Source organism: Marinomonas ostreistagni, assembly GCF_016461785.1.
GTDB lineage: Bacteria > Pseudomonadota > Gammaproteobacteria > Pseudomonadales > Marinomonadaceae > Marinomonas > Marinomonas ostreistagni_A.
The window spans coordinates 1-52,841 of sequence record NZ_JAEMUH010000021.1; the positions used below are offsets into that span (position 1 = coordinate 1).

48 protein-coding genes are annotated in these 52,841 nt (G+C 42.1%); 34 read left to right on the forward strand and 14 right to left on the reverse strand.

What is annotated here, in order from left to right:
• Positions 1-81: 81 nt before the first annotated feature.
• The 10 genes from gloA (at position 82) to JHD44_RS17510 (ending at position 11,581) form a co-directional block, all read left to right on the forward strand.
• Positions 82-612, forward strand: coding sequence for a lactoylglutathione lyase (gene gloA, locus JHD44_RS17465; RefSeq protein ID WP_199464018.1), 531 nt, complete (start codon positions 82-84; stop codon positions 610-612).
• Positions 613-773: 161 nt separating this feature from the next.
• A complete protein-coding gene (locus JHD44_RS17470; protein WP_199464019.1) occupies positions 774-1,058 on the forward strand; it encodes an ArsR/SmtB family transcription factor in 285 nt (94 codons plus the stop codon).
• The gene (locus JHD44_RS17475) at positions 1,055-2,083 is read left to right on the forward strand and encodes a permease (protein ID WP_233402283.1); all 1,029 of its coding nucleotides are present in this window, start codon (positions 1,055-1,057) and stop codon (positions 2,081-2,083) included. Before JHD44_RS17470 ends, JHD44_RS17475 begins: the two co-directional genes overlap by 4 nt.
• 217 nt (positions 2,084-2,300) lie before the next feature.
• A complete protein-coding gene (locus JHD44_RS17480) occupies positions 2,301-4,289 on the forward strand; it encodes an alpha/beta hydrolase-fold protein (RefSeq protein ID WP_199464020.1) in 1,989 nt (662 codons plus the stop codon).
• Positions 4,290-4,493: 204 nt separating this feature from the next.
• A complete protein-coding gene (locus tag JHD44_RS17485) occupies positions 4,494-5,168 on the forward strand; it encodes a response regulator transcription factor (RefSeq protein WP_199464021.1) in 675 nt (224 codons plus the stop codon).
• Entirely contained in the window at positions 5,161-6,561 is a 1,401-nt protein-coding gene (locus tag JHD44_RS17490) for a sensor histidine kinase (protein WP_199464022.1), read from the forward strand. The genes JHD44_RS17485 and JHD44_RS17490 overlap by 8 nt, the downstream gene beginning before the upstream one ends.
• The gene (locus tag JHD44_RS17495) at positions 6,558-7,616 is read left to right on the forward strand and encodes an ABC transporter substrate-binding protein (RefSeq protein ID WP_199464023.1); all 1,059 of its coding nucleotides are present in this window, start codon (positions 6,558-6,560) and stop codon (positions 7,614-7,616) included. Before JHD44_RS17490 ends, JHD44_RS17495 begins: the two co-directional genes overlap by 4 nt.
• Positions 7,617-7,707: 91 nt before the next feature.
• A complete protein-coding gene (locus JHD44_RS17500) occupies positions 7,708-8,784 on the forward strand; it encodes a Bug family tripartite tricarboxylate transporter substrate binding protein (RefSeq protein ID WP_199464024.1) in 1,077 nt (358 codons plus the stop codon).
• Positions 8,785-8,866: 82 nt separating this feature from the next.
• A complete protein-coding gene (locus JHD44_RS17505; protein ID WP_199464025.1) occupies positions 8,867-10,828 on the forward strand; it encodes a tripartite tricarboxylate transporter permease in 1,962 nt (653 codons plus the stop codon).
• A 9-nt stretch (positions 10,829-10,837) separates the two neighbouring features.
• Positions 10,838-11,581, forward strand: coding sequence for a sulfite exporter TauE/SafE family protein (locus JHD44_RS17510; protein WP_199464026.1), 744 nt, complete (start codon positions 10,838-10,840; stop codon positions 11,579-11,581).
• 23 nt (positions 11,582-11,604) lie between these two features.
• Here the strand turns inward: JHD44_RS17510 and JHD44_RS17515 are convergent, their stop codons facing one another.
• Positions 11,605-12,000 carry a hypothetical protein gene (locus JHD44_RS17515; RefSeq protein ID WP_199464027.1) on the reverse strand — a complete coding sequence of 132 codons (396 nt, stop codon included), beginning with the start codon at positions 11,998-12,000 and terminating at the stop codon, positions 11,605-11,607.
• A gap of 359 nt (positions 12,001-12,359) precedes the next feature.
• Between JHD44_RS17515 and upp the strand changes: the two genes are divergently transcribed.
• Together upp and JHD44_RS17525 are read left to right on the forward strand one after the other, a co-directional pair.
• Positions 12,360-12,986 carry a uracil phosphoribosyltransferase gene (gene upp, locus JHD44_RS17520; protein WP_199464028.1) on the forward strand — a complete coding sequence of 209 codons (627 nt, stop codon included), beginning with the start codon at positions 12,360-12,362 and terminating at the stop codon, positions 12,984-12,986.
• 18 nt (positions 12,987-13,004) lie between these two features.
• The gene (locus JHD44_RS17525) at positions 13,005-14,309 is read left to right on the forward strand and encodes a uracil-xanthine permease family protein (protein WP_199464029.1); all 1,305 of its coding nucleotides are present in this window, start codon (positions 13,005-13,007) and stop codon (positions 14,307-14,309) included.
• Between the two features lie 81 nt (positions 14,310-14,390).
• On the opposite strand, the gene yiaY is transcribed toward JHD44_RS17525, so the two are convergent.
• From yiaY to JHD44_RS17545, 4 genes are all read right to left on the reverse strand, one after another.
• Positions 14,391-15,539, reverse strand: a complete 1,149-nt coding sequence (gene yiaY, locus JHD44_RS17530; protein ID WP_199464030.1) for an L-threonine dehydrogenase — start codon at positions 15,537-15,539, stop codon at positions 14,391-14,393.
• A gap of 173 nt (positions 15,540-15,712) precedes the next feature.
• Positions 15,713-16,399 (reverse strand): OmpA family protein, encoded by a 687-nt coding sequence (locus JHD44_RS17535; protein WP_199464031.1) that lies wholly within the window; start codon positions 16,397-16,399, stop codon positions 15,713-15,715.
• 125 nt (positions 16,400-16,524) lie between these two features.
• Positions 16,525-16,947: a VOC family protein gene (locus JHD44_RS17540; protein ID WP_199464032.1), complete on the reverse strand. Its 423-nt coding sequence runs from the start codon at positions 16,945-16,947 to the stop codon at positions 16,525-16,527.
• Between the two features lie 91 nt (positions 16,948-17,038).
• Complete coding sequence (locus tag JHD44_RS17545) at positions 17,039-17,353, reverse strand: hypothetical protein (protein ID WP_325097117.1); 315 nt, start codon at positions 17,351-17,353, stop codon at positions 17,039-17,041.
• 85 nt (positions 17,354-17,438) lie between these two features.
• Between JHD44_RS17545 and JHD44_RS17550 the strand changes: the two genes are divergently transcribed.
• The gene (locus tag JHD44_RS17550) at positions 17,439-18,467 is read left to right on the forward strand and encodes a nucleoid-associated protein (RefSeq protein ID WP_199464034.1); all 1,029 of its coding nucleotides are present in this window, start codon (positions 17,439-17,441) and stop codon (positions 18,465-18,467) included.
• A gap of 1 nt (position 18,468) precedes the next feature.
• Here the strand turns inward: JHD44_RS17550 and JHD44_RS17555 are convergent, their stop codons facing one another.
• Together JHD44_RS17555 and JHD44_RS17560 are read right to left on the reverse strand one after the other, a co-directional pair.
• Entirely contained in the window at positions 18,469-19,119 is a 651-nt protein-coding gene (locus JHD44_RS17555; protein ID WP_199464035.1) for an HAD family hydrolase, read from the reverse strand.
• A 137-nt stretch (positions 19,120-19,256) separates the two neighbouring features.
• On the reverse strand, positions 19,257-19,520 hold the full coding sequence (locus JHD44_RS17560) for a hypothetical protein (RefSeq protein WP_199464036.1): 264 nt from the start codon (positions 19,518-19,520) through the stop codon (positions 19,257-19,259).
• 130 nt (positions 19,521-19,650) lie between these two features.
• Between JHD44_RS17560 and JHD44_RS17565 the strand changes: the two genes are divergently transcribed.
• Positions 19,651-20,127 (forward strand): DUF2947 family protein, encoded by a 477-nt coding sequence (locus JHD44_RS17565; protein WP_199464037.1) that lies wholly within the window; start codon positions 19,651-19,653, stop codon positions 20,125-20,127.
• 399 nt (positions 20,128-20,526) lie between these two features.
• Here JHD44_RS17565 and JHD44_RS17570 read toward each other — a convergent pair whose 3' ends face one another.
• The gene (locus JHD44_RS17570; RefSeq protein ID WP_199464038.1) at positions 20,527-21,219 is read right to left on the reverse strand and encodes a tRNA-uridine aminocarboxypropyltransferase; all 693 of its coding nucleotides are present in this window, start codon (positions 21,217-21,219) and stop codon (positions 20,527-20,529) included.
• A gap of 194 nt (positions 21,220-21,413) precedes the next feature.
• Between JHD44_RS17570 and JHD44_RS17575 the strand changes: the two genes are divergently transcribed.
• Both JHD44_RS17575 and JHD44_RS17580 read left to right on the forward strand, forming a co-directional pair.
• A complete protein-coding gene (locus JHD44_RS17575; protein ID WP_199464039.1) occupies positions 21,414-22,172 on the forward strand; it encodes a DUF1499 domain-containing protein in 759 nt (252 codons plus the stop codon).
• A gap of 67 nt (positions 22,173-22,239) precedes the next feature.
• A complete protein-coding gene (locus JHD44_RS17580; RefSeq protein WP_199464040.1) occupies positions 22,240-22,830 on the forward strand; it encodes a TetR/AcrR family transcriptional regulator in 591 nt (196 codons plus the stop codon).
• Here JHD44_RS17580 and JHD44_RS17585 read toward each other — a convergent pair.
• Entirely contained in the window at positions 22,827-24,572 is a 1,746-nt protein-coding gene (locus JHD44_RS17585; RefSeq protein ID WP_199464041.1) for a DEAD/DEAH box helicase, read from the reverse strand. The two genes, JHD44_RS17580 and JHD44_RS17585, sit on opposite strands and share 4 nt — an antisense overlap.
• 89 nt (positions 24,573-24,661) lie before the next feature.
• Between JHD44_RS17585 and JHD44_RS17590 the strand changes: the two genes are divergently transcribed.
• The 11 genes from JHD44_RS17590 to JHD44_RS17640 all read left to right on the forward strand — a co-directional run bounded on the left by JHD44_RS17590 (position 24,662) and on the right by JHD44_RS17640 (position 34,730).
• The gene (locus tag JHD44_RS17590) at positions 24,662-25,315 is read left to right on the forward strand and encodes a 2OG-Fe(II) oxygenase (protein ID WP_199464042.1); all 654 of its coding nucleotides are present in this window, start codon (positions 24,662-24,664) and stop codon (positions 25,313-25,315) included.
• A gap of 91 nt (positions 25,316-25,406) precedes the next feature.
• Complete coding sequence (locus JHD44_RS17595) at positions 25,407-26,399, forward strand: rhodanese-related sulfurtransferase (RefSeq protein ID WP_199464043.1); 993 nt, start codon at positions 25,407-25,409, stop codon at positions 26,397-26,399.
• A gap of 155 nt (positions 26,400-26,554) precedes the next feature.
• Positions 26,555-28,735, forward strand: coding sequence for a DNA polymerase III subunit gamma/tau (gene dnaX / locus JHD44_RS17600; protein WP_199464044.1), 2,181 nt, complete (start codon positions 26,555-26,557; stop codon positions 28,733-28,735).
• Between the two features lie 20 nt (positions 28,736-28,755).
• On the forward strand, positions 28,756-29,082 hold the full coding sequence (locus JHD44_RS17605) for a YbaB/EbfC family nucleoid-associated protein (protein WP_133559613.1): 327 nt from the start codon (positions 28,756-28,758) through the stop codon (positions 29,080-29,082).
• Positions 29,083-29,096: 14 nt separating this feature from the next.
• Complete coding sequence (gene recR, locus JHD44_RS17610) at positions 29,097-29,690, forward strand: recombination mediator RecR (RefSeq protein ID WP_199464045.1); 594 nt, start codon at positions 29,097-29,099, stop codon at positions 29,688-29,690.
• Position 29,691: 1 nt separating this feature from the next.
• Entirely contained in the window at positions 29,692-30,831 is a 1,140-nt protein-coding gene (rnd, locus tag JHD44_RS17615; protein ID WP_199464046.1) for a ribonuclease D, read from the forward strand.
• Between the two features lie 23 nt (positions 30,832-30,854).
• Positions 30,855-31,145 (forward strand): YcgL domain-containing protein, encoded by a 291-nt coding sequence (locus tag JHD44_RS17620; RefSeq protein ID WP_133559616.1) that lies wholly within the window; start codon positions 30,855-30,857, stop codon positions 31,143-31,145.
• Positions 31,145-31,630: a YcgN family cysteine cluster protein gene (locus tag JHD44_RS17625; protein ID WP_199464047.1), complete on the forward strand. Its 486-nt coding sequence runs from the start codon at positions 31,145-31,147 to the stop codon at positions 31,628-31,630. The genes JHD44_RS17620 and JHD44_RS17625 overlap by 1 nt, the downstream gene beginning before the upstream one ends.
• A 41-nt stretch (positions 31,631-31,671) precedes the next feature.
• Entirely contained in the window at positions 31,672-33,561 is a 1,890-nt protein-coding gene (locus tag JHD44_RS17630) for a VWA domain-containing protein (protein ID WP_199464048.1), read from the forward strand.
• Position 33,562: 1 nt separating this feature from the next.
• Positions 33,563-34,357, forward strand: coding sequence for a class II glutamine amidotransferase (locus JHD44_RS17635; protein WP_199464049.1), 795 nt, complete (start codon positions 33,563-33,565; stop codon positions 34,355-34,357).
• Between the two features lie 133 nt (positions 34,358-34,490).
• Positions 34,491-34,730: a glutaredoxin domain-containing protein gene (locus JHD44_RS17640; RefSeq protein WP_199464050.1), complete on the forward strand. Its 240-nt coding sequence runs from the start codon at positions 34,491-34,493 to the stop codon at positions 34,728-34,730.
• Between the two features lie 53 nt (positions 34,731-34,783).
• Here the strand turns inward: JHD44_RS17640 and cysK are convergent, their stop codons facing one another.
• A complete protein-coding gene (gene cysK / locus JHD44_RS17645; protein WP_199464051.1) occupies positions 34,784-35,749 on the reverse strand; it encodes a cysteine synthase A in 966 nt (321 codons plus the stop codon).
• Positions 35,750-35,996: 247 nt separating this feature from the next.
• Between cysK and hrpA the strand changes: the two genes are divergently transcribed.
• From hrpA to JHD44_RS17665, 4 genes are read left to right on the forward strand one after another with little or no spacing between them, the layout of a single operon-like run.
• Positions 35,997-39,908: an ATP-dependent RNA helicase HrpA gene (gene hrpA / locus JHD44_RS17650; RefSeq protein ID WP_233402288.1), complete on the forward strand. Its 3,912-nt coding sequence runs from the start codon at positions 35,997-35,999 to the stop codon at positions 39,906-39,908.
• An 18-nt stretch (positions 39,909-39,926) separates the two neighbouring features.
• On the forward strand, positions 39,927-40,709 hold the full coding sequence (locus JHD44_RS17655) for a VacJ family lipoprotein (RefSeq protein WP_199464052.1): 783 nt from the start codon (positions 39,927-39,929) through the stop codon (positions 40,707-40,709).
• Positions 40,710-40,747: 38 nt separating this feature from the next.
• Entirely contained in the window at positions 40,748-41,794 is a 1,047-nt protein-coding gene (locus JHD44_RS17660; protein WP_199464053.1) for a polyamine ABC transporter substrate-binding protein, read from the forward strand.
• Positions 41,781-44,117 (forward strand): putative bifunctional diguanylate cyclase/phosphodiesterase, encoded by a 2,337-nt coding sequence (locus JHD44_RS17665; RefSeq protein WP_199464054.1) that lies wholly within the window; start codon positions 41,781-41,783, stop codon positions 44,115-44,117. The genes JHD44_RS17660 and JHD44_RS17665 overlap by 14 nt, the downstream gene beginning before the upstream one ends.
• A gap of 5 nt (positions 44,118-44,122) precedes the next feature.
• Here the strand turns inward: JHD44_RS17665 and JHD44_RS17670 are convergent, their stop codons facing one another.
• From JHD44_RS17670 to dusA, 3 genes are all read right to left on the reverse strand, one after another.
• Positions 44,123-45,187 carry a PQQ-dependent sugar dehydrogenase gene (locus JHD44_RS17670; RefSeq protein ID WP_233402291.1) on the reverse strand — a complete coding sequence of 355 codons (1,065 nt, stop codon included), beginning with the start codon at positions 45,185-45,187 and terminating at the stop codon, positions 44,123-44,125.
• A 242-nt stretch (positions 45,188-45,429) separates the two neighbouring features.
• Positions 45,430-46,380, reverse strand: coding sequence for a transaldolase (tal, locus tag JHD44_RS17675; protein ID WP_199464056.1), 951 nt, complete (start codon positions 46,378-46,380; stop codon positions 45,430-45,432).
• A gap of 5 nt (positions 46,381-46,385) precedes the next feature.
• Positions 46,386-47,417, reverse strand: coding sequence for a tRNA dihydrouridine(20/20a) synthase DusA (gene dusA, locus JHD44_RS17680; protein ID WP_199464057.1), 1,032 nt, complete (start codon positions 47,415-47,417; stop codon positions 46,386-46,388).
• A 397-nt stretch (positions 47,418-47,814) separates the two neighbouring features.
• Here dusA and JHD44_RS17685 point away from each other — a divergent pair, with 397 nt between their 5' ends.
• The 3 genes from JHD44_RS17685 (at position 47,815) to JHD44_RS17695 (ending at position 52,246) form a co-directional block, all read left to right on the forward strand.
• Positions 47,815-48,108: an STAS domain-containing protein gene (locus JHD44_RS17685; RefSeq protein WP_199464058.1), complete on the forward strand. Its 294-nt coding sequence runs from the start codon at positions 47,815-47,817 to the stop codon at positions 48,106-48,108.
• A gap of 326 nt (positions 48,109-48,434) precedes the next feature.
• Positions 48,435-51,149, forward strand: coding sequence for an EAL and GGDEF domain-containing protein (locus JHD44_RS17690; protein ID WP_199464059.1), 2,715 nt, complete (start codon positions 48,435-48,437; stop codon positions 51,147-51,149).
• 233 nt (positions 51,150-51,382) lie between these two features.
• On the forward strand, positions 51,383-52,246 hold the full coding sequence (locus JHD44_RS17695; protein WP_133559628.1) for an isocitrate lyase/PEP mutase family protein: 864 nt from the start codon (positions 51,383-51,385) through the stop codon (positions 52,244-52,246).
• 82 nt (positions 52,247-52,328) lie between these two features.
• Here the strand turns inward: JHD44_RS17695 and trbK are convergent, their stop codons facing one another.
• Positions 52,329-52,700 carry an entry exclusion lipoprotein TrbK gene (trbK, locus tag JHD44_RS17700; protein WP_199464060.1) on the reverse strand — a complete coding sequence of 124 codons (372 nt, stop codon included), beginning with the start codon at positions 52,698-52,700 and terminating at the stop codon, positions 52,329-52,331.
• Between the last annotated feature and the right edge of the window lie 141 nt (positions 52,701-52,841).

A 52,841-nucleotide genomic window follows, 5' to 3' on the forward strand; every position in this document is an offset into this window, starting at 1 on the left:
TGTTCCTTGCAAAGGCGCGCTATTGATTTCTCATATATGATCCCAACGTTAGTGTATACACAATGAAAGGAGGTTATGAATATGAGTCGTCATTTCGAGCAAGCTGAGGGTTTGTGTGAGGAAAAAGACCCAGCGACAAATGGGTTTGTGTTTAACCAGACCATGTTGCGTATTGCGGACCCTGTTCGTTCGCTAGATTTCTATACTCGTGTAATGGGTATGACGTTGTTGCGTAAGCTTGATTTTCCTGAGATGAAGTTCAGTTTGTATTTCTTAACTCATGGTGAGGATTTCTCTGAGATCAGTGACGACAATGCACGTCGAACCGCGCAAACCTTTGGTCGTCCTGCAGTATTGGAGTTGACGCACAATTGGGGAGATAGCGCTGAGACGGTTCAATATCACAATGGTAATAGTGAGCCTCGTGGGTTTGGTCATATTGGTTTTCATGTGCCAGACCTTGAAGGAGCCTGTCAGCGTTTTGAAAACTTAGGTGTAGCGTTTCAGAAAAGACTTGAAGATGGCAGTATGAATTATATTGCTTTTATTAAAGATCCAGATGGCTATTGGATTGAGATATTCGATGCCAATCGAGTCAATGGTGACTCGTAGAGATTGTGCGCTCTAAGTGTATTTTACTGCTAACACAGCGATTACGACTAGCCAGTTCTTATTCTAATGGATGAATAAAGCTGGCTACAGTATCAAAAATTATCTTGTGTAAGCACTATATTTCCACTATTCTAGAAATATGGTTTTTAAAGGTGGCTCCGATGAACATAGAAAAAGCAGCAGGTCAGCTATCTGAGCTTGGGCATGTGGCACGTTTAAACATATACAAAGCGCTTGTTAAAGCAGGTCACACAGGTTTAGCGGTGTCTGAGATACAAGATCAGTTGGAAATTCCTAATTCAACTTTGTCTCACCATATCGCAAGATTAGTGAAGGTAGGGTTAGTCTCTCAAACTCGTGAGGGGAGGGTGTTACGTTGTCATGCTCAGTATGCTCAATTGGATGCATTAATTAGTTATTTGCAGGATGAATGTTGTTCGTTATGAGCAACATTATTTTTGAAAAATATTTCGATAATTCTAGAATAGTAGGTGTCATTATGATGGAACTTAACTCTTGGCAAGCAGCGTTAGATTTTTTTATTTCTGCATTTACGGAATTAGCGGTGCTGTTTGTGTTAATTAGCATACTCGTCAGCGCCATGAATCTGTATTTACCAAAGGAGAAGGTCAGTCGCCTTTTAAGTGGTAATAGGGGTTATGGCGTCGCGATGGGACTTGGAGCAATGACACCATTTTGTAGCTGCTCGACTCTCCCAATGTTAATTGGATTAATTCAAGCTAGGGCCTCTTTTGGGCCTATGATGGCATTTTTGATTACATCACCATTACTAAACCCGTTCGTAATCTCTCTCTTTTGGATCACTTTTTCACCGCAAGTCACGTTGTTGTATGCAGCATGTGTGGTGATTCTAGCAGCCTTGTCTGGATGGAGTTTGCAAAGGTTAAATTTTCAGACCTACATCCGTTCTGAATTATTAACCGCAGCACCTAGCCCATGTGGTTCAGGTTGCGATGATTCGGGAAAGGTTGTGTCAAAGAGCGCCACTTGTTCGACGGCAAACTGCAATGAAGCACCAAAGATCATTCAAGCATCTACTTTGAAAATGTTAACTTTAGGAGCACTTAAGCAACTTCGAGAGATGCTACCTTATATGATCTTTGGTGTGGCAATTGGGGCGTTGTTACATGGCTTTGTGCCTTTGAACGTGTTTGAGGGTTTAGCAATGATGAATGTATTTTTGCTCATTCCTCTCTCTGCTGTTATCGGTATCTTTCTGTATGTAAGAGCTTCGACCATGATTCCGATAGCAGCGTCGCTTATGACGAAGGGGTTAAGTGCTGGAGCCGTCATTTCGCTGACTATTGCGGGGGCTGGAGCAAGTCTGCCTGAGATGATCATGCTGCGTAAAATGTTTAGATGGCCACTTTTGATTACCTTCGTTTTCGTTGTTTTGCTGACTGCTATGGTTACTGGCTTTGCGATAGAGCTGGTAGTTGGAAGTCATTGATCGCTTATTTCTATATAGGCTATTTAGAGGGTTACGCAGCTTTTGAGGTCCTAATGTGATGTGTTGATACGTTTTGTAGAAGAATATGGAATTCTGAAGTAGGTTTTATGAAGGCACTTATAACATTCTTTTTATTCAGTTAAGTTCTTTGTTTTACTGAATCTGATACATCAGGATACTCGTGTGTCAGAAATCCCCTCTACATTAGGAACACATCATGAAAAAGACTCTTCTGGCGCTCACCATTAGTACTGTTTTAGCTGGATGCAGTGCTCTTAGCTCTAACGGCAGTAATGAGATGGCACTGTACGAACAAGCGAATAAAACAGGAGAGGAGTCACTGGCTTTACAGTATTTGACCCAAGCTTCTCTTAAGGGCAACTCGCAAGCGACGGCACGCTTAGGAGAGGCTTACATGAATGGACGATATGGGTTAGATGATGAAGCAAAAGGTGCTGAGTTACTGCAAAAGGCAGCAGACGAAGGTGAGCGTCGGGCCATGACAGACCTTGGCATTGCCTATCTTTATGGCCAAGGAGTTCAACAAGACTACCAGCAAGCCTATGTTTGGCTGAATAAGGCTAAAAACAATGGAGACATGAAAGCACCACGTTATATTGGCCTTGTTTACCAAAATGGATGGGGTAAAGCGATCGATTATGTAGAGGCTGCAAGCAACTTTGAGCTGGCAGCAAATAGAGGTGATATCACTAGCCAATATTATTTAGGTAAATTGTACGAAACTGGGCAAGGTGTTCAACAAGATTACGTAAAGGCCATTGCATTATATAACCAATCGGCATCGCGTGGTGACCATGTCTCTTTACCCGCGATATTAGCGCTAGCGAACGTGTATGAAAATGGCATTGGTGTCAAAAGAGATACAAAGCAAGCACTGTCTTGGTATGCCAAAGCCTCACGATTAGGCAGTACCGAAGCAAAAGAAAAAATTGGTTACTATCAGTATCCTGACCATCCTAAGGTTATGAATGTCACGGCTTTAGTTGATGTGCTAGGCGATGGTCAAAAAGTCGCTGGAGTCGCCATTGAATTTACGCAGGACATTGACATCTCGTCACTGGATATCTCCGATTTTCAAGTCAATGGTCGTGAAATCCAATCGGTTTATGTAAATGACAAAGCTGAACTTGGTACTGGCTTATCTTCTGGATCTTTCGTTATCGTTACGCTGAAAACAGACATTGACCCTGAGAGTAGTCAGATGGGCGGTGGGCCAAGTGAACAAGATAGCAATAATTCAGAAAAAAACTCTGACCAAGCCGCTCATGGAAATGGTCCAACACTTGGACAAATCTCAGACAAGTCTGCAGAGCCAACCATACTCGACGTTTCAATTATTCAATCCGGTGAAGTGTCTTTGGTATCTGGTCAGGTAAGTTTAGCGAGTGATGCTAAGATGAAGAGCAACGCGACATTGAATCCTGCTATAGAAGGTTTTCAGCAGCTTGTTTTTCACGATGATGAGTTAGATAAAGATCTAATGTACAACCTTTATGTTCCTAAAAACTATGATACGAGCAAATCATACCCTCTTGTGTTGTTCATGCATGATGCTGGGGTTGTCAGTAACAATCCTACTGAAGCGTTAACGCAAGGGCTTGGTGGTGTAATTTGGGCCTCTGAAAGGGATCAAGCATTGCATGAAAGCTTTGTACTAGTACCGCAGTACAACGCAATTATGGCAGATGATAACTCACAAACGTCCGTGGATATGGATGTCACGGTAAATCTAATCAAATCTCTTTCAGAGCAGTACGCCATTGATGAAAAGCGTTTATACAATACTGGACAGTCAATGGGTGGGATGACCTCGATTGCCATGGACATTAAGTATCCTGACTTATTTGCGGCTTCGTTGCTTGTGGCTTGTCAATGGGACCCTGAACTAGTGGCGCCACTTGCAAATAAGCCTTTATGGATTGTGGTGTCGGAAGGGGACACGAAAGCAAACCCGGGTATGGATGCTATTACTGATGTACTTGCCAATGAAGGGGCAACGGTTAGCAAAGCTAAGTGGGATGCGCAAGCTTCAAAATCTGTCATGGCCGCTCAAGTAAGTCACATGCTTAAACAAGGCGCGCAGGTGAATTACACCGTATTTGAAGGCGGTAGCCACCGTTACACTTGGCAGTATGCTTACTCAATTGATGCTATTCGTGATTGGTTATTTGCACAGCATAAGTAGCTTTAAGGGAAACACCAAAGACATACCAATCTAGCTTAATGCTTATTATTCAAGAGCCTTAGCATGAAAGTGCTAGGGCTTTTTGCGTACTCATAAGCGAATGTCTAAGGCAAAAAATGGATCACTTATTGCTGCTGATCTAGTTTACAAAGTCATTAAAAAAGCTAATTCTTATTCTATTAAAATAATAAGAAGCCTTCACTTATGCGTATTTTGATAGCGGAAGACGACCCTGTGTTGTCAAAGTCAATTTCCAGTCAATTTGACAAACTTGGTTTTGTAACAGATGTTGCTTTAGATGGACTCCAAGCCGAGATCTTGTTGAAGGAGCAACCATATGACTTGTTGATCTTAGACCTTAACATGCCTAAACGAGATGGTAATGAGGTGCTCAAGACTATTCGAGATATGGGAAATAATACACCAGCTTTGGTTTTAACTGCGCGAGACTCTTTAGATGATAAATTGTCCCTGTTTAATCGTGGAGCCGATGATTACCTTACTAAACCATTTCGATTTGAAGAGTTAGAAGCTCGTTGCCGAGCGCTGATTCGCCGTAATCGAGGTTTAGCGAATGACCAAATAGAGCATGGTGACTTGCTTGTAGACAGGCAGGCTTGCTCGGTTTCGATTCATGGTCATGCGGTGGGACTTACTCATACTGAATATCGTTTGTTGGACTTGCTTCTGGCCAATATTGGCAAAGTGCTTAGTAAATCGGTGATTCTTGATCACCTTTACCATCTAGATGATGCCCCTAATGCTAGTGCTGTTGAGATTTATGTGGCACGCCTACGTAAAACCCTTTCACACAGTCAAAGTGTCAAGATACGAACGTTACGTGGACTTGGCTATGTGTTAGAAAAAACCTATGAGTAATTCCGCCTACTCTATCAAACAACGAATATGGTTGGTTGCTACTCTAGTTTTATTGTTAATGAGTACGGTGGTCTATTGGTCTGCTGCGTTGTATGCAGAACGTTTAGCACGTAATGCATTTGATCGGCAATTGCGTGGTGCCGCATTGCAAATGGCTGAAAGTGTGAACTTAGTCGGTGGCGAAATTGAAATTGACTTGCCTTTGTCTGCGTTTGAGTTACTTGCTATGTCAGAAGAGGATCGTGCCTTTTATGCAATTCGTCATGCGAATGGAACACTGTTGACTGGCTATCGTGATGTTCCTTTGCTACCAGAAGATGTGACAGAGGCCCAAAATCATCATGAATGGATATACGATAGTATTTACAGTGGTGAACCGACGCGCTTTGTATCGATTAAAAAAAGGTTATTGGACAGTGATTATGATGCTTTTGTATCAATAACTGTTGGGCAAACAGTGCTGGCTAGACAAGCACATGCATTGCAAACAAAGCGTTGGGTAATCCAATTTGTCGTAGCGTTTTTCGTTCTGTCACTCTTACTTATTATGCTAGGTGTATGGGTTGCCTTAAGGCCACTAAAAAAAGTACGTTTGGAGCTACTACATCGTTCACCTGTTGATCTGTCAGCAATATCATTGCAGGTACCGAAAGAAATTGCTCCATTGACGGATGCGATTAATCAGTTGATGTCTCAACTGACGAAAACCTTGGATAGGCTAAAGCATTTTAGTAATGAAGCAGCGCATCAACTGCGAACCCCCTTGGCAGGCCTGAGGTCTGAGGCTCAGTCTGCTCTGAAAGAGAAGAACCAAAGCTTGCGCGAAGGTCAACTTAAAAATGTGATCGCTTGCAGTGATGAATTGGCCTCCATGGTAACTCATATATTACAGCATGCTGAGCTTGCTCATCGGTTTCAAAGAGACGAAATAACTTCTTTAGACCTTACTCACTTGACTCTGGAAGTGGCAAGAGAAGTGGCTGCGGCGGCTTTGGATAAAAACATTGAGCTTAGTTATGTTGGAAGTGAAGACCCCATCTTTATTTCAGGGAATAGCATTGCATTGCGTTTTTTGATTTCCAATATATTGGAAAATGCCGTGAAGTACAGTCCTATGGACTCGGAGGTGACAGTTCAATTATGGGTTGAGGAAACGAGTATTAGATTAGATATCTCAGATCATGGAGAAGGTATTCCTGACTCAGAAAAGCCAAAGGTATTTGAACTGCATTATCGCTCCCCAAATAATCTTAACACTGGAACAGGTATCGGGTTATCTATCGCCAAAGAGGTTGCAGATTTTCATAATGCGACCATTGAATTACTTGATAATCAACCTTCGGGTTTGACGGTACGTGTCGTATTTCCAGCGCTGGGAGGAGTACGGTTTTGATTCGTGCATTGCTAATTTTTCTGCTCAATGTTTCTCCCCTTATTCATGCCGATGATGCTTATTGGATATCTGGTAAAGATGATGTTTTAGAAAACCATAAAATTCTGAAGGTGTATGGTGCAGCAGACTTTTCCGCCATTGAACCAATATTGAAAAACTTTGCACTGGAACAAGACAATTTATCTGTTCTGTACAGAGAGTTTAGTACCAGAGAGTTGTATAGATATGTGACTGAGAGAGGTGAGTGGCCTGATATTTTGCTAAGTCCAGCTATGGATTTACAAGTTAAGCTTATAAATGATGGTTATGCCATCCCATTTGAATCAGAATCGACTAGTAGACTACCTAAATGGGCAAGTTGGCGAAACGAATTGTATGCGTTTACCTATGAACCTGTTGCAATTGCGATAAATCGGCGCATTTTGGGTGATGATGACCTAGTCCCTAAAGATAGAACTGAATTGTTAAACTTAATTCGATCTAAGGAGTCTCTCTTTAGGGGCAAAATAGGCCTTTTAGATCTTGAGACAGTTGGTCTTGGCTATTTAATGTGGGCTAACGATAGTCAACAATCGAGAACCTATGGGCGTCTGCTAGAAGTGTTTGGGGCTAATCGTGCCAAGCTTTATCCCAACAGTACCAGTATGTTACAAGCGCTCGCCCAAGGTGATATTTATATCGCTTATAACGTGTTAGGGTCCTACGCATCGGAGTGGGCCGCTCGTTTTAATGAACTGAGTGTTATTCTTCCCAACGATTACACGGCCGTAATATTAAGAAGTGCGTTGATTCCTAAAGCTGCACAGCTTAAAAATGAAGCGAAACTATTTATTAATTATCTCTTATCGGAAAAGACTCAAAGATTACTGTCAGAGCATTCCAGTCTGATACCTATTTCGTCTAGTTATGATACTAATGAAGACATTGCTACGTTACGACAGTCCGAGTTAAGTCCGTTACAGCCAATAAACTTAGGTTTTCCTTTGCTGCTTTTGACCGATCAAGCAAAGCGAAGCTTATTATTAAAAGAATGGGATAACGCTATTCAAAACTAATTTAATGAGTCGCTTTCAGCGAAAGCTTATTGAAAGGTTCGTTTCATATACTGCACCTCAACCCTTAACAAAAAAAACAATGAGGTGAACGATGAAAAAGATAGTATGGGGTGTAATGGCTGGCGTGAGTATCGCATGCTCAAGCTTCTCGATGAGTTCTTTAGCTCAGGATTTCAGCGGTGAACGAATTGAATGGTTAGTTCCATTCAAAGAAGGCGGCGGCACGGATACTTGGGCACGCTTCTTTCTTCCCAAAGTATCTGAAAGTCTCCCAGGGGCACCAACCGTAGTCATTAAAAATGTACCTGGTGGCGGCTCTATTAATGGCGCTAATCAATTCGAAGCTAGGGCTAAGACAGATGGAACCAACGTATTTGGCTCAACGGCTTCGACGTTGTTTTACTATCTATTAGGTGATAAACGTGCTCGTTATGAGCCAAAAGATTGGCAAGCCGTTTTTGCTACGCCAACGGGTGGTGTTATGTATGTCGACCCTAAACTTGGTATTAATAGCCCTAAAGACCTTGCAGCGGCAAAAGATGTTGAATTTATTTTCCCAAGTTTAGGTCCTACCTCTTTGGATTTAGTGCCGCTTCTAGCAATGGACATGCTAGGAATGAAAGTGCGTCCTGTGTTTGGTATGGATCGAAGTGCTGGTCGATTGGCATTTGAGCGTGGCGAGGTCAACATTGACTATCAAACCTCAGCACCCTTCATTCAAAAAGTAATGCCACTAGTAGATGAGGGCACAGCAAAACCGCTGCTTTCATGGGGTGTTTTGGATGATGACGGTAATATTGTACGAGATCCTTCCTTCCCTGAGTTGCCAACGTTCGTTGAAACCTATGAAGCGATTCATGGTGAAAAACCAAGTGGTCAAGCGTTTGAGGTTTGGAAAACATTCTTTATCGCGGGTTTTGCTGCACAGAAAATTATGTTCTTACCAAAAGAGGCATCAAGCGATACCTTGCAAACCTATCGTAATACCATGGCTGATGTTGTCAAACAACCAGGCTTTAAAGAACAAGCCAGCAAAGCAATTGGTGATTATGACCAGATCGTAGGTAAAAACGTAGACGCTGCAGTACGCATGATCTTCAGTTTAAGTGCCGAGGATAAAAAGTGGATTCAGCAATGGTTAACCGAACGTTATAACGTGAAGTTCTAACCGTACTGTCTAAAAGTACGCTCCTAGCGGCCTCATGGAAATTTAGGAGGTCGCTTTTTTCCTATGTCCATAGGTGCTTTTCATGATTGATATATTTACGAATGCTTTGATGACAGTGTTGTCTATGGAGCATTTGCTTTTCTTATGCATCGGTGTTTTCTTAGGCTTGGCAATTGGTATCTTTCCCGGATTAGGTGGCATTGCTGGTTTATCTTTGTTATTGCCATTTATTTATGGCATGGATGTCACTTCAGCGCTTGCTATGTTGATTGGTCTGGTTGCTGTCATTCCTACTTCAGATACTTTTACCTCTGTGCTAATGGGAATCCCTGGATCTAGTGGGTCCCAAGCGACTGTGCTCGATGGTTTTCCTCTGGCTAAAAAAGGTGAAGCTGCACGTGCTTTATCTGCTGCGTTCTCTGCCTCATTATTTGGCGGTCTATTTGGTGCGGTGGTGTTAACTGCATTTGTTATCATTGCGCGCCCAGTGATTTTGGCATTTGGCTCTGCCGAGCTATTCATGTTGACGCTACTTGGACTCAGTATGGTCGGCGGTTTAGCGGGTAATAGTTTGATAAAAGGCTTGTCTGCATGCTGTCTTGGTTTGTTATTAGGTACGGTCGGTGGGGCACCAGCCACAGGGGAATTCCGGCTCTATTTTGATATTGAATACTTGATGGATGGTATACCTCTCGTGGTTGTGGGGCTGGGGATATTTGCCTTACCAGAAATAGTCGATTTGTTACGCCAAAAACGAGCTATTGCTGAGGCATCAAACCTTGGCGGCGGTTGGATAGCGGGCGTTAAAGACCTTATTAAACATAAGTGGTTGGCGTTTCGTTGTGCATTCATAGGCTGTATTGTTGGTGCACTACCTGGTTTGGGTGGCAGTGTGGTTGATTGGATTTCTTATGGTCATGCTGTCCAGACGAGTAAAGATAAGAGCCAGTTTGGCAAAGGTGATATTCGTGGGGTCATTGCCCCTGAGTCCTCTAACAATGCTAAGGAGGGCGGTGCACTTATTCCAACTATTCTCTTTGGGATTCCAGGCTCTGGTGGAATGGCTGTCTTTTTAGGTGGCATGATTCTAATTGGTTTAGAGCCAGGCCCCTCAATGGTGAGTTCAAACATTGATGTTACTTACACTATCATTTGGTCATTAGCACTTGCTAATGTTTTGGGGGCCGGTGCATGTTTGCTTATTTCTAAGTTTGTTGCTCGCTTAACAACCATACGCTACGCCATTTTGGCGCCATTCATGATTACGGTTATTTGTTTTGCTGCATTTCAAGCAACACGTGATTTAAGTGATTTAACGGCGTTATTAGCCATAGGTGTTTTGGGCGTATTTTTGAAACGGTTTGGTTGGCCAAGACCCGCTTTCTTAATTGGGTATGTTTTAGCATCCGGCATGGAGAATTATCTTTATCAAGCTGTACAGTTTGATGGTTGGGGCTTCTTATTGAAACCAGGCGTTTTGATTATTGCTTTTATCATTGTGTTGTCACTCGTATTTACAGTTAAGCAGCTTAAACAAGGGACGTCTGATATACCAAAAGACGTGGCTTTTACAGTAAATATTTTACCCCAAGCATTGTTCTTTCTATTCACCTTTTGTACTGCGTTATATGGCATTTATGATGCGATGCAAGTCTCAAATCTAGCGCGTATTTTTCCTTTGGGGATCAGTATTGTTCTATTGGTGTTAGTGGCGTTGATGATTTTTAATCTATGGCGTTATGGCACAAAAAGCGCTGTAAATTTTGATACTGAAAGTGGCGATCTAAATCGCGAAGCTTGGTATGTGTACTTGCTTTGGATTGCAGCCGTTATTGGTGGTTGTTATTTGGTCGGTTACAGTATTTCTATTCTTGTTTTCTTCGCTTTGTTTCTCCGACTAAAAGCCAATTTAGCTCAATGGAAAGCATGGGGAACTGGCGTGCTATCGGTGCTCATGATTAATACCCTAGCATATGTCATGGTGCTGGATTTGCCATCTGGGTGGCTACAGAGTTGGTTAAGTTTGCCATGGCCGTTTGCATAAGGAGTAAACATGCTGTCTAGCTTTGAGATTATTCCGCAGACGACCTTATTAATTCTTGCCGTTACGTCATTTTTGACCTCTTTGATGACCGCCAGTCTCGGTGCTGGCGGTGGGGTAATGATGCTTGGTGTCATGGGCCAGCTCTTACCTGTGCAAGTGATAATTCCTGTACATGGTTTGGTTCAATTAGGGTCAAATGCAGGTAGAGCGATGATGAGTATTGAACATATCGACTTTAAAATGATTGTTAAATGGTTGCCGGGAATTCTGCTCGGTGGAAGTGTCGGACTGTTTTTCTTAGTGTCACTTCCGCCGAAGATCATGTATCTATCCATTGCAAGCTTCATACTTTTTCTGTGCTGGGGGCCTAAGCTACCAACCTGTGCGGTCTCAAGAAAAGGGCTGTTCTTTATGAGTTCAATAACGTCATTGATTGGGTTATTTGTCGGCGCTTCAGGTCCTCTTGTGGGGGCTTTTCTGAAACAAATTTATCAAACAAGAATGGTGCTGATTGCAACGTTTGCATTGATCATGTCAATGCAACATTTAACCAAGTTGATGGTATTTGGACTGGCTGGATTTGACTTATTGGCGTGGCTATTCCCTGTAGTGATAATGATTGTTACTGGGATGGCAGGCACGTGGTTGGGTTTGAAATTATCAAGTAGGCTTCGTGATAGTAGTTATCAAACAGTGTTTAACTTTGTCTTAACCTTATTAGCTTTACGACTGATATGGCTTTCATTTCATTGATTGATCGTCTTGGGAGAATTTGTTTAAGCCTTCTTGACGATCAAGTGGATGACCGAGTTTTGATTGATTTGCTCAATACTAATAAACGTCCCATTGGAGTCTTTGAAGCCGCCATTTAGGGCACATTGCTGATAGTCCTTAATACTCAGTACGATGATCGCCTCTTTTGAATCAGTCAATTCGAAAGAGGCCTCGAATAAATCGTAAGGAGGCATGGATAGCCTTAATGCAGCGGTTAAAAGGGTGAAACCTTTCTTTCCAATGTACTGTTCCAGCTGAGTCAATGTGTAATGAGATATTTCTGGGTGGGCTCTAACAAACCTTGCTATGTCATTCCACACAGTTCCACTGGGATACAATGTTTGATCGACTAGTTGGGCGAGCATTTGTTGTGTTCGCCGATAATTTTCACTTTTCATGTATTCAATTCCTTTGAACAAATGTTTTTTTACTTGGAAGTAGATTAGTAGATGACACGTATTTTTCCCTGTCAAAATTGTTAATTTTTCTTGCTATGAACCCTTATTGTAAAAAAATGTTACTGAATCGATTGCTTAGTATAAGAGCACTATGCTCCGTATTAACAATCTTCTGTGGGCTGTTTTGTAAGGGCGTCATCCAATATTTTTTAGGTATCAAACTCATCGTCATTTGGTATGGCACAAATCTTTCATGGGCTAACGCAAAAACTGGGCCACTTTGTATCGCCTAGTACATTGTAATGTGAGAAAATGACTATTTAGTCAAGATTGCAGTCATTAGTAAAAGAGAGGTTCCCATGAGCGTATATGAAATCCGTCACCCCCTTGTTCAGCATAAAATTGGCTTAATGCGTAATCAGAAAATGAGTACCCGTGGGTTCCGACTGCTGGCATCAGAAGTAGGCAACTTACTTACTTATGAAGCTACTAAGGATCTGGAGCTTGAGGATTACCAACAAGATGGATGGTGCGGCCCAACTACTTGTCAGCGTATTCGGGGAAAAAAGATTACGGTGGTACCTATTTTACGCGCTGGGCTCGGGATGTTAGATGGTGTTTTGGAATTGATTCCAAGTGCTAAGATTAGCGTCGTTGGTCTTTATCGAGATGAAGAGACTCTTGAACCTGTAAGTTACTTCGATAAATTAGCTAGTGATATAGATCAACGAATGTCATTAGTTGTTGATCCAATGTTAGCAACGGGGGGGTCACTGATTGCCACCATCGACTTACTGAAAAAGCATGGTTGTGAAAGTATCAGGGCGCTGGTTTTAGTTGCTGCGCCTGAAGGCATCAAGAAAGTTCAAGAAGCTCATCCGGATGTTGATATCTATACCGCGTCGATTGATAGCCACTTAAACGAACAAGGATATATTGTTCCTGGTTTAGGTGATGCAGGCGATAAAATCTTTGGCACGAAATAATAGGGCGGTTCCCTTCACATGACATCTCAATCATCTAGCCAAGCTCTTGCAGGTTGGCGAATGTTACTTGCTGGTGCGCAAATGCTGTTTGTGGCATTTGGTTCATTGGTATTGGTTCCATTAATTACAGGTCTTGATCCAAGCGTTGCATTGTTTACCGCAGGTTTGGGTACGTTAATTTTCCAACTTTGTACGAAACGCTCTATTCCAGTGTTTCTAGGTTCTTCGTTTGCTTTTATAGCGCCGATTATTTTTGCAGTAGAAACTTGGGGGCAGGCGGCAACAATGGGAGCGCTATTCTGCGCTGGTTTAGTCTACGTAATGCTGTCTATTCTGGTAGCTTTAAAAGGTCCTGGCTTCTTACATCGACTATTACCACCTGTCGTAACCGGTCCGATTATCATGGTGATTGGCTTAGGCTTGGCGCCTGTTGCCGTCAATATGGCGCTGGGTAAAACGGGAGATGGCTCGGCGCAGCTATTCCCTTATGCGGATGCCATTTTAGTATCGATGCCTGCTCTGTTGACGACTTTACTGGTCGCTACGTATGCGAAAGGCGTATTCCGTTTAGTCCCGATCATTGCTGGTGTGTGTGTTGGTTACACAGTCGCTATGATTATGGGGCTGGTTGACTTTACTGCAATTCAAACCAGCGCTTGGGTGAGTGTGCCGGCGTTCGTGATGCCTGAATTCAAGTTAGCAGCCATTCTTTTCATGTTGCCTGTAGCGATTGCTCCAGCCATCGAGCATGTTGGGGATGTATTGGCAATTGGTAGCGTGACTGGTAAGGACTATGTTCAAAAGCCTGGTCTACACAGAACCTTGTTAGGTGATGGTTTAGCAACCTCTGCAGCGTCTTTGTTTGGTGGTCCACCAAATACTACCTATTCTGAGGTAACGGGTGCAGTCATGTTAACGAAAGCTTTTAATCCTGTGGTGATGACTTGGGCTGCGATTTTTGCCGTGGCTTTGGCATTTATTGCAAAGTTCGGTTCATTCTTGCAAACCATTCCAACGCCAGTAATGGGCGGGATCATGATTCTTTTATTTGGTTCCATCGCTGGCGTGGGTATGAATATCTTAATTAAGGCTCGTGTGGACTTAAGTGCGCAACGTAACCTTGTCATTATCGCTGTAACATTGGTATTTGGTATCGGTGGTATGACCCTTGGTGGGTCTGGTTGGCACTTACAGGGTGTTAGTCTATGTGGTTTGGTTGCGATTGTGTTGAATCTGATTTTACCAAAAGCTGATCAAGCAAATGATTTGCATGAAGAGCAGGAAGTGGTTGAAGGTATGGTTCATAATGGAGATCAAAAATAACTTTTAATTTATTTTGAAATCACATTACTGAAAAGGCGAGCACTAAAAGCTCGCCTTTTTTGATGTCATGAACATATAAACTTAAAATGCGGCCTTAAAAATCGCCACGACGTCTTCGTGAGTGGGTTGAATTGGATTAGTTAGACCACAAGCGTCTTTCATAGCATTGCTCGCTAAGGTATCAAAGTCTGCTTCTTTAGCACCTAATTGATTAAGACCCGCAGGGATGTCAACACTCTTAGACAACTCTGTAATCGCCACAATAGCTGCTTCTGCGCCTTGCTGAGCAGATAAATCTTGTACATCAGCACCTAATGCTCTCGCTACATCTTTCAGACGAGGCGCTGCTACTTGCGCATTATAGCGCTGTACATGTGGAAGTAGTACTGCGTTACAAACGCCGTGAGGTAGGTCATAGAAACCACCCAACTGGTGTGCCATGGCGTGTACGTACCCAAGGGAAGCATTATTAAATGCCATACCTGCTAGGAACTGGGCATAAGCCATTTGATCGCGAGCCTCCATATTAGAGCCATTATGCGTCGCTTCGTGAAGGTTATCACGGATCAATTCAATTGCTTTTAGCGCACAAGCGTCTGTAATGGGCGTTGCAGCAGTGGAAACGTAAGCTTCTACGGCGTGAGTCAGTGCATCCATTCCGGTGGCAGCGGTTAATGCCGGTGGCATACCTGCCATCAGTTTCGGATCGTTAACCGATAATATTGGCGTTGTATTTTGGTCTACGATAGCCATCTTAATGTGGCGATCTTGGTCAGTAATAATGCAGAACCGAGTCATTTCTGAAGCTGTGCCGGCCGTTGTATTGATGGCGATTAGAGGTAGTTGAGCATTTTTAGAAACATCAACACCTTCATAGTCACTTATATGACCACCATTTGTTGCGACAAGCGCAATGCCTTTTGCACAATCATGCGCAGATCCGCCACCAAGAGAAATGACACAATCGCATTTATGAGTATGTAAAACATCTAAGCCAGCATTAACATTGTTAACCGTTGGGTTTGGTTGTACGCCATCGTAAATAAGGCTGTTAACACCGTAGTCAGTAAGTTGGCATTTTATGTCCTCAGTAACACCTAGCTTAGTCATACCTGGATCTGTAACGATCAAGGCTTGTTTGAAGCCAAGGTTCTTAATTTGTTGCATGGCGTCAGAAAGGGCATTTTCTCCCATAATATTAACTGCTGGGATATAAAAAGTGCTACTCATGTTCTTTACCTCATCCTATTTTGGTAAATATTGAGAGGCTATTATGCGCTGTTATAGGTAGCGGGTAGAGTATAGAAAACTCAAAGAATGTGCAGGCGTTTGATGTCGTGACTTTTATCAAAAAAGAGCGACTGAGCGCTCTTTTTTGATAATTCCTTAACTCGAGATGACTGCTACCAACCTGGTGCAGAAACGCTGCTATCATCGCCAAACTGAAGGTTTGTTGATGTAGATAGTTCAGGACTTGATGTGATTTTATCAACGCTGTAAATATTCCAGCGTTTCGCTTGTGTGGTTTGCTCACTGTATATTTCTGCAACGACACGGCGGTTTTGTTCTCTACCTTGTGCAGTATCATTTGTCGCAATAGGTCGAGACTCACCATATCCAATACCACGGATACGATCTCGACTGATGCCAAACTGGCGAATGACTACCAGTGCAATGGCATTGGCTCTGTTTCTAGAAAGCTCAATGTTGTCTTTGTCATCACCAACACTGTCCGTATGTCCCTCGATTATTACAGTGGTATTGGGGTTTGCTGCCATGAAATCAGCAAGCTTCTGAATTTCAGGGTAGTAGATTGGTTTAACATCATACTTGCCTGTGTCGAAGAGTACTTCAAGGTTAATAGACTGAAGATGTGTTGACTGAGTAGGGCAACCATCATTATCAACTTTGGCACCTAATGCTGTATCTGAGCAAAAGTCACGAACATTGATCACTCCATCTTTATCATCGTCTGCAATATTTGCTGGTAGGGCAGTACTATCGTACAAAGGTTCACTAGCTATACACAAAGACGTGCTAAGCAATCCCGCAAGCAGTAATCCGTTTTTGGCGATATATGAAAAAGTCATTGCAGTTTCCCATTGTTAACGAGTCAATTGACTTACTATAGATGGCTAGAGTATCCGAACTCTAGCCTCTATTTGTACACAGAGCATTTTTATGGTTTATCAATGTAATTTTATGTTAATAAATGTTACCAGCTTCCGGTGTTGCTCATAGATAGCCATGGTTCTTGAGCTGTTAAAGATTCGCCTGCTTGTAACAATTCGATTGAAATACCATTTGGGTCTTTGATGAATGCCATGTGGCCATCACGGGGCGGTCGAAGAATGGTAACGCCCATGTCTTGTAAATTTTGGCAAACTTGGTAGATGTTTTCGACTTCGAAAGCAAGATGACCAAATTGATCACCCCCTGAATATCTTCTGCCGTCCCAGTTGTGTGTGAGTTCGATTTCAGGTGCGCCTTGCTCTGTTGCGTAGTAAATCAGCGAGAACTGACCTTTTTCACTGTCATAGCGACGGGTTTGAACTAGTCCTAGGCCTTTGGTGTAAAATTCGTGGCTCGCATCAGGGTTGTCAGTACGAATCATTGCATGTAGATAACGTATACTCATATTGAATTCTCTTAAATTGGAAGAATTCGCTTATAGTAGAGTAACTTAATGTGGCTATCAAAATATGCTAGAAGGGTTACAACGACTTTCCTTAATCTTCCCATACATATCTGATTGGGTCTCCGAAATCGTCATAAATGACTTTTTTCTTAGGCTGTTTCGTTTTTTCTTTAGTAGGGGGTGGTGTCGTTTTTTTATCAGATTTTCTCTGCTGTATGGCTGCAACAACATGATTCAATGGTGTCCTATCTTTTTTAGGTTCATTAAATCCTATGTGGCTCGTGTTATACTTGCCATCTTGTAAGCCGGAAGCGCCCATTTCAACTTGTTGTATTTCACCTTGCTGGCGTATAAAACGCTCAACTTGTGATTCAATTTCTTTTCGAGTTTGCGCTTTAGATTTCACTGGTTTTGTCATTACGCTAGATTGATTCACTCCTTGACAGATCAAATTGTTATAAACCATTCATATTAATAGTAAGAGGTTACTAGTGTCCATTGTCAATTTAATTGTTCATGAAGTTCAAAAAGAGGAAGGCGAGTCAAAAGCGATGCTTGTCGCAAGACCGAGTGAAAATCCGATTGACGCAGATGCTGAACAGCTGGCAAACAAAGTCACACACCTATTCAACCGTTCAGGCATGAATACTGGGCAGTTTTCGAACCCCGAAGGCAGCGATGAAGGTAGTAAACTGCCAGCGTTGCTTCATAAGCATTTTACGGGCTCTGAGTTTGATGACTTTGCTGCATTTAGCAAAGAATGTGCTGCGGAGTACGTGCGATTCCTAGAAGGCGTTTCTGAAGCGGAAGGTGGCTTACTATGGTTTAACCATTACGAGCTGGGTGGTTCGCACTTTTTATTCATTGTTTTACTTAAACGAAAAACAGGGATAATGCTGGGTGATGATTTGAGCTTCGCTCAGGTTAACCCTTTAGAAACAGATAAACTTCACATGGCACTAAGAATCAACTTGTCTGCTTATCATGATCGTGATGACACGCGTTACATTGCGTTTCGTTTTGGTAAGGCGCCAAAATGGGAGAGTGAATATTTCACTCAATTCATTGGCTGTGATGAGCCTAAGGTTGCGGCTAAAGAAACTCGTAAGCTTGTTGAAGTCGCTTCGGCTTTTTGCCAATCTCAGTCTTTACCTTCTAAGGCAGCTAATGAATTTAAAAAAGCAATGGCTGAGCGATGTATAGAAAAAGCAGAAGAGCGCGAGCCATTAGAATTAACGGACATTGCTCGACAAATTGAATCTCGTTTCTCGCCTGAGCAAGCATCAAAGTTTTTAGAGATGGCGGAATCGGATGACTTTAAAGTTGAAAAAGAGATTTTTGTAGAAAAGGCTGCACTTAAAAAGCTAACTAGAGCATCTGGCTCAAACCGTTCTCTAACATTAAGTTTTGATACCGATTTACTAGGTGAGAGCATCCAATTTAACGCAGACACAGGCGAACTCACTATTAAGGAGTTGCCACGTAGCCTGCTAAAACAACTGATGTCATTAGAGTCTTAATTTACGCTGTGAGCCCTAAGAGATTCTGAAGCTCTTTCATGGAGGCGAAGGTTGCATCAGCCCCAGCCTCTTTCTGCAAACTGGCAGGTAAAACAGCACTGTAAGCATAAACCGTCGCTCCTGCTGCTTTTCCGGCCTGAATGCCTGCAAGGGAGTCTTCAATGACGATGCAATCTTCAGGTTTTACACCAAGAGCGTCGGCAGCTTTAAGATATAAATCTGGAGCAGGTTTACCTTGAACAACATCATCAACGGCAAAGCGCGTTTTGAAATGGTGAGTTAGTTGTATAAGCTCAAGTTTCAGCTCCATTTCCGCACGTTTTGCATTAGTTGCCATAGCAATTGGACAGTCAATATTTTCAAGCAAATCAACAACGCCCTCAATAGGTGAAAGTGATGTTTTGATGGTGTTGTTAAACGCCTGTCTATATCTCTCTTGAAAATCCTCAGGCAAAGGTTTTCCTAGCATAGATTCTGCTAAGGCAAGGTTTTCTTTAGTTGTAAAGCCTGCGAACTGTGTATGTAGAGTATGGTCATCAACATCTAAGCCTTCAATATGTAGCATTTGCTTTAGGATATTAGAAGACAATGTTTCTGTATCGACGATGACACCATCGCAATCGAATAGTATTGCTTGATAGTTTGAACGCATTACAGCTCCTTTGCGCTTAAGTAAATTTCTTACAGGAGTGTAGCGAGTCTGAGTTTAGAAAGGAAAGGGGGTGTTATTCTTTTTCTCCCCAATTGCTTAATTTTTGTGAATTCAAAGTATTATTGAAAGTTATTGTTTTACAGATGAGCGCCAGAGTGCTGTTTACCTAAAACAGGGGCTGCTTTAACAAAACTAAACAGTGATTTTGTCGCAAATACAGCTTTTTTGAAGGACTTTGAAACTTTAGTTGTAAGGCTTTCGCTATGGTACTGTGAGTGAGTTACACCCCATTTTGCTAACAAAGCTTCATATTGTTCTTGTGAATCTTTGGTTTGCTTAGCGGCGCCAGTGTAGTGCAGGTTGTACAAAGCGGATGTGTTTACGTCTTCAGATGTGTACATAGTTTAATCTCCATAAAATATTAAAATGTAGTTTTATTACTACATCGATAGCTTAGTGGTTTCATTTCAGAGTCACAAACGCTGTTTTTTCACTAAATAGGTTATTTTTTTTCATCAATTAGGTGGTTTTATGTCTCAATACCGTTCCCTTTCACTTTCTGGTAAGGAGTGGGTGTTTAAAAGGGAAGAACCTTTTGTATCGGCTGAGGATCGAGAGCAAATTAAGCTCTTAGGGGAAGTGACTGGTGCAAATATTTGGCGGGATTACATCTCTGACTCATATTTATACCCGGATCTGTTCTCGAGCGATGTGTGGGTTAAGAAAAATATCATTGATACGAGCGAATGGGAGACTGCTTGGGAGTCTGATGAGGCTGGCGCCCCAGATACGATGTTGTCATACCTTGAGAATTGGGGCGATGATACGAGGGTATATTTTTGTTGCCATGCTGATTTAATAATGGAAACGACTTGGGGAGTGTTTAAACGAGCCTGGAAAGCATTTCTCTTTTTGGAAAGCGATGCAGTGCTAGTTGGTAAAAAGAAAAAGCAAGCTCTCCAGTTTTGCGAAGATGGTCGCCTTACGCTTTTAATGCGAGCAAATTAAATTACTTATTCACTTTCATCTAAGATCGCAAACGATAAGCATGTGCTAAATAGAAGGCCGCCTACCAAAATTGGAGGTGTGGGAAAGATTAGCATTAAAAAGCCTGTTCCGGTCCACAGCGTTTTAACAAGCCTGCGTTTAGCTTTATAGCGCCCACTGAATCGTCTGAAGTGGGCGTGATTAGATTCAGATGATGGGTCTAGAAAATCCTTCTGATACCAGGCCGGCATGACCTGAGAAAGTGACAGGTGCACATAAAACATAATTAAGCGAATAACCATAAGCCTCACCTAAGAAATCGTGTTTGATTTATGATTAGTTTAGTTGTTTCTTACTAAAGTGCAGTTTGATTCTGTCGTTTATTGGTGAATCTAAGTGATCAAGTGTAATTTCTGGTTTTTAGCGCCGCCTGCTGCTCATGCTTCGTTCATTGAAGATGTTGTAATATTTGGTTAAGGCATCGGCTTCTTTCTTTGCATTGAGTGACTCTAAACACATTGCGGCGACTTCAGCAGTAGCAAATTGATGATCATGCTTTGCATGACGAGTTTTAAATGATCGAATCGCGTCACTGCTTATACTGTAAGTTGGGATTTCATCTAGCCAGCGACTTTGATGTAGCATTTTACTGGCTAAACGCCATGTCGCGTCCAGCAGAATAATATGATTTAAATTGTCTCCAGCTTTATCTGCTATCAAATAGTTACCCGATATTTTCCTTTTTTCTGTTTCAGGGTAAAGGATGGCGGTTCGGTCTTTAAATGCGTTAAGTCTTTCAAGTAGTGCCGGTTCAGGCTCAGTTCTGGACCATAGGTAGGCTTTGGTCTGATCGGGAAATAAGTCTGCAAGAAGTCGACCGCTATTAGTTGGTTTGTGAATCTCTGTATTGTGATACAGCAATGTGAATGTAATGGGTGAAGTCATCGCTTTGCGTTCGGAGCAGAAGCAGGCTAACTCTGACATTAAGCAAGAAGGGCAGCGTACGGTATTTGATCCGCGGGCAATAAAAGCTCTTTGACTTATTTGTTCTAATTGTTCACGTAACAGGTCAACGCAGTGTGGAGGATGCTTGCGTTTAGGGTTTTGTATCATAGGGATAATATTTGTTTAAATAGTGATTTGGCACAAATTCTGACTCTTTTTGTTATATTTTTCCATTACATATCAGTGCTCTTTACGCAAAATATGCAAATTTAGTGGAATCACTGTAGAACGCTTTATAACGGGCTATCTAGTCTTTATTCGACACGCTAAGGTTATTGCATGATGTTTTTTATGAGTGAATTATGAGTCGATATATCTCGCCCGTGTTGTACATTTTAATGATGTTGATTGGGTGTGCGGCATTTGTATCTATATCTGGTGTTCGAGTGGGTTTTATTGAACCTATTACCGCATTTGATATGCTGCGTAAGACCGTTTACGCTGCAATGGTGTTGTCAGTGTTGACTGTTGTGGCACTAATAATGTGTCGTAAAGAGTGTAGTGCTGGTGGGCGTAGGTTCTTCATATTGGTAGGAGTCGTCTCCTTTATTTACAGTGTGATGTGGGTCAGCCTGTATATGCAGAAAGCCAAGTTGCCAGACATATATGACATCACTACAGACCTCAATAATCCTCCTGTTTTTATCAATATAGCCTATCTTCGGAAAGCTTCTGAGCATGGATTGACCTATGATTTTTCTTCAGTGCCAGTTCAGAAAGAGTACTACCCAGAGATTTCCTCTTTAATCGTCGAGAAATCATTTAAAGAAACCTATATAGAAGCTTTGTCCTTGGTGAAAGAAAGGGGCTGGGAAATGGTCTCTCAATATCCGAGTGCAGGTGTCATCGAGGCGACCGCTAGGACCCCAATTTTTGGAATGCGTAATGACGTCGTTATTCGTATCTCAGAGCAAAAAGACAATGTTGTGGTGGATATGCGTTCCTGTTCGAGAGCAGGCAAATCAGATCATGGAAATAATGCTGAGCGAATTGAAAGTTTCTTAAGTGAATTAAAGGATCGTTTAAAAAAACCAAAAGTTAATTTTGCTTTTAGGAATTGATCTTTTTTTATTCAACCTTAACGCTCTTTTATATAAACTTGATCTCCTAAGCCTATGGAGAGAGCAAGTGAATCGTCGAGAGCAACAGAAGGCCAATACGCGAGCCAAAATAAAAGCCGCCGCAAGAAAAGCATTTCATGAATCTGGTGTAGAAGCGACCACGACACGAGAGATAAGTCGCTTATCAAATGTTGCGGTCGGCACTTTCTTTGTGCATTACGCTGATAAGCTGGAGCTTGTTAAAGAAATATATTTTGACGACATGGATGAAGCCTTGTCTTCCAGTGTAGGGCTGTTGGCGCCTACATCATCTCCAGCAGAATACCTTATTCAAATTGCAAAAATCCTCTTCCCTTTTTACTCCGATTACATCGAATCCACTCGTCACATTGTGGCAGACAGCATTAGTCACGGCGGTTTTCATACGCAGCAAATGCAATCCATCAGTCAAGGTGTATCAACACGTTTCACAGATGCAGGTATTGACGCCAAAACGGCTCACCTGTTTGCAGAAAATATGATGGCAAATTATTGGTTGGTATTCATGGAGTGTTTGCCAAATAATGAGTTTTCAAATAGTTCAGTAATAGAACGATTGGAAGGCTTAAATTTGCCATTCAAGGTTTCTTTTGAAAATGCCTTGCAAGTTAAACGCTAGTTTAACGCATTGGCTTTTCGGTATGGTCCTTGATAGTCAAACAGTAGCTGTGTCACGCGCCAGTGCTTTTTTTCCTGTTCTGCAATAACGAAGTCAGGGCTAGGTAGGTAACTGGCGAAGGGTTTGATTTGTTCTGCGCTATCAAACTCTAAGGGAGTACTCCCTTCGCCGAGTCGACGTCCGAATTCATCATTAAAGCGTTGCTTGCCTTTTTTGAAATCAAAATTAAAGATCTGTTTAAGCTCGTCACCATCCTCATCATGGTAGGTAATGTGTACTTTATTGCTTTCTATCTTGCATGATATTGCTTGGCAACGAATCACTTTATGTCCTTTAAGATTTAAGGCTTTCTTCAAAATGTCGTCTGGGTCGATTAAGCGCTCATGACAATGCTGGCAATGACGTGCGGCGATATCATTTTCTTCGTTGCAATGTGGGCAGCGTTTAAAGACAAAGCGATGATCACACTGTAATTCTCCGTCCAGCGTTTCGACTAACCCTTGGCAACGACGGCCGTAATGTTCGCGAATGGTGCCGTCAGCAGCTTTGATTCCCCAGAATAGGTTTTGATGTGCGCATTGGGGGCATTCGATTTGAACAAGTTGGCAGTTTGGGTTGGGTTTCTTTACGCCTATTTCTGGTTGAAAGATATCGTAGCCACTGTTGGTGTAGTCCAGAATCAAGCAGTCTGTTTTATCGGGGAAGAGTCTAAGTCCGCGACCAACCATTTGTTGAAACAAGCTAACAGATTCAGTAGGGCGAAGTAGTGCAATAACATCAACGTGTGGTGCATCAAAGCCAGTCGTCAAAACCGATACATTGACGAGGTATTTGATCTGCTTAGCTTTAAATGATGTGATGATTTGATCACGTTCTTTTAAGGGTGTGTCTCCTGTGACAATTTTGGCTTCTTGTTCTGGTAGATAGCCGATTATTTCTTTGGCATGTTCAACAGTACTGGCGAAGATCATTACGCCATTGCGTTGCTTGGATAGCTCGATGATTTGTTCGCAGATGGCTCGCGTGACACGAGGATGTTTACTAACAAGTTCGTTTAGCTGTTGCTCTACTGGAGATTGATCATCGTTGTACTCATTGCTGTGCAGTTGGTTAAAGTCGTAGTGTGCAACGGCTGCATCATAGACTTTCGGTTCCGTTAAATAGCCATCTTTGACAAGACGTCTTAACGGCAGCTCATAGATGCATCGGCTAAAAAAAGGCCGCTCCGTGTCGCGAGCAAAGCCCCAACTATGTTTGTGGTAAATCCAACCGCTGTCTAGGCGATATGGTGTCGCAGTAAGGCCTAATACTTTAAGTGTTGGGTTAAGCTGTTTAAAGTGCTCAATGACTTGATGATATTGTCCTTGCTGGTCTTTTGGTATGCGGTGGCATTCATCAATGATTAAGAGAGATAAAGCTTCTTGATGTTGCTCGAGGCCTCTGGCGATACTTTGAATGCTGGCGAAAGTGACTTTGTTTCTAGTGTCTTTGCGACCTAGTCCTGCGGCATATATGCCAGCGTCTACACCCAGTGCGCTGAGTTTTTGGTGATTTTGCTCAACTAATTCTTTTACATGGGTAAGGCAGATGACCTTATGGCGAGCAAGTCGGCATAATTCAGCAATCACTATACTTTTTCCAGCACCAGTTGGTAGTACGATGACAGCGGATTCATTGCTTTTTCGAAAGTGATCAAGAGTCGCGTCGACCGCTTCTTGTTGATAGTCACGGAGTTGATACATTTGCTAAGAAATCGTTAAAAGTTGGTGTTTTCGCTGGGCACGCTACAGTATCATTCGCCCCATTACAACGTCCCATACAGGTTTTCATCATGAGTGCAATTGTTCCTTTTACTTCAGAGACACCGTTTGACAGAGTGCTTGCGGATATTCGAGAGAAAGGTTGGAGTATTACGGACGATTTCTTTTCAGATGAAATGGTTAATGCTTTGATGTCGGATATTTCTGAGCTCGACAATAGTTATATGAAGCAGGCCGGAGTCGGTCGATCATTAGATCATCAAGTGGCGCTGGAACGTCGTCGAGATTACATACGTTGGATCGATCCAGTCACGCCAGCCCGTAGCGCTTTTCTTGATGCAATGGGTGAGCTGCGCTTAGAGTTTAATCGTCGCTTGTTTCTTGGATTATGGGATTATGAGGCACACTTTGCGCGCTATGAAGAGGGGGCTTTCTATGAAAAGCATGTGGATGCTTTCAAGGGTAAAAGCAACCGTGTTTTATCGACCGTCTTGTATCTGAATGAGAATTGGGAAGAAGGTGATGGTGGTGAGTTTGTTCTCTTTGATGAAAATGATGAGCATAAAGAGCTAGGGCGCTTTCACCCTAAAAAGGGTCGTTTAGCTGTATTTCTCAGTGAAGAGTTCCCTCATGAGGTATTAAAGGCAAAGCGTACACGGCATAGTGTTGCTGGGTGGTTTCGAGTCAATAACAACATCCAAAACAATCTTGATCCTGGTCAATAAAATTCGCAATTGGTGAGACTTTTCCCTATAATGCGCGCCTTCAAATTAAGGCTCTGGTTTTACGTTCCAGATCGCATTAGGAGAGAAAGACGTGTCAAAAGTTGTTGTATGTGCCCTGTATAAATTCGTTCAGCTTGATAACTATGAAGCATTGCGCGAACCCCTTCGTCAAACCCTTGAAGATAACGCTATTCGCGGTACATTGTTGCTAGCGAAAGAGGGTATTAATGGTACGGTTGCAGGCAGCCGTGAAGGCATTGATGCTATGTTGGCTTGGTTAGATCAGCAGCCAGGTCTTGAAAACATTGTATACAAAGAGTCATACGATGAAGATATGCCGTTCTACCGTACTAAGGTGAAACTGAAAAAAGAAATCGTAACTATGGGTGTTGAAGGTGTTGATCCACGTAAAGTGGTCGGTACCTACGTTAAGCCGAAAGATTGGAACGCACTGATTTCAGATCCTGATGTTGTGCTGATTGATACACGTAACGATTACGAATTCCAAATCGGTACGTTTGAGAACGCGGTTAACCCTAAAACCGATACCTTCCGTGAGTTCCCTCAGTACGTTAAAGAAAACCTTGATCCAGAGAAGAATAAGAAAGTGGCTATGTTCTGTACAGGTGGTATCCGTTGTGAAAAATCCACTGCTTACTTGAAAGAGCAAGGTTTTGAAGAGGTTTATCACCTTGAAGGCGGTATTCTTAAATACCTAGAGGAAGTGCCTGAAGAAGACACTATGTGGAAAGGTGAGTGTTTCGTATTCGATAACCGAGTATCAGTAAATCATAAGCTTGAGAAAGGTGAATACGACCAGTGCCATGCTTGCCGTATGCCAATCACTGAAGAAGAAAAGCAAGATGAGCGCTTTGAGCAAGGCGTGAGCTGTCCACATTGCTTCGATAAGTACACCGATGAGCAGCGTCGTCGTTTTGTTGAGCGTGAGCGTCAAGTTCAGCTTGCTAAAGAACGCGGTGAAGCGCACATTGGTGCAGAAGTTGTTGATGCAGTTGAAAAACATCGCCGTGAAAAAGAGCTTGAGCGTGAGCGTCAACGCCAAGCTGGCCAACAAGCAAGCTAATTGCTTATGTGATATTTCAAAAGGGTCAGCGAATGCTGGCCCTTTTTGCATTTTGGTCCCAACCGCATTCCTTTTTCAGCTGAAAAAGCTTAAAATTCAGTAAATTATCCACTGTGCTGTTAAATGCAGCCCCAGTCATCACCAGATTAGATTGCATGAGCTATCAAGTACTCGCACGAAAATGGCGTCCGCAAACCTTCCTAGAAATGGCAGGTCAAGATCACGTATTGCAAGCCTTAGTTAATGCTTTGCGTCAACAGCGCTTGCATCACGCTTACTTGTTCACGGGAACTCGTGGTGTAGGTAAAACCACCATTGCGCGTATTTTTGCTAAATGTCTGAACTGTGAAACCAACGGCATTTCACCTGAACCGTGTGGTGAATGTGATAGCTGTCGCGAAATTGCTGAAGGTCGTTTTGTCGATCTGATTGAAGTCGATGCGGCATCTCGAACTAAGGTGGAAGACACCCGCGAACTACTTGAAAACGTACAATACGCACCGACTCGTGGTCGATTTAAAGTCTACCTGATAGACGAAGTGCACATGCTTTCGACACACTCTTTTAACGCTTTATTAAAAACGTTAGAAGAGCCACCTGAACATGTTAAATTTTTACTGGCGACAACTGACCCTCAAAAACTACCTGTGACGATCTTATCACGCTGTTTGCAGTTCAATTTGAAGAATATGTCGGCACAGCGTGTAGTGGATTATCTACAAAAGGTATTAACCACAGAACAAGTTAGCTTTGATCAACCTGCATTGTGGCAAATTGGTCAAGCCGCCAATGGCAGTATGCGTGATGCTTTGAGTCTCACCGATCAGGCAATTGCCTTTGGTGACGGCCAAATCACCGAGACTGGTGTTACCTCTATGCTAGGTTTGGTGAATCAAAGTCAGATCCTTGCACTGCTTGAGTCAGTAGCAGCGAAAGACGCAGCAAAAACCCTGCAAAAAATTGAAGCGCTAGCAGACTATCAGCCAGATTTTGTTTCAATATGCGGCGCCATGTTGGATTCACTGCACCGTGTTGCAGTTGAGCAGCAAGTGCCTGGGGTGTTGCAAGATCAGATTGGTGATCTGGCCCGAATAAAGCATATTGCGCAAACGGTTTCACCTGAAGAAGTTCAAGTGATGTACCAAAGTTTGTTAGTAGGGCGTAGAGATTTGCCGCTTTCGCATTCGATAAAGTCTGGCTTTGAAATGCTCATGCTAAGGTTGATCGCGTTTCGTCCTGCAAATGCGATGACTGTTCGTTATGATGCGCCTCCAGTTCCTCAGCCTCAGGTCTCTTCGTCTTCACCTACTGATATGACACAAGAGAACACTCCGATAATAGAGCCTACGGTCGAGCAGCGTAAGACCGCAGACATTGTCAATGTACCTGAAAGTATTGATGAACAAGGCTTGTTAGCAAGCAGTGATTCGCTTGAATCTCAGGTAGAGGCTGAACCGGAACCTAATACGCTAGCAGCTGAGAGTGTCAATGTTACTGCTGTGATTGAAGAGGAAATCGAAGCAACGCCTCCGCAAGAAAGCACAATGGATGCTTCGCCTCCAGTAATTGATGAACCATCATATGATGATGTGCCGCCTTGGGATGAATCACTACCAGAAAATCCACAAAATACGGTAGCTATGCAAACTGTTGATGCGGTCGACAGTGTGACAGCTGAAACGCCTGCACCGTCAACTAAAGCATCTGGCATTGACCCCGCTGAGCGCTTGTCCAGAATGTTGCATGATGATTCAAATGATATGGATGATGAGGAAAGCGATGAAGAGGCCGATGAGCGGGCCATCGCTGAAACGGAAGACCCTTATGCAACGGCGGCTAATTTGGTTGAGGCGGTAAATGAAAAGCCTTCGCTAATTGATAAACATCCAGATACCGTTGCACAGCCAGCGCTAGCGATGCCTTTGCCAGATATCGCGCACTTTAAAGATATGACCATGAATTTATGGTGGTTAGTAGCGCCTCGGTTGAAATTAACGGGCTTAGTACAAAATATAGTTATGAACTCTTGTTTGATGGATGCATCGGAACAGGGGATACGATTACAGGTCCCATTAGAATACGGACACATGCTGAATCAGGCACGTTATGAACAAATTCAACGAGAGTTGTCCGGTTTCTTTGAGGTACATGTACCGCTGATTATTGATACGCTTGAGGAAGTTCAAGGTGTTACAGCGGAAGAATTTGCGGCAAGCAAGCGTGCTGAAGCATTGCAGGCAGCCATTACACACTTGAATAATCATCCTATCGTGCAAGCTCTGGCTAGTACGATGGGAGGGCAAGTTATATACGACACTGTTAAAGTGAAAGCCTAGTTAGAATATTGGAGAGATTTATGTTTAAAGGTGGTATGGGCAACATGATGCGCCAAGCGCAGAAAATGCAAGAAAATATGCAAAAAGCCCAAGAAGAAATCGGCAACATGGAAGTAGAAGGTCAAGCAGGTGCTGGCCTAGTTAAAGTGACCATGACAGGTCGCCATGACGTAAAACGTGTTTCCATTGATGATTCTTTGTTTGAAGATGACAAGGAAATGCTTGAAGACCTAATCGCAGCAGCGATCAATGATGCTGTGCGTAACATAGAAACAGCTTCTAAAGACAAAATGTCAGAAGCAACGGCGGGTATGCCAATTCCTCCTGGCTTCAAAATGCCATTCTAATTGGAGATAGGTACTTGTTTAGTCCGTTAATTAAAGAACTCATTGAATCTTTGCGATGCCTACCAGGTGTAGGGCCAAAGTCTGCTCAGAAAATGGCGTTGTACCTTTTGGAGCGTGATTCTCAAGGCGCTGACCGCTTAGCCGTTTCACTTCGTTCCGCTTTAGACAAGGTAGGGCGATGCCAACAATGTCGAACTTTAACGGAAGATAACTTGTGTCCAATTTGCGCTGATGACCAGCGTAATCAGCAACGACTCTGCATTGTGGAAACGCCAGCAGATGTCATCGCAATTGAAAGTACTAAGCAGTTTGACGGCTTATATTTTGTTCTTCTAGGGCATCTGTCTCCGATTGATGGGATTGGCCCAGAAGAACTTGGTTTGGATCGTCTTGAAATGCTTTGTAAAGAGCAAGGTGTCGAAGAGGTCATCATCGCGACCAATAGTACGGTCGAAGGTGAGGCAACTTGTCATTATATTGCTCAACTCCTTAAGCCAAATGGTATTGATGTAAGCCGCATTGCCCAAGGTGTGCCGATGGGTGGTGAATTGGAATACGTTGATGGCAATACGTTGGCTTTGGCACTTGAAGGTCGGAAGAAACTCTAACATGGATACTCAAAATCAAAATTTAGACATAGTCTGGGTGGATACTGATGCTGCCTTGGAAGAGTGGTGTGACTATTGGAGCACTTTATCTTTCGTTGCAGTGGATACGGAGTTTGTTCGTCGTACAACTTATTATCCAGTCACAGGGTTGATTCAGATTTCTGAAGGCAAAAAAGCAGTACTTATTGATCCACAAACGATTTCAGATTGGTCTGCTTTGCGGGACTTAATGGTGAATGAAAGCGTTATGAAAGTCTTTCATGCCTGCTCGGAAGATCTTGATGTATTCGATCGCTTGTTAGGTGTTCTGCCTGTACCATTTTATGACACTCAAATTGGCGAAGCCTTCGCTGGTGCTGAATGGTCGTTAAGCTATGTTAAGCTAGTTAAAGCTTATCTAGACATCGATGTGGCAAAAGACGAAACACGTTCTGATTGGACGTTGCGCCCTTTAACTGACGCGCAGAAACGTTATGCAGCACTGGATGTCATCTATTTGGCGGAAGTTTATCCAATGCAAGTTCAACGCCTACAAGCAAGAAGTATGTTGGACTGGGTATTGGAAGATTGCGAAAGCCTGAAGTGGCAGTATCAACAGAACAATGACCCAGAACAGAATTGGGATGGTGTCAAAGCGGCGTGGCGTTTAAGTCCAAAAGGGCTGACACTGCTTAGAATGTTGTTTCTATGGCGCGATGAGCGTGCTCGTCAAGATGATTTGCCGAAAGGCCAAGTATTAAAAGACCGCTCTCTTTGGGCAATCGCTAAATTTATGCCAGACAATGCCAGAAGCTTGGGGAAAGTGGAGGATGTAACACCGAAACAAGTGCGTTTATACGCTGATGTGGTGTTAGAGAAAGTTGCTTGTGTGAATGAACTTAGCGCTGACGAATTTCAAAATCCATTGCCGGCGCCATTACCATCGGATGCTGGAGACTTATCAAAAGCGATCCGCAGCTATTTGAAAGAGCTGGCGCAAACATTTGCTATTGCTCCTGAAGTGGTATTGAAGCGTAAATTGCTTGACCCGTTATTGCGTCATATTTATGAAGGTTCACCGATGGACTGGTCGAATCCTGCTTTTAATGGTTGGCGTCAAGACAAGGTTATTAAACCTTTGTTAGAAAAATTCGCCAAGTAAACTGATACCTTGTGAGACTCATTATGAGCCAAATGATTATTGAAATATTTCGTTCTTCAAAGCGTGATGAAATGTATTTATACGTTGAGAAGCAAAAAGGTACTAAGGATGTGCCTGAAATGCTGATGGAACGCTTTGGTAAGCCCATCAGTGCAATGACTATGCTTCTGAAGCCAGAGAAGAAACTGGCTCGTGCGAATGCTGAAGACGTTATGAAAGCGATTCGTGAGCAAGGTTTTTATTTGCAAATGCCACCTGTTCGCGATGAGTACCTGCTAGATTTATATAAAGCACCAACGGAAGCTAAGTACTAATGATCGCCAAGCGTTATGAACCATTTTGGAAAACGACTCCACTGGCGCAAATGTCTTCTGCCGAGTGGGAGTCTATTTGTGATGGTTGTGCAAAGTGCTGCCTGCAGAAGTTGATGGACGACGAGACTGATGAGGTTTACTACACCGATCTTGCTTGTCACCAACTCGATATCAAAGGCTGTCGTTGTAAAGTTTATGACAAGCGCTTAGAGAAAGTGGAAGGGTGTCTTTCATTGACACCTCAAGATGTGACTGCATTTGAGTGGCTTCCAGATACTTGTAGTTATCGAGTGTTACATGAAACAGGTGACCTTCCGAATTGGCACCCTTTGGTTGTTGGTAGTCACCGAGAAATGATTAGTCAAGGTTTAACGGTTAGTCATTATGCAGTTAACGAAAACACGGTTGACGAAGATCGCTGGCAAGAACATATAATCAAATGGGTTCATGGCATGCCAGAGTGCTACGATCCAACTCAAGACTGACCACCTAGCGTGGTTTAATTCGCCGCCCAAGGAGTATCAAAATGGTGAAACGAAGACAGTTACGAATTTTTGTATTATCACTGTTTCTTTTCTTTGTACCTTGGGCCTCTGCGGATACCCAATTTCGTTTAATTGTCGATGCATCTGGAAGTATGCTAATCAGCGATCCAGACAAACTTACGGCTGAATCTTTAAAGTTGATTTCAGACCTTGCTCCGGAGCAAAAGGCGACGCTGGGAGTATGGTTGTTTGGTGAGAGAGCGAGAGTTCTATTACCTGAGTCGATGATTAGCTCGTCGACAAAGTCAAAGTTAGATGACGCCATCAAAAGTTACACACCTGGCGACTTAAAAACTGATTTAGAGTCTATTGTTCGCTTGTTAATTCAAACCCCTGACTCAGGTGATTTAGCACCAGGCTTTGATCGTCATTGGATTCTAGTGACAGATGGTATGGTGGATGTCAGCCTTGATGATGCCGTTAATCAAGCGTCTAGGAATCGCATCACTGACGAATTGGCCACTCAGTTAGCCGAGCGTGGTGTTCATCTTCATACTGTCTCAATGACTGGGTATACAGATAAAGAACTACTACAGTCTATTTCCACTTTAACAGATGCGACGCACACCGAGGTCGCTACCCCTGATGAGCTGCTTGATACGTTTGATCGTATTTTTTCTCAGGCTTCACCATCGGAAGAAGTGCCTTTTGAAGGTAACACTTTCTTTATTGATGATGCGATAGACGAGGCCACATTGCTTATCTTTCATGAGCAAGGTGTTACTCCCAAAATACATCAGCCTAACGGAAAAGAGTTAAGCTTATCTGCTTTGAATGTATCAGCTGTACAGGCCGATCATTATTTGTTGGCAACGGTCACTAAACCAATGGTTGGTACTTGGCAAGTGGAGGACGTTGACCTCGAGCGCAGTAACATTCGAGTGATTACGAAATTAAGTGCTCAAGCTACAAAAGTTGCGCCCGTCTTGTTCGTCAATGAGCCTATTTACTCCACTGTAGGTCTTTTTCAAGATGATCAATTGATAGATGACCCTGAAGTGCTTGATCTAATAGAGGTACATCAAAGCTTAAATTTATTAAACGGAGAAACGACTAAGCAGTTATTAAAAAGGCCTCTGTTGACCGCAAATTATCAATTTAAAAATAAAATTGACCAAATAACTGATAGTGGTAATTACGAATTGATTTCTGAAGTCGATGGAAAAACCTTTGTACGTAAGCTTAGCCAGTTTTTTTCCGTGGCGGTACCTATTGAGCTTGAGGCGTCTAAGCAAAGTGAAAACTTAATCTCTTTTTCAGCTAAGCCAACTAACCTGCGTTTAAATATGTTGCGAAGTAATGCGAAGTTGATTTTGACCTCAAATGATGGCAGTGAAGAGTCACTAGAAATGCCATTAATAGGCGAAGGGTTTTGGCAGAAAATCTACCCTGTGTCTCCAAATACAACTTTAAGTGCCCATGTTCGACTGATTGGTATTACTCAGCAAGGTGTTCGTTTTGAGTACTCAACCCCAGATTGGTATTTAACACGAGATGGCGCTGGAGACGTTTCACTCAGTCAGCTGAAACAAGAACCAGAAACAGCGCTGGCTACCGCCGCAGCCGTTAATCGAGATTTGGTGCCATTAGTGATTACTCCCCAAGTTGCAGTTGTCGCAACAGATGAAGTGGATATGCCAGCTGATAATGAGAATACAGATGAGGCGAATGATAAAGAAGCCGACGCAAGTCAAATAGCGGATGATACCGCTGTGGACAACGAGGAAGAAGCTCCTGCCGGCCTTTCAAAAACCGATTGGCTATTATATGGATCGCTGAATGGTGCAGGCTTATTAGTTCTTATCGGAGGCTACTGGCTGTTCCGACGTGTCCGTAAGAAACGTAAGCAAATTGATATAGAAGATAAATAAAATGTGTGAGTTGCTAGGTATGAGTGCAAATGTCCCTACAGATATTTGCTTCAGTTTTTCAGGTCTGCGTGCTCGTGGTGGCAGAACTGGTCCCCATAAAGATGGTTGGGGTATGGCTATGTATCGTGACAGTAGCGTTTGGTCTATTCATGATCCAAGACCTAGTGCGGATTCTGATATGGCTGAAGTGATGAGCAAAACTTCATTAAAGTGCCATATTGTGATCAGCCATATTCGACAAGCAAATGTGGGTAATGTGTGCTTGCCGAATACCCATCCATTTAGCCGTCTGTTATGGAATAAAACATGGAGTTACGCCCATAATGGCCAGTTAGATTCTCCACAAGACTTGGCTCTGTTAACGCACTTCCCATTAGGTACGACGGATTCTGAGCGGGCTTTTTGCTGGTTAATTGAGCAGCTATTAGCGAAGTTTGGTGACCAAATGCCTGAGCTAGATAAGCTAACTGCTTTTCTTGGCGAGCAATGTGATCGTTTAAGAGAAAAGGGTGTGTTCAATATGATGTTATCAAATGGCCAGTTCTTATTTTGCTACTGTACAACCAAGCTACATTGGATAACACGTCGTGCGCCGTTTAAGCCTGCAACGTTGTCTGATGAAGATGTCACCATTGATTTCAAAGAAGTCACCACGGACAAAGATGTTGTCACTGTGATCGCGACACAGCCTCTTACGCATGATGAGACATGGAAGCAAATGCAAGTGGGTGAGATGTGTGTGTTTGATGCGGGTGAGTTGGTGGCTCGTATTGAGTCAAAAGTGTCATCAGAATAAAAAAGCAAAAAAACTATCAGAATTATAAAGTTAATTGATTTTATTGTTTAAGTGGTTTGCCCTACATTAAAGCTATACAGAGCAATTAAGCTCAGCAACGGATTAAGCTGCCGTTAATTAATAAGGGGAACAAATGATGAAACATTACACTTTATATTGCTCAGCAGATAACGAATTCTGCAATCTTGCTAAGAATACTTTGACACTAAATAACATCGATTTTGATACGGTAAACGTTGAGGCTAATTCTGCTAACGAAGCTTTGATGCGTGTTTTTGATGGCGAAGAAAGTAAAGCACCAAAAGTATTCTACGGAACAGAATACGTTGGCAACCTCGGCGACATTCAAAGACTCTTTAACATAGCAATTTGATCAAAAAAACAGGCTCAATGAGCCTGTTTTTTTATGCTGAAAAGGTATGAAATTTATTGAACCGTTTCGTTTTCGCTAAATTCACCTTCGAACAACGCAGTAGAAAGGTATCGTTCACCCGAGTCAGGCAAAACAACAACGATTTTCTTATCAGCAAACTCCGGCTCTTTACTAAGTTTTTCAGCGGCCACTACTGCAGCACCACAAGAAATACCACATAGAATGCCTTCTTCACGCATTAGGCGTTTTGCCATAGCGATCGCTTCTTCGTTAGTTACTTGCTCAACACGATCTACGACAGAAAGGTCTAAATTTTGTGGCACAAAGCCTGCGCCAATACCTTGGATTTTATGAGGTGCTGGAGTAGGCGTTTCACCATTAATGGTTTGTGTGATAACCGGTGAAGATGTTGGTTCCACTGCGACCGAGGTGATGGCTTTACCTTGAGTATTTTTGATGTAGCGACTTACACCAGTAATGGTGCCACCCGTACCAACGCCAGCTACAAAGACATCGATTTCACCGTTTGTGTCATTCCAAATTTCTGGGCCGGTAGTCTTTTCATGAATTTCAGGGTTTGCAGGGTTGTCAAATTGCTGGAGCAAAACAAAGTTAGGGTCTTGGGCAATTTCTTTTGCCTTTTCAATCGCGCCTTTCATGCCTTTCGCTGGCTCTGTTAGGACGATGTTTGCCCCTAGTGCCTTCATTACTTGGCGTCGCTCAAGGCTCATACTTGAAGGCATGGTAATCGTGATAGGGTAGCCGCGAGCGGCAGCAACGAAACATAATGCAATACCTGTATTACCACTTGATGGCTCTACCAATGATTTACCTTTGGTGAGCACTCCACGTTTCTCAGCATCCCAGACCATGTTAGCGCCGATACGGCATTTTACGGAGAAAGCAGGATTGCGCGATTCAATTTTTGCCCAAATGTTGCCATTGCCGATTTGATTTAGTCGCACTAATGGCGTGTTACCAATCGTCAAAGAGTTATCATTAAATACTTTTTCAGACATGGGTCATCCTTATCTTTTGCATCAAGCGTGTTAATCAGTTTGGATTATAGTTACCCACTATACCTACTTCTAGTGAAAGGATGTAAGAACTTTGCACTATATGGTTAGATTTTGAGATGTGAAAAACGGACAGTATTCAATAGCACACTCGAGCTGCATTTTAGTGGTAGAATTCTAGATATATTAAATAGTTATCGTCAGTGTACAACGTATAGCACGACACAATCGAAAAGGTTACACCCATTTCATGCGAAAACAATCTGAATCCATTGCCATGCCAGTTGAGCAAAATCTGCTTATGGCAAAAGATCGCTTCGCGATAAATCGCAAACTAGACATACTCAATAAACGTCGTACAGAAGGATTGCCTACCTCAAAACTCGAGGCAGAGTTAGAGAGTCTGATCGAGTCATCAAAAAACCTCTATCAAGCTCGTCAGAAACGTATGCCGACAATCACCTACGATGATGCGTTACCCGTTTCTGCTCGACGCGACGAGATTATAAAAGCGATCCAAGAAAACCAAATCGTAATCATAGCCGGCGAAACCGGCTCTGGTAAAACGACTCAGCTTCCTAAAATGTGTTTAGAAGCAGGTAGAGGCTTAACAGGCCAAATTGGCCACACACAGCCTAGACGAATCGCAGCGCGAAGTGTAGCGGAAAGGATCAGTGATGAGCTTCAAGTAAAATTGGGGGAGGCCGTCGGCTTCCAAGTACGTTTTACAGATGAAAGCCAAGAAGACACGCTGATTAAGTTGATGACCGACGGTATCTTGCTCGCTGAAATTCAGCAGGATAAGTTCTTACAAAAATACGACACCATCATTATCGACGAAGCCCATGAGCGTAGTCTAAATATCGACTTTTTATTGGGGTACTTAAAGCGTATAACCGCGCAGCGTCCTGATCTGAAAGTCATTGTTACATCGGCAACCATTGATGTGGAGCGCTTTTCTCGTCATTTTAATAATGCGCCGATTATCGAAGTGTCGGGACGGACATACCCTGTAGAAATACGTTATCAGCCATTGTTGAGTAAATCTGACGTAGAAGAGCTCGATGAAGATCAATCAATGGAGCAAGGTATTCTGGATGCGGTGACTTTATTGATCGCCGAAGAACGTAAGACGAGGTACCGCGGCGCTGGTGATATTCTTGTGTTCTTGCCAGGTGAACGAGAAATTCGTGAGACCGCTGAGTTACTGCGTAAAGAAGCGCTTCAAGGGGTTGAGGTATTACCGCTTTATGCACGATTAAGCAGCTCTGAGCAACAGCGTATTTTTAAATCCCACGGTGGACGACGCATTGTGTTATCCACCAATGTGGCGGAAACGTCTTTGACGGTACCCGGCATTCGCTATGTTATTGATCCGGGCTTAGCGCGTATTAGTCGTTACAGTGTGCGCTCAAAGGTCCAACAGTTGCCGATCGAGAAAATTAGTCAGGCCAGTGCAAACCAACGGGCAGGTCGATGTGGTCGTGTGGCGGAAGGTGTTTGTATTCGCCTTTATGACGAAGAAGATTTCAATGGACGCCCAGAATTCACGGATCCCGAAATTTTTCGTACTAACTTAGCGTCCGTTATTTTGCAAATGGCGAACTTGCGTTTAGGTGCGGTTGAAAAATTCCCATTTGTTGAAATGCCTGAAAAACGCATGATCAACGATGGATATCGTGCTTTGACTGAATTGGGGGCATTGCGTGGAGATCGATTAACCACTATTGGCCGACAATTAGCGAAACTTCCGATTGACCCAAAATTGGGGCGTATGTTGATTGCTGCCAATGATCACCATGTGTTGAAAGAAGTTGCCATCATTGTCAGTGCATTATCGGTGCAAGACCCCCGTGAGCGTCCCCAAGATAAGAAAACTCAGTCTGACCAATGCCATGCTGTTGATAAAGATGAAAACTCAGATTTCATGGTTTTGTTGAACCTTTGGCAGCGCTATGAAGAACAACGCCAAGAGTTATCGCAAAACCAATTGCGCCAATACTGCCGTAAGCAATTTTTGAACTTCATGCGGATGCGTGAATGGCGTGATATTCATCGTCAAATATTGATTGCTTGTAAACAACTTGGCTTTAAAGAAGTTGATCATGAAGAACGTCAGTACGACTCGATTCATCGTGCTTTATTAGCGGGTTTGTTTACTCAAGTTGCTAACAAAATGGATGAAAGCAAAGAAATGCTAGGTTGCCGCTCGCGCAAGTTATCCATCTTTCCTGGGTCTATGTTGTTTAAGCGTCCACCACAGTGGGTAATGGCTGCGGAGTTAGTTGAGACGAGTAAGCTATACGCGCGCATCGTAGCGAAAATTGACCCTCAATGGGTCGAAGACTACGCTGCACCATTTGTGAAGCGACAGTATTTCGACCCACATTTCGAACGAAACCAAGGTCGTGTCGTTGCCTTTGAGCAAGTGTCATTGTATGGCCTAATTCTTGTGGCCAAACGTCGTATAGATTATGGGCATGTGAATCCAGAAGATGCCCGTGAAGTCTTTATCAGGCAAGCATTGGTCGAAAGCGGATTGAAATCCAAAGCAGCTTTTTATAAGCAAAATGCTGAACTGATAAAAAGCGTAGAGACTCAAGAAGCCAAGCTCCGTACACGTGATATTTTGGTCGACGATGAAGCCGTGTTTGCTTTTTACAACGAGCGTTTACCTGCTGATGTGCGTAATCAAAAGAGCGTTGAGTATTTTGCCAAGCGAAATCCTGACGCACTGATCATGACACGAGACGATCTTATTAACCAAGATGTCAATGTTGATGAGTATGCTTTCCCTGATAATTACTCGTTAAATGGTGTTGCCTTACCAATAGACTATGAGTTTGCGCCAGGACAGCAGAAAGATGGTGCCACTTTGAAAGTGCCAGTCGGATTGCTAAGACAGCTTACTTTAGATGAACTTGGTTGGGCGGTGCCTGGTTATGTTAAGGAGCGTTGCGAATCTTTGATCAGAGCGTTACCAAAAGCCTTGCGTCGCCGTTTTGTACCGATTCCACAGTTTGTTGAGCGTATTTATCCGAATTTGTCTAAGGACAAAGGAGATCTACTGGAGCAGCTTTCACTTCAGATTAAGCGAGAAACACTTATCGACATTCCACTCACTGAATGGAATGCAGAAAAACTAGAAGGGCATTTAACCCTCAATATTGATGTGATTGACGAACGCGGTAAAGTGTTAGGCAGCGGCAAAAATTTGGCCGAGTTGCAGACTCGCTTTGCTGAGATGGTTGAAAAGAGCTTTGCAAAATTCGGCACGAAAAAGCATGAACAAGTTGAGTTGACTGAATGGCCTGATCAGGATGTCCCGGAACGACAAGAAATAAAACAAGCTGGTATCAAAGTTACGGCTTTCCCTGCTTTGGTGGCAAGCGACGGTAGTAGTGTTTCCTTGAAAATGTTCGATGACCCGAATACAGCCATGGAGGCACATCGTAAAGGTGTCATTGCTTTATTAAAGTTGGCGCTTCATAAAGATATGAAATATCTTGAAAAGAACTTACCCAAGTTGCGAGAGTCTATGTTGTTATTCGCACCAATAGGTAAAAAAGAAGTGTTACTTCAGGATTTGCTGGATGCTATTGTTGAAAAAGTCTTTTTAGATGAGCGCCCATTGCCGCGAACTAAAGACAGTTTCGTACAGCGTTTAACCGATCACAAAAAGCAGCTCATCAGTATCGCCAACGACATTGCGTTACAGTTACATGCTGTGTTATCCGCCTATCAGCAAGTGGCAAAACGGATGAAAGGTTCAATTCCTCTGCCTTGGACTCGTGTCTATGGTGATATTAAGAAGCAGCTAGAGAACTTGGTGTATCCAGGGTTTATCGGCGCCACACCTTTGTATTGGTTAGGTCAGTTGCCACGCTACTTTAAGGGTGTTGAAGTTAGGCTAGAACGCTTCCAGAACCACCTCAATAAAGAAAATGCCGCGGTAGGTGAGTTGGAAAACCTTTGGGAGCAATATCTTCGTCAGAAAAAAGCTCATGATGAGAAGGGTATTTATGACCCTAATCTGACGCGCTATCGCTGGTTATTAGAAGAGTATCGAATTTCATTGTTTGCGCAAACGGTTGGAACATTAGAGCCTATTTCTGACAAACGCTTAGCTAAACAGTGGCAAGAAGTTAAAAAGCTTGTGTAGGACAAGGATGAAAACTTTATGAAACGTATCATTGCAAGTATTAGTTTGCTCATTGCCACTTTATGTGTGAGTGCTGAAACAGCTGAAGATCCATGGGAAGGGTTCAATCGTTCCATGTTTGCCTTTAACGAAACTGTTGATGAATATGGTTTAAAGCCATTAGCAAAAGGTTATGATGCGGTCACACCTAATTTTATGCAGAAAGGTGTGAGTAACTTTTTTTCTAATCTTGGGGAAGTTCCAAACCTATTTAATAATCTCCTGCAAGGTAAGCTAGATGAGACAGCTTCCTCGACGTTTCGGTTTATCATTAATTCAACCTTCGGCATATTTGGCCTTTTCGATGTAGCGAGCGAAATGGGCTTAAAGCATTATAAAGAAGATTTTGGGCAGACACTGGGCCACTGGGGAATAAGCTCTGGCCCATATTTAGTTATTCCATTTTTAGGTCCCTCTACGGTTCGTGATGCAAGTGGCATGGTCGTAGACTATTCTATTTATGATGCGATGGATTTTTACGACTTTAATGACGATCAAAAATGGATTTCTCGTGGATTGAATGTGGTTCAAGTTCGAGCTCGATATCTCACTGCTGAACGGATGGTATTTGGTGATCGCTATAGCTTTTTACGGGATGTATATCTACAAACGCGCGTAGGTGAGATTGAAGGCGGCATGTCTGAACAAGAGTATAATGACTCATCGATTCAGGAGCCAAACTCATGGTCTGAAGATTCCCAAGATTCATGGGAGAGCAGTGATTCTTGGGATGATACAGACTCTTGGGGTGAGGAATATTAAGTTGGCTCAATGGGTTTTCAAGTTTGTAGGGGAATAAAATGATAAAAGTCTTACATTATTCTACCTTTGCTATGAGCATCTCAATGGCATGCTTATCTAGTAATACTTATGCGGAGACAGCCCCGCTGGTGTTTTATACATGGGAAGATTATATCGACCCTTCTATTATTACTGATTGGCAAAATGAAACTGGAATCCCAATAAAGCTTGTTTATTACGATGATGAAGCACAAAGAAACTTGGTTTTATCCAGAGAGGAAAGTGCGAAGATCGATCTAGCAGTCGTTGATAACGCTACCATTCATATTTTGAGCGGCGCAGGACACCTTTCAACCATACCGACATACAATGAAACTACGTATTGGCCTGATGCTTGTGGCAAATATGGGCGTCAGTATTTTTGGGGAACATACGGCATTGTCTATCGTGAAGATAAAGTAAACTCACCTGTTACCAGCTGGCGGGATTTACTTAACCCTGAGCCTTATCTTAAAGGTCACATTGGGATGCTAGGTCAATCTGATGAGCTATTAACAGCCGCTTTGTCCGGCATGGGGTATCCAATCAATACGACTGAAAATACCCATTTAGAGCAAGCATTTAGCTTATTAAAGGTGCAATCTCATTATGTAACCACGTATGATTACGTTTACACTTATGTTCTTTCAAACCCTGACCAAAGTAATGTTTGGATCGCACCTGCTTATTCCGGTGATCAATACGGTTTAAATGATATTCAAGGAATTGATAGTTGGCGCTATGTTGTACCTGAAGAAGGCGCCATTGTTTGGGTGGATTGCTTGACCGTTACACAAGAAAGTGATCGTAAGGAAGAAGCTCTCGCATTTATTGATTATCTTTCTAGAGTAGATAATAGTGCACGAAACTCAGAGTTTTTATGGACTGCAAGCCCATATGTAAAAGTGCAAGAGTTAGTCAGTGATGAGCTTCGAGCAGATAGTAATGTGTATTTCGAAGACGAGAAACTGGCGAAAGCTACTCCTTTTCACGGATTGTCTGGGAGAGAGATTTTAAAAAGGACGCGCATTAAGGACGCCTTGCTTCGATATTATGACTCTAACTAAGCGCTTGATACTCCTTGTATTACCAATATTGCTTTTAGGTGTTTTGGTTACATCAATCGGAGTTTTCAGAATACAAACGGATACACTCACAGAGGTTGAATATAACCGTCTTGACTTGAAACTTCTTCAAGCCAAAGTTGAGTTTGAACGCGAAGCAAATATCAGTGCAGGGGTAATCTCTTTGCTGCTGGAAGGGAAAACACTGAGTGATTTTACACGATATGTCGGTCAGGATATCCGTGAATATTTGGTCACTCAACGACTGGACTTTCTCTTAAATGATGTGCTTGGAAACAATCATGTAAGGGTTGCAATTACTGTTTTAACCAATACAGGTGTGCCGATTTATCACTATGAAAGAAGTGATAACCCATTCTCAGAGCCACCGTCATTTTTGCCGGGTTTTGCACGCTCATTAGTGCTTAAGAATGAGATGGAAGAGCAGAAGCTGATGTTTTTAAAAAATGGAGAGCATGCCTATCTATTCGGAAGAACTATTGACGGCACAACACTAACAACACCTGTACGTGGTTTGATGGATGATACACTGGCTGTTGTCGTAACTGTTTATATGAGTGAATTTGATTCAATCTTCAAGGCATTACAGAGCGATTATGGTGTCACTCCTTTAATTGTGAACAGAACACCTTCCTTAAACACCACTTCACCACCTAATATAAGAACTGTTGAGCTGTATCCAGGTGCATTATTAGAAGTTGAATTAACCGAAGAATACCTCAGTAAAGCCAGATCTGATTTAGTTGATTGGCTTATGGCTGTATCGGTATGTCTTGGTGTTGCTATTACACTGCTACTTTTATATTTGATTAAGCGGTTTATTATTCAGCCGATTGAAACGTTGGATAAACAATTAACCTTAGTGATGGAAGAGCATCAAGATAACATTGTGAAGCCAAATGGAATTGATGAAGTTAGCCGTCTTGGACTGAAGTTTTATTCATTGTATGAACAGCTTAATACAAACCTGATTCAATCTAGGGAGCTTGCAGTAACAGATGCTCTTACTAAGTTGCCAAATAGAACGCGTTTCCAAGAGTTTGCAAAAAGAGCATTGATAAGAGCGTGGAATCGACATAGCCATGTTTCACTAATTTATATTGATCTGGATAATTTTAAGTTTGTTAACGATCGCTTAGGGCACGAAGCAGGAGATGAGCTGCTACAACATGCTGCAAAAGCATTTCAAGAGTTAATTCAGAACCATAAAGATCACGATCAAACTGCACTGGTATCTCGCCTAGCTGGCGATGAATTTGCAATAGTATTAGCTCATGACGCATTAGATGATCGGCTTAAACTTGCAACAGATGTCGTTAACTTATTTGAAGGGGGGTTTAAGACCGAGCGTTATATTACCCCTGTTTCAGCAAGCTTAGGAATTGCGAGTTACCCCAATGACGGTGAAGATTTAAGGGAGCTCATTGCCAACGCTGATATGGCAATGTATCACGCTAAGAGAACCGGTAAGAATCGGTTTGCAGCGTATTCTCATTCCATTGCGAGAGAGGCTCGAAGAGTTAAACTAATAGAAGATGCTTTGAAGTTCGTAAATTGTGATGAAGAGTTTTCTTTGGTGTTTATGCCTTTTGTCGATAAAGCTAGGCAAGTAAAAGGCCTTGAAGTATTACTTCGTTGGTATTCTCCTGAACTTGGACAGATTACACCAGATGAGTTTGTTCCAATTGCTGAACAAACCGGTACCTATACTAAGATAGATGATTGGGTATTCAGAAATGCATTTATACATTTAGAAAAACTGAGAGCGTTTTTAGGACAAGATATCGTTATTGCGATCAATATTTCTGCAGGTGAATTAGGCCAAACTAATTTTGTAGACAGAATTATACAACTCAAAAATGAGTATCAAGTAGCCGATGGTTCAGTGGAGCTAGAAATTACAGAGACCTTTGGTTATTTTGCAGTAGAGCAAGTGCTGTCAGTGCTCAAAGACTTACGTGATCAAGGTTTCAAAATATCTATTGACGACTTTGGTATCGGCTATACACCGCTGCTACAAATGATCGACTACCCAGTAGATAAAGTGAAGTTCGATAAGGAGCTTGTCGATCGTTTGACGGATGAAAATTACCATCAACTGATGGAACCTACGATCGAGATATGCCATTTGCAAAACATAAATGTTACGGCTGAAGGTATCGAGAATTATGAGAAATTCCGGCTTCTAAAAGAAGCTGGCTGTGATTATTTTCAGGGCTATTCGATTGCACAACCAATGACGATCACTGAGCTTCGTCATTGGTATCGGCAATATAAACTGTCTTTAGAAAGTAAAAATGATTAAACGCGCTACTCGATTTTCGGCCTAATATTGAGTATTAGGCCAGAATCAGTACTAACGACTAGACTTCCATCATTCAGTTCAATAACGTCTCTTAATCGTTCGTTTAGGTCTTCAAGAAAACGTGTTTCAAAGACTTCACCACTAGCAAGCCTAACGTTGTTCAGGTGCCTTAAAGAAAGTGCAGTAGACAAGAAATCACCTTGCCAATCTTTAAACAGCTCACCTCTGTATATTAATAATGAGCTAGGGGCAATGGATGGGATGAACACTTTCTTTGGGTCTTCCATGCCTTCTTTCGAGGTCGTCTCGCCAACATTGAGTGGTGCCCAATATTCCTTACCGTGAGATACGATTGGCCAACCGTAATTTGCTCCGACGCGGATCAAATTGATTTCATCCCCACCACGAGGGCCATGCTCATTTGACCAAAGGAAACCTGTAGCTTGATCATAAAATAAGCCTTGCGGATTACGGTGTCCAAAGCTCCAGATTTCAGGTTTAATTTTTCCATGTCGTACATAAGGATTATCAGCAGGAACAGATCCGTCCATATTTAAGCGTAAAATTGCGCCCGCATGATTAGATAAATCCTGAGCGTTCGCCCTTGTTCCTCTGTCACCCACTGTGAAAAACACATGACCATTATGATCGAAAGCGATACGACTGCCAAAATGTTGACCTTTTGATGATGAAGCATCAGAAACTAAAAGATCTTGCCAATCTGATAGCTTGTCTGAATTAAATTTTGCTCTAGCAAGTGCCGTTGTGGCGCCTTCCTCAGTTGGGTGTGCATAGGTGAAGTACACCCATGAAGTTTCTGGAAAATCGGGTGATAGTGCGACATCTAGTAAGCCACCTTGCCCTAAGCGAGCAATCCTAGGTAACCCGCTTACTTCTTTGATTTCACCCGATGATGTATTAATGCGCAGTAACTGCCCATCAAGAACTGTAACCAGTAGCGTTTGCGTATCAATCTGCGCCATACCCCAAGGAATACCGTCAACTTGGGCAAGCTGATCAATTTTGAATTGTGGTTCTGCTTCCACTGCATAGCCTAGTGAACTGATCATAATCAGTAAACCTATACTAAATTGTTTAATATGTTGAAGCATGTTCGTACCTAATTCATTCAAGAACCATAATTATAGATACTAAAAGCATAAGAAATGGGGGGAATAGAGGGGTTTCATATTCATTGCGGAATACTTGCCAACTGATCATAAAATCGGCAGGCTAAATAACAAAACGCGACAGAAAGTCGCGTTTTGGTGTGAAATTCAGCTAAACTGAATTCAAAACGTGAGTGTAAGTCTTAAAGCTTCGCTTCAATCATCTTCTCAAGTTTACGTTGGTCTACGGCGAAGTTACGAATACCTTCAGCCAATTTCTCTGTAGCCATGGCATCTTCGTTAAGTGCCCAACGGAAAGCTTGCTCAGTAATACTTTCGCCAGCTGGCGTTACATTTGAAACTGGTGCCAGTTTACGGTCCAATCTGCCTTCATCTTTTTTAAGTTCTTCCAAAAGGTTAGGGCTGATCGTCAAACGATCACAACCTGCAAGTTGTTCGATTTCACCGATATTACGGAAGCTTGCACCCATTACAATGGTTTTGTAACCATGCTGCTTGTAGTAGTTGTAGATCTCAGTAACAGATACAACACCGGGATCTGTTTCTGCTGTGTACTCTTGTCCAGTAGATTTTTTGTACCAATCCAGAATACGGCCAACAAATGGGGAGATTAAGAAAACACCTGCTTCTGCACATGCTTGAGCCTGTGCGAATGAGAACAGTAGTGTAAGGTTACAATTAATACCTTCTTTTTCTAACTCTTCAGCGGCTTTAATACCTTCCCAAGTAGATGCAGCCTTGATCAACACTCGATCTTTAGAAATTCCGGCTTCTTCATATAGCTTGATTAGGCGACGAGCTTTCTCGATAGTCGCTTCTTTATCATAAGAAAGACGAGCGTCCACTTCAGTAGAGATGCGCCCAGGAATGTATTTAAGAATCTCTGTACCAACGATAACAGCAAGCTTGTCACTTGCATCAATAATTTGTTGCGCTTTATCGCTGCTTTGTTCTTTTGCCCACGCAACAGCTTGATCAATAAAGGGTGCATACTCAGGGATTTGGGCTGCTTTGAGCATTAATGAAGGGTTAGTTGTTGCATCTTCTGGAAGGTAATCTTTAATTGCAGTGATATCACCCGTGTCGGCAACAATTGTTGTGAACTCTTTTAATTGAGATAACTTATTGCTCATTGCTCTTATCCTTTGCTTGTATCTAGTTTTTGTTTAACTAATTCGATGGCGTCTACTAAAACTTTGATTGTAGCGTCACTTCGATGACCGTTTTCTGAAAGGTAACGTCTAAATTGCTTACCCCCTGGCAAGCCTTGAAAAATACCCAATAAATGTCGAGTTAAATGCATCAAACGTTCGCCATTCTCCAATTGCTTCTCAGCATAGGGGATAAAACGTTCTAATGCTTCGAAGCGATCATTAACTAAATCTGGCGCACCAAAAATAGATTGGTCTATTTGGCTTAGAACCCAGGGGTTGTTGTAAGCTTCTCGCCCCATCATGACACCATCAACATGACGTAAATGTTCTTTTGTCTCTTCTACTGTTTTTATCCCACCATTTATCAAGATTTCAAGGTCAGGGAAATCTTTCTTCAATTGATACACAAAGTCGTATTTGAGAGGCGGGATTTCACGGTTTTCTTTGGGGCTTAAACCTTGCAAAATCGCGTTGCGTGCATGAACAATGAATGTTTCAACGCCTTCATCAGCGATCTTACCAACAAAGTCACGCACGACAGCGTAGTCTTGTTGATCATCTAAACCAATACGGTGCTTTATCGTGACAGGAATAGAGGTAGCATCCTGCATGGCTTTCATTGCATCAACCACTGTTTGTGGGTGAGCCATTAAAATGGCCCCAATCAAACTATTCTGTACACGATCACTTGGGCAGCCAGCATTTAAATTCACTTCATCGTAACCGTATTCTTCAGCCATTTTGGCGCACTTTGCTAAATCCTTTGCGTTAGATCCACCCAACTGAAGTGCAATAGGATGTTCGCAGTCATCATACTGAAGGAAACGAGCTGGGTTGTCGCCTTGAAGTAAAGCACCAGTGGTAACCATTTCAGTGTATAACAGCGTGTGCTTCGTCAAACAACGTGCAAAGACACGATAGTCCGAAGTTGTCCAATCCATCATGGGTGCGATGCTGAAACGACGATCTAGCTTTTTTTGAAGCTCATTCGATGTTTGGTTGAATACTTTTTGCATGTAGTAAGTGTTTTAAATTTTGTGTTGGTGGGCGTAGCTTATCAAGTGCATGATGAATACTCGAAATGATTACGCTGTGAACTGAAATAAAATTTCGCAATAAAGCCGTATTTCAAAAGTTATACGTTCATTATGTCATAAAGTTACGTATACAGGGTATGTCTGTTGTGCTGTGAAACTGTACTTTTTTGAGGATAAATTGATTTAAAAGGTTGACTTATTTTGGTCATCATATCTGTGGGGTTCAACAATATGAATAAATCTTCGTATGCATTTGATTTATAAGAAAAATTTATTGTAATAAAATGTTGATTTATTTGTAAGTAAAGGTTAATAATGTTTATTAATTGTTCATTTAATAAACACACCTAGTTTGTTTAGATGTATAGGAGTCCATATGCCAGATGTTACTCGTATATCATTGCCACAGAAGTTTTCTTTTGATTGCCATGAATGGTTTAAAGACGAATACTCAAAAGCAATAGTTCAGTCAAAACGTGTTGAGTTGTTGTGTGATAAAGTTCAGTTTTTAGACTCGGCTGCTTTAGGGATGATTGCCAAGCTTAAAAAAGAGATGAAGAAACATACAAATCACGACATAACGGTGTCTAACCCAAGTACTTACTGTGATGATCTTTTTACATTAGCAAACATGTATGAAAACTATGTTGTGAAGAGTTCAAAGCATTAATACGAAAGGTGGTTACAAGTTAACACATTCCTTAACAAGACTATCAGTGTAATCAGTCACACTTTGTAAGACTCTTAAAAAGTACTTTAGTTTTATTAAAGTAGCTTTATTGGAGTGTTACTGTCATGACTTCTATATCAAAAAAACAAAAAGGTAAGTCTTGCTACTCATCTGCTTCGCTAACGGAAGCATTTTTATCTTCTTCTCTAGGCGCACCTTTTTTCATTCTAGATCCAGTTGATGATTTACGGGTCATCTTTTGTAACCCTCCAGCGAAACATTACTTTAATCTAAACGAACATTCATCTGACCAATGGTTTGCGACGTTGTGGTTTCAATCTCTCAAGAATGATTGGCAGGCTCACTTTATAGAACAGTTACAGAAAGAGTCAAAAGTCTATCAATTGATCCCAGAGCATTTGCTTAAACACAAATCTTCCCCTCAAGAGATTTGCTTTATTCAGTTTGAATCGAAAGGAAATGACTTTATCGCCGCTGTCATTATCAACTCCGATACGCGAACGTTGGCAAACTTTGAGCCGAAAGCTGTGCTAAGCGCAATTGAGTTGGGCGATTTTTATCATTCAGTCCTAGACAACTTAAATGAAGCGATTGGATTGTTTGAGTTCAATGCAAAAAATCAATTAGAGATTGTTTGGCTTAATGAAAAAGCGATGAAATATACTCATGGTAGCGAGCAAGTTACTGGCGAGCTTGTAAAAGCTTTCATTCCAAGCAACCTTCATGCTAGCTGGCTTGCGCTTGAAGATTCCTTAGAAATAGGCAGAGAGACGCTTTCATGTAGTTTTTTGTTGGACCCTGGTGCTGAATTCAAAGCTTGTGAAATACAATTTTATCCAGTTCAGCTAAAACGTTCACAAAAAAAGATTCAATACATTGCTACTTGGTATAATGTCACTAAACGTTATCAACTAGAAGTAGCAGAAACTCAAAAGAAACAAGATTTTTATAACTTGGTTGAAAATGCTCCAGATGTGATTATTCGCTACGATATTCTGGGGCGTAGAACATATGTCAATCAAATGTTTGAAAAGGTGACAGGGCTTAGTAGAGAGAGTGCCATTGGTAAGCAGCCTACCGAATTAGCTGGCATAGGGAATAGTGCGGCGTTGATGCAAGAATATGTACTGAATACCATTCACACTGGGCGAGCGATGACTCAAAGAATGATGATGTATGGTAATCAAGACGTTCTATCAACGTTTGAAATCCGATTTATACCTGAGTTTGATAAGCATGATGCTGTTTCGGGTGTGTTATTGATAGGGCGAGATATCACTCAACAAGAAGAAGCCATTCTTAAAACCAAAACGAGCGAAATGCAGTTTCGTACTTTAGTAGAGAATTCACCAGACTTTATTTGTCGTTATAATTTAGATTGCCAACTTCAATACTCAAACCCTGTTTTAGCTAAGCTATTTAATTGCAGTACTGAAGAAATAATAGGAAAGACACCAACTGAGTTAAATCAAATGCTCTATAGGCGCTTTGGAGAAGATGTCGCCCCTCAAGAATCAGTGCTACATAAACACCTAATTAATATTATTAAAACTCAAAAAAGTGTTGAATGTGAGATATCTGCACCCACCATAAAAGGTATTGTTCACTCATATGTCAGTTTGACACCTGAGTATAATAGTAATGGCGAATTCAGTTCTGTTTTGGTGATAGGGAGAGACATAACAGAGTTAAAAGAGTATCAAGAACAAGTAGACTTTTTATCAAAATATGACTCATTAACTGGGTTGCCTAACCGAGTGAGTTTGCTAGAGAAGGTGAGTTCCAAAGTCATTAGCACGAGTCTTGACAGCCAGAAGCTCGGTTTACTGGTTCTTGGCGTCGATCATTTTAAAAATATCAATGATAGCTATGGTTATAAATATGGTGATTTTGTACTTAGAGCTTTGACTGCAAGATTGCAGGCTATTGTTGCTTCGTCGAGTTTCATTGCTCGTATTGGAGCAGATGAGTTTGGTGTTTTGTTGCCCTCGGTTTTAAATCGCCAAGTTTTCAATAATGAAGCAGAAAGAATTGCTAAAGCTATCTCTAAGCCGATCAGAATTGGTGATACCGAGATTCTAGTATCGGTTAGTACCGGTGCATGTTTATTTCCAGATGATGCTAAGGAGCTTGAGGATGTAGTCAGATACGCTGACTCTGCTCTTTTCGCTGCTAAATCATCTCAGCGTGGAAGTATTCGCTTTTATTCACAAGAATTAACGGAAAAAGCTCTTGAGCGAATGGATTTTAGAAACTCTATTAGAGCGGGCATTAAGAATAAAGAGTTTTGTGTTTATCTTCAGCCAAAAATAAGCCTTGAAACCGGAGAGTTGATGGGGGCTGAAGCCCTGGTCAGATGGCAACATCCCAAACGTGGTTTGATCGCTCCAGATGCATTTATTCCTGTTGCAGAAGAAATGGGGCTCATATCAGAAATTGACTTATTGGTATTAGACGAGCTTTGTTCCTATCTTAACTGCTGGCGTTCCTGTTTAGCGGTTGGACAGAGGTTTGCGGTTAACTTATCTGCAGTGCAATTTAACCGAGAAGATCTAATCAGCTCTATCGAGAAAATTGTACAGCACCATCATTGTGATACATCTAACTTAGAGATCGAAATTACTGAAGGGGTTTTATTGGTTCATTGTGAGCATTTGGAAAATAAGATTAATGAACTTAAAGCAATGGGATTTACATTAGCCTTAGACGATTTTGGAACAGGTTATTCTTCGCTAAGTTATTTATCTCGCTACCCAATTGACGTGTTAAAAATTGATCGCGCATTTGTAATGGACATGAACCGATCAAAATCTAGTCAAGTACTTGTTAAGACGATTGTATCGATGGCGCAAAATTTAAATATGAAAGTTGTTGCCGAAGGGGTAGAGGATAGTGATCAAGTCGCACTATTAAAAGAGTATGGGGTCGACTTAGCTCAAGGGTTCCTTTACTCAAGGCCTATTCCAATTCATCAGTTCGCAGAGCAATACGGTTTGCCTCTAGCAAAGATAAGCCATTGACAGTAGGTACTAATAGAAACAAGTAGAGCCAATATCTACTAATTTTGAACAAATAGTTAGGACTATAAATATTGTAAATTTCCAACATAAGCCGCATTTTTACCTTTTGGAAGTTTGATTCAGAGCAAAGCGCTGACGAAATGTCGTAATTTAGTTAGAATTCCGGCGTTTTTCGTATGAATGCCTATTTCGAAATCTATGTCAGAAATAAGGCCGTTTTCAGGAGTAATTTCATGGCAACCCCATCACAACACGATCTACGTAAAGACTTTCGTGCTTTACTAGAGAGCGACAATTGTTACTACACCGCTTCGACGTTTGATCCTATGTCCGCACGTATTGCGGAAGATCTAGGCTTTGAAGTCGGCATCTTAGGTGGCTCTGTTGCTTCGTTACAAGTGCTGGCGGCGCCGGACTTTGCCTTGATTACCTTGAGTGAATTTGTAGAGCAGGCGACACGAATTGGCCGCGTCGCACGTTTGCCGATTATTGCCGATGCCGATCATGGCTATGGTAATGCTTTGAATGTAATGCGAACTATTACGGAGCTTGAACGAGCAGGTGTGGCAGCGCTGACAATCGAAGACACTCTTTTGCCTGCAAAATTTGGTCATAAGTCTACAGACCTGATTCCTCTTGACGAAGCGGTTGGAAAAATTGAAGCGGCACTTGAAGCGCGAATCGATCCAACCATGTCGATCATTGCACGAACGAATGCTGGCCAACTAACGACAGAAGAAACGATTGAGCGTGCCAAAGCTTATCAAGCTGCAGGTGCTGACGGTATTTGTATGGTTGGCGTGAAAGACTTTGATCATTTAGAAGCCATTAGCGCACATGTTTCTGTTCCTCTAATGTTAGTTGCTTATGGTAATCCAGAGCTTAATGATCGTGAACGGTTGGCTAAAAATGGTGTCCGCATTGTTGTAAATGGACATGCTGCATACTTTGCGGCCATTAAGGCAACTTATGATTGTTTGCGTGAGCAACGAGGTATTGCGGAAGGTAAATTAAACGCATCGGAATTGTCTACGCGTTATTCGACTTTGGACGAAAGTCGTGAATGGGCTCGCCGCTTTATGGAAGTAAAAGAATAATACTCCTTTCACTATATAGATTAATAAAAATGCCAGCCTAAATGCTGGCATTTATATTTAAAAGATCAAACCACGCACAAAATTAATTTGTGGCATTCTCTACTTCGGTTTCAGCATTGTTAGCACCATCTTTAATGGCATCTACACCGTCTTCCCAAGCGTCACCCACTGCATCTGCACCGTTTTCCATTGCCTCAGCTGTTTCATCATACGCTTCGCCAACAGCATCTTTGCCATCTTCATATAGTGTTTTAGCTTTTTCTTTGCCTTGCTCAATACGGTAATCAAAGCACTGATCAGAAAAGTCTTCACGAATTTTCAGGTCATCAATTTGTTGAATGCTATCCTGAGTACAGTTCTCATCATTCACTGCAGGCATCTTTTCACTACAAGCAGTGGTTAACGCTGCGACAGCCATAAAACCAGCGATGTAAATAGGCTTAATGTTTTTCATAATACTTCCCTCAAAATCTATGTGGATTTAATTAATTAAGTGTCTATTCAGTTTTTCCATAAACGGTAATAGAGCGCTTTTGTATTAATAATTAAAAACCAATCAGCAAAGACAGTTTTTTAATATATACAGCTGTTTGCT

Coding starts and splice junctions, on each gene's coding strand:
- dnaX (WP_199464044.1), top strand. CDS start 26,555: ATGAGCTATCAAGTACTCGCACGAAAATGGCGTCCGCAAACCTTCCTA.
- JHD44_RS17635 (WP_199464049.1), top strand. CDS start 33,563: ATGTGTGAGTTGCTAGGTATGAGTGCAAATGTCCCTACAGATATTTGC.
- JHD44_RS17685 (WP_199464058.1), top strand. CDS start 47,815: ATGCCAGATGTTACTCGTATATCATTGCCACAGAAGTTTTCTTTTGAT.
- JHD44_RS17620 (WP_133559616.1), top strand. CDS start 30,855: ATGAGCCAAATGATTATTGAAATATTTCGTTCTTCAAAGCGTGATGAA.
- JHD44_RS17575 (WP_199464039.1), top strand. CDS start 21,414: ATGAGTCGATATATCTCGCCCGTGTTGTACATTTTAATGATGTTGATT.
- JHD44_RS17555 (WP_199464035.1), bottom strand. CDS start 19,119: ATGCGTTCAAACTATCAAGCAATACTATTCGATTGCGATGGTGTCATC.
- JHD44_RS17660 (WP_199464053.1), top strand. CDS start 40,748: ATGATAAAAGTCTTACATTATTCTACCTTTGCTATGAGCATCTCAATG.
- JHD44_RS17505 (WP_199464025.1), top strand. CDS start 8,867: ATGATTGATATATTTACGAATGCTTTGATGACAGTGTTGTCTATGGAG.
- JHD44_RS17480 (WP_199464020.1), top strand. CDS start 2,301: ATGAAAAAGACTCTTCTGGCGCTCACCATTAGTACTGTTTTAGCTGGA.
- JHD44_RS17560 (WP_199464036.1), bottom strand. CDS start 19,520: ATGTACACATCTGAAGACGTAAACACATCCGCTTTGTACAACCTGCAC.
- cysK (WP_199464051.1), bottom strand. CDS start 35,749: ATGTCTGAAAAAGTATTTAATGATAACTCTTTGACGATTGGTAACACG.
- dusA (WP_199464057.1), bottom strand. CDS start 47,417: ATGCAAAAAGTATTCAACCAAACATCGAATGAGCTTCAAAAAAAGCTA.
- JHD44_RS17540 (WP_199464032.1), bottom strand. CDS start 16,947: ATGAGTATACGTTATCTACATGCAATGATTCGTACTGACAACCCTGAT.
- JHD44_RS17535 (WP_199464031.1), bottom strand. CDS start 16,399: ATGACTTTTTCATATATCGCCAAAAACGGATTACTGCTTGCGGGATTG.
- JHD44_RS17655 (WP_199464052.1), top strand. CDS start 39,927: ATGAAACGTATCATTGCAAGTATTAGTTTGCTCATTGCCACTTTATGT.
- upp (WP_199464028.1), top strand. CDS start 12,360: ATGAGCGTATATGAAATCCGTCACCCCCTTGTTCAGCATAAAATTGGC.
- yiaY (WP_199464030.1), bottom strand. CDS start 15,539: ATGAGTAGCACTTTTTATATCCCAGCAGTTAATATTATGGGAGAAAAT.
- tal (WP_199464056.1), bottom strand. CDS start 46,380: ATGAGCAATAAGTTATCTCAATTAAAAGAGTTCACAACAATTGTTGCC.
- JHD44_RS17470 (WP_199464019.1), top strand. CDS start 774: ATGAACATAGAAAAAGCAGCAGGTCAGCTATCTGAGCTTGGGCATGTG.
- gloA (WP_199464018.1), top strand. CDS start 82: ATGAGTCGTCATTTCGAGCAAGCTGAGGGTTTGTGTGAGGAAAAAGAC.
- JHD44_RS17590 (WP_199464042.1), top strand. CDS start 24,662: ATGAGTGCAATTGTTCCTTTTACTTCAGAGACACCGTTTGACAGAGTG.
- JHD44_RS17490 (WP_199464022.1), top strand. CDS start 5,161: ATGAGTAATTCCGCCTACTCTATCAAACAACGAATATGGTTGGTTGCT.
- JHD44_RS17510 (WP_199464026.1), top strand. CDS start 10,838: ATGCTGTCTAGCTTTGAGATTATTCCGCAGACGACCTTATTAATTCTT.
- JHD44_RS17570 (WP_199464038.1), bottom strand. CDS start 21,219: ATGATACAAAACCCTAAACGCAAGCATCCTCCACACTGCGTTGACCTG.
- JHD44_RS17475 (WP_233402283.1), top strand. CDS start 1,055: ATGAGCAACATTATTTTTGAAAAATATTTCGATAATTCTAGAATAGTA.
- JHD44_RS17500 (WP_199464024.1), top strand. CDS start 7,708: ATGAAAAAGATAGTATGGGGTGTAATGGCTGGCGTGAGTATCGCATGC.
- rnd (WP_199464046.1), top strand. CDS start 29,692: ATGGATACTCAAAATCAAAATTTAGACATAGTCTGGGTGGATACTGAT.
- JHD44_RS17670 (WP_233402291.1), bottom strand. CDS start 45,187: ATGATCAGTTCACTAGGCTATGCAGTGGAAGCAGAACCACAATTCAAA.
- JHD44_RS17630 (WP_199464048.1), top strand. CDS start 31,672: ATGGTGAAACGAAGACAGTTACGAATTTTTGTATTATCACTGTTTCTT.
- JHD44_RS17515 (WP_199464027.1), bottom strand. CDS start 12,000: ATGAAAAGTGAAAATTATCGGCGAACACAACAAATGCTCGCCCAACTA.
- JHD44_RS17585 (WP_199464041.1), bottom strand. CDS start 24,572: ATGTATCAACTCCGTGACTATCAACAAGAAGCGGTCGACGCGACTCTT.
- JHD44_RS17525 (WP_199464029.1), top strand. CDS start 13,005: ATGACATCTCAATCATCTAGCCAAGCTCTTGCAGGTTGGCGAATGTTA.
- JHD44_RS17625 (WP_199464047.1), top strand. CDS start 31,145: ATGATCGCCAAGCGTTATGAACCATTTTGGAAAACGACTCCACTGGCG.
- trbK (WP_199464060.1), bottom strand. CDS start 52,700: ATGAAAAACATTAAGCCTATTTACATCGCTGGTTTTATGGCTGTCGCA.
- JHD44_RS17485 (WP_199464021.1), top strand. CDS start 4,494: ATGCGTATTTTGATAGCGGAAGACGACCCTGTGTTGTCAAAGTCAATT.
- JHD44_RS17695 (WP_133559628.1), top strand. CDS start 51,383: ATGGCAACCCCATCACAACACGATCTACGTAAAGACTTTCGTGCTTTA.
- JHD44_RS17565 (WP_199464037.1), top strand. CDS start 19,651: ATGTCTCAATACCGTTCCCTTTCACTTTCTGGTAAGGAGTGGGTGTTT.
- JHD44_RS17640 (WP_199464050.1), top strand. CDS start 34,491: ATGATGAAACATTACACTTTATATTGCTCAGCAGATAACGAATTCTGC.
- JHD44_RS17605 (WP_133559613.1), top strand. CDS start 28,756: ATGTTTAAAGGTGGTATGGGCAACATGATGCGCCAAGCGCAGAAAATG.
- hrpA (WP_233402288.1), top strand. CDS start 35,997: ATGCGAAAACAATCTGAATCCATTGCCATGCCAGTTGAGCAAAATCTG.
- JHD44_RS17665 (WP_199464054.1), top strand. CDS start 41,781: ATGACTCTAACTAAGCGCTTGATACTCCTTGTATTACCAATATTGCTT.